This is a genomic window from Pseudomonas sp. 5P_5.1_Bac1, from assembly GCF_025466015.1.
Classification (GTDB): Bacteria; Pseudomonadota; Gammaproteobacteria; order Pseudomonadales; family Pseudomonadaceae; genus Aquipseudomonas.
The window spans coordinates 1-56,175 of record NZ_JANLNX010000014.1; the positions used below are offsets into that span (position 1 = coordinate 1).

Annotated in this window: 54 protein-coding genes, 3 tRNA genes and 1 pseudogene (1 of these 58 only partly in view); 33 read left to right on the forward strand and 25 right to left on the reverse strand. The window is 61.6% G+C overall.

What is annotated here, in order from left to right; genetic code table 11:
- The 6 genes from NTD82_RS02460 to NTD82_RS02485 form a co-directional block, all read left to right on the forward strand.
- The coding region (locus NTD82_RS02460; RefSeq protein WP_262127633.1) for an RHS repeat domain-containing protein at positions 1–3,265 on the forward strand (3,265 nt) is incomplete at its 5' end.
- A gap of 157 nt (positions 3,266–3,422) precedes the next feature.
- A complete protein-coding gene (locus NTD82_RS02465; RefSeq protein WP_262127634.1) occupies positions 3,423–3,770 on the forward strand; it encodes a hypothetical protein in 348 nt (115 codons plus the stop codon).
- A gap of 120 nt (positions 3,771–3,890) precedes the next feature.
- On the forward strand, positions 3,891–4,685 hold the full coding sequence (locus tag NTD82_RS02470) for an alpha/beta fold hydrolase (protein WP_262127635.1): 795 nt from the start codon (positions 3,891–3,893) through the stop codon (positions 4,683–4,685).
- Positions 4,682–5,536, forward strand: coding sequence for an alpha/beta hydrolase (locus NTD82_RS02475; RefSeq protein WP_262127636.1), 855 nt, complete (start codon positions 4,682–4,684; stop codon positions 5,534–5,536). Before NTD82_RS02470 ends, NTD82_RS02475 begins: the two co-directional genes overlap by 4 nt.
- Positions 5,537–5,653: 117 nt before the next feature.
- The gene (locus NTD82_RS02480) at positions 5,654–6,448 is read left to right on the forward strand and encodes a DUF4892 domain-containing protein (protein WP_095159141.1); all 795 of its coding nucleotides are present in this window, start codon (positions 5,654–5,656) and stop codon (positions 6,446–6,448) included.
- 13 nt (positions 6,449–6,461) lie between these two features.
- A complete protein-coding gene (locus NTD82_RS02485) occupies positions 6,462–7,511 on the forward strand; it encodes an AI-2E family transporter (protein WP_095159142.1) in 1,050 nt (349 codons plus the stop codon).
- Between the two features lie 113 nt (positions 7,512–7,624).
- On the opposite strand, the gene NTD82_RS02490 is transcribed toward NTD82_RS02485, so the two are convergent.
- The 4 genes from NTD82_RS02490 to NTD82_RS02505 form a co-directional block, all read right to left on the reverse strand.
- Positions 7,625–8,314, reverse strand: coding sequence for a GntR family transcriptional regulator (locus NTD82_RS02490; RefSeq protein ID WP_095159143.1), 690 nt, complete (start codon positions 8,312–8,314; stop codon positions 7,625–7,627).
- A 17-nt stretch (positions 8,315–8,331) separates the two neighbouring features.
- Entirely contained in the window at positions 8,332–9,036 is a 705-nt protein-coding gene (locus NTD82_RS02495) for a FadR/GntR family transcriptional regulator (RefSeq protein ID WP_095159144.1), read from the reverse strand.
- A gap of 33 nt (positions 9,037–9,069) precedes the next feature.
- On the reverse strand, positions 9,070–10,374 hold the full coding sequence (locus NTD82_RS02500) for a C4-dicarboxylate transporter DctA (RefSeq protein ID WP_095159145.1): 1,305 nt from the start codon (positions 10,372–10,374) through the stop codon (positions 9,070–9,072).
- A gap of 201 nt (positions 10,375–10,575) precedes the next feature.
- Positions 10,576–10,890 carry a helix-turn-helix domain-containing protein gene (locus NTD82_RS02505; RefSeq protein ID WP_095159146.1) on the reverse strand — a complete coding sequence of 105 codons (315 nt, stop codon included), beginning with the start codon at positions 10,888–10,890 and terminating at the stop codon, positions 10,576–10,578.
- Positions 10,891–10,979: 89 nt separating this feature from the next.
- Here NTD82_RS02505 and NTD82_RS29200 point away from each other — a divergent pair.
- The 3 genes and pseudogenes from NTD82_RS29200 to NTD82_RS02515 all read left to right on the forward strand — a co-directional run.
- Positions 10,980–11,354 (forward strand): annotated as a pseudogene (locus NTD82_RS29200) (PAS domain-containing protein); the annotation flags it as partial.
- A 189-nt stretch (positions 11,355–11,543) separates the two neighbouring features.
- On the forward strand, positions 11,544–12,641 hold the full coding sequence (locus tag NTD82_RS02510; protein WP_410017018.1) for a methyl-accepting chemotaxis protein: 1,098 nt from the start codon (positions 11,544–11,546) through the stop codon (positions 12,639–12,641).
- 21 nt (positions 12,642–12,662) lie between these two features.
- Positions 12,663–14,366, forward strand: a complete 1,704-nt coding sequence (locus NTD82_RS02515) for a putative bifunctional diguanylate cyclase/phosphodiesterase (RefSeq protein ID WP_262127638.1) — start codon at positions 12,663–12,665, stop codon at positions 14,364–14,366.
- 52 nt (positions 14,367–14,418) lie between these two features.
- On the opposite strand, the gene NTD82_RS02520 is transcribed toward NTD82_RS02515, so the two are convergent.
- The 8 genes from NTD82_RS02520 to folD form a co-directional block, all read right to left on the reverse strand.
- Positions 14,419–14,913, reverse strand: a complete 495-nt coding sequence (locus NTD82_RS02520) for an Lrp/AsnC family transcriptional regulator (RefSeq protein ID WP_095159149.1) — start codon at positions 14,911–14,913, stop codon at positions 14,419–14,421.
- Positions 14,914–14,925: 12 nt separating this feature from the next.
- Positions 14,926–15,762 (reverse strand): ABC transporter ATP-binding protein, encoded by an 837-nt coding sequence (locus tag NTD82_RS02525; RefSeq protein ID WP_262127639.1) that lies wholly within the window; start codon positions 15,760–15,762, stop codon positions 14,926–14,928.
- A gap of 3 nt (positions 15,763–15,765) precedes the next feature.
- Positions 15,766–16,479: an ABC transporter permease gene (locus NTD82_RS02530; protein WP_095159150.1), complete on the reverse strand. Its 714-nt coding sequence runs from the start codon at positions 16,477–16,479 to the stop codon at positions 15,766–15,768.
- Positions 16,476–17,201, reverse strand: a complete 726-nt coding sequence (locus NTD82_RS02535) for an ABC transporter permease (protein ID WP_175651661.1) — start codon at positions 17,199–17,201, stop codon at positions 16,476–16,478. The genes NTD82_RS02530 and NTD82_RS02535 overlap by 4 nt, the downstream gene beginning before the upstream one ends.
- A gap of 64 nt (positions 17,202–17,265) precedes the next feature.
- Positions 17,266–18,045 (reverse strand): ABC transporter substrate-binding protein, encoded by a 780-nt coding sequence (locus NTD82_RS02540; RefSeq protein ID WP_095159152.1) that lies wholly within the window; start codon positions 18,043–18,045, stop codon positions 17,266–17,268.
- Between the two features lie 267 nt (positions 18,046–18,312).
- Positions 18,313–19,359: an ornithine cyclodeaminase gene (locus NTD82_RS02545; RefSeq protein WP_262127640.1), complete on the reverse strand. Its 1,047-nt coding sequence runs from the start codon at positions 19,357–19,359 to the stop codon at positions 18,313–18,315.
- Positions 19,360–19,384: 25 nt separating this feature from the next.
- Positions 19,385–20,302: a citrulline utilization hydrolase CtlX gene (gene ctlX, locus NTD82_RS02550; protein ID WP_262127641.1), complete on the reverse strand. Its 918-nt coding sequence runs from the start codon at positions 20,300–20,302 to the stop codon at positions 19,385–19,387.
- Between the two features lie 203 nt (positions 20,303–20,505).
- Positions 20,506–21,360: a bifunctional methylenetetrahydrofolate dehydrogenase/methenyltetrahydrofolate cyclohydrolase FolD gene (gene folD, locus NTD82_RS02555; protein ID WP_110972865.1), complete on the reverse strand. Its 855-nt coding sequence runs from the start codon at positions 21,358–21,360 to the stop codon at positions 20,506–20,508.
- Positions 21,361–21,644: 284 nt separating this feature from the next.
- Here folD and NTD82_RS02560 point away from each other — a divergent pair.
- From NTD82_RS02560 to NTD82_RS02605, 10 genes are all read left to right on the forward strand, one after another.
- Positions 21,645–21,721 (forward strand) — tRNA-Arg (locus NTD82_RS02560).
- Between the two features lie 42 nt (positions 21,722–21,763).
- Positions 21,764–21,839 (forward strand) — tRNA-His (locus tag NTD82_RS02565).
- 53 nt (positions 21,840–21,892) lie between these two features.
- A tRNA-Leu gene (locus NTD82_RS02570) sits at positions 21,893–21,977 on the forward strand.
- A gap of 209 nt (positions 21,978–22,186) precedes the next feature.
- Positions 22,187–22,492 carry a DUF6388 family protein gene (locus NTD82_RS02575; RefSeq protein WP_095159203.1) on the forward strand — a complete coding sequence of 102 codons (306 nt, stop codon included), beginning with the start codon at positions 22,187–22,189 and terminating at the stop codon, positions 22,490–22,492.
- A gap of 252 nt (positions 22,493–22,744) precedes the next feature.
- Positions 22,745–24,058, forward strand: a complete 1,314-nt coding sequence (gene tig, locus NTD82_RS02580; protein WP_110970796.1) for a trigger factor — start codon at positions 22,745–22,747, stop codon at positions 24,056–24,058.
- Between the two features lie 90 nt (positions 24,059–24,148).
- Positions 24,149–24,790 (forward strand): ATP-dependent Clp endopeptidase proteolytic subunit ClpP, encoded by a 642-nt coding sequence (clpP, locus tag NTD82_RS02585; protein ID WP_095159205.1) that lies wholly within the window; start codon positions 24,149–24,151, stop codon positions 24,788–24,790.
- A 109-nt stretch (positions 24,791–24,899) separates the two neighbouring features.
- A complete protein-coding gene (clpX, locus tag NTD82_RS02590) occupies positions 24,900–26,183 on the forward strand; it encodes an ATP-dependent Clp protease ATP-binding subunit ClpX (RefSeq protein ID WP_095159206.1) in 1,284 nt (427 codons plus the stop codon).
- A 152-nt stretch (positions 26,184–26,335) separates the two neighbouring features.
- Entirely contained in the window at positions 26,336–28,732 is a 2,397-nt protein-coding gene (gene lon / locus NTD82_RS02595) for an endopeptidase La (protein ID WP_095159207.1), read from the forward strand.
- A 147-nt stretch (positions 28,733–28,879) separates the two neighbouring features.
- Entirely contained in the window at positions 28,880–29,152 is a 273-nt protein-coding gene (locus tag NTD82_RS02600) for an HU family DNA-binding protein (protein WP_095159208.1), read from the forward strand.
- Between the two features lie 191 nt (positions 29,153–29,343).
- Positions 29,344–31,215 (forward strand): SurA N-terminal domain-containing protein, encoded by a 1,872-nt coding sequence (locus NTD82_RS02605; protein ID WP_262127642.1) that lies wholly within the window; start codon positions 29,344–29,346, stop codon positions 31,213–31,215.
- A gap of 134 nt (positions 31,216–31,349) precedes the next feature.
- On the opposite strand, the gene fabI is transcribed toward NTD82_RS02605, so the two are convergent.
- From fabI to gloB, 8 genes are all read right to left on the reverse strand, one after another.
- The gene (fabI, locus tag NTD82_RS02610; RefSeq protein ID WP_095159210.1) at positions 31,350–32,144 is read right to left on the reverse strand and encodes an enoyl-ACP reductase FabI; all 795 of its coding nucleotides are present in this window, start codon (positions 32,142–32,144) and stop codon (positions 31,350–31,352) included.
- Between the two features lie 14 nt (positions 32,145–32,158).
- Positions 32,159–33,775: an ABC transporter ATP-binding protein gene (locus NTD82_RS02615; RefSeq protein ID WP_262127643.1), complete on the reverse strand. Its 1,617-nt coding sequence runs from the start codon at positions 33,773–33,775 to the stop codon at positions 32,159–32,161.
- Position 33,776: 1 nt separating this feature from the next.
- Positions 33,777–34,796: an ABC transporter permease gene (locus NTD82_RS02620; protein ID WP_095159212.1), complete on the reverse strand. Its 1,020-nt coding sequence runs from the start codon at positions 34,794–34,796 to the stop codon at positions 33,777–33,779.
- A gap of 1 nt (position 34,797) precedes the next feature.
- A complete protein-coding gene (locus NTD82_RS02625) occupies positions 34,798–35,871 on the reverse strand; it encodes a microcin C ABC transporter permease YejB (protein ID WP_095159213.1) in 1,074 nt (357 codons plus the stop codon).
- Position 35,872: 1 nt separating this feature from the next.
- Positions 35,873–37,726, reverse strand: coding sequence for an extracellular solute-binding protein (locus NTD82_RS02630; protein WP_095159214.1), 1,854 nt, complete (start codon positions 37,724–37,726; stop codon positions 35,873–35,875).
- Complete coding sequence (locus NTD82_RS02635) at positions 37,723–39,552, reverse strand: extracellular solute-binding protein (protein WP_262127644.1); 1,830 nt, start codon at positions 39,550–39,552, stop codon at positions 37,723–37,725. The genes NTD82_RS02630 and NTD82_RS02635 overlap by 4 nt, the downstream gene beginning before the upstream one ends.
- 119 nt (positions 39,553–39,671) lie before the next feature.
- Positions 39,672–41,102, reverse strand: coding sequence for a transglycosylase SLT domain-containing protein (locus tag NTD82_RS02640; RefSeq protein ID WP_262127645.1), 1,431 nt, complete (start codon positions 41,100–41,102; stop codon positions 39,672–39,674).
- A 100-nt stretch (positions 41,103–41,202) separates the two neighbouring features.
- Entirely contained in the window at positions 41,203–41,982 is a 780-nt protein-coding gene (gloB, locus tag NTD82_RS02645; protein ID WP_262127668.1) for a hydroxyacylglutathione hydrolase, read from the reverse strand.
- Between the two features lie 79 nt (positions 41,983–42,061).
- Here gloB and NTD82_RS02650 point away from each other — a divergent pair, with 79 nt between their 5' ends.
- The 6 genes from NTD82_RS02650 (at position 42,062) to NTD82_RS02675 (ending at position 47,624) form a co-directional block, all read left to right on the forward strand.
- Positions 42,062–42,844, forward strand: a complete 783-nt coding sequence (locus NTD82_RS02650; protein ID WP_095159217.1) for a class I SAM-dependent methyltransferase — start codon at positions 42,062–42,064, stop codon at positions 42,842–42,844.
- Positions 42,845–42,852: 8 nt separating this feature from the next.
- Entirely contained in the window at positions 42,853–43,299 is a 447-nt protein-coding gene (rnhA, locus tag NTD82_RS02655) for a ribonuclease HI (protein ID WP_095159218.1), read from the forward strand.
- Positions 43,300–43,390: 91 nt separating this feature from the next.
- A complete protein-coding gene (dnaQ, locus tag NTD82_RS02660) occupies positions 43,391–44,131 on the forward strand; it encodes a DNA polymerase III subunit epsilon (protein ID WP_262127669.1) in 741 nt (246 codons plus the stop codon).
- A gap of 87 nt (positions 44,132–44,218) precedes the next feature.
- Positions 44,219–46,468: an Orn/Lys/Arg decarboxylase N-terminal domain-containing protein gene (locus tag NTD82_RS02665; protein WP_262127646.1), complete on the forward strand. Its 2,250-nt coding sequence runs from the start codon at positions 44,219–44,221 to the stop codon at positions 46,466–46,468.
- A 58-nt stretch (positions 46,469–46,526) separates the two neighbouring features.
- Positions 46,527–47,096, forward strand: coding sequence for an SPOR domain-containing protein (locus NTD82_RS02670; protein WP_095159221.1), 570 nt, complete (start codon positions 46,527–46,529; stop codon positions 47,094–47,096).
- 102 nt (positions 47,097–47,198) lie between these two features.
- On the forward strand, positions 47,199–47,624 hold the full coding sequence (locus NTD82_RS02675) for a GTP pyrophosphokinase (protein WP_095159222.1): 426 nt from the start codon (positions 47,199–47,201) through the stop codon (positions 47,622–47,624).
- 3 nt (positions 47,625–47,627) lie between these two features.
- Here NTD82_RS02675 and NTD82_RS02680 read toward each other — a convergent pair whose 3' ends face one another.
- Positions 47,628–48,317, reverse strand: coding sequence for an endonuclease (locus NTD82_RS02680; RefSeq protein WP_095159223.1), 690 nt, complete (start codon positions 48,315–48,317; stop codon positions 47,628–47,630).
- Between the two features lie 5 nt (positions 48,318–48,322).
- Positions 48,323–48,547: a DUF1654 domain-containing protein gene (locus tag NTD82_RS02685; RefSeq protein WP_095159224.1), complete on the reverse strand. Its 225-nt coding sequence runs from the start codon at positions 48,545–48,547 to the stop codon at positions 48,323–48,325.
- Between the two features lie 445 nt (positions 48,548–48,992).
- On the opposite strand from NTD82_RS02685, the gene NTD82_RS02690 reads away from it, so the two are divergent.
- Positions 48,993–50,009, forward strand: a complete 1,017-nt coding sequence (locus NTD82_RS02690; RefSeq protein ID WP_095159225.1) for a LacI family DNA-binding transcriptional regulator — start codon at positions 48,993–48,995, stop codon at positions 50,007–50,009.
- 9 nt (positions 50,010–50,018) lie between these two features.
- Entirely contained in the window at positions 50,019–50,930 is a 912-nt protein-coding gene (rbsK, locus tag NTD82_RS02695; RefSeq protein ID WP_262127647.1) for a ribokinase, read from the forward strand.
- Positions 50,931–50,936: 6 nt separating this feature from the next.
- On the opposite strand, the gene NTD82_RS02700 is transcribed toward rbsK, so the two are convergent.
- On the reverse strand, positions 50,937–51,137 hold the full coding sequence (locus tag NTD82_RS02700; RefSeq protein ID WP_095159227.1) for a hypothetical protein: 201 nt from the start codon (positions 51,135–51,137) through the stop codon (positions 50,937–50,939).
- Positions 51,138–51,313: 176 nt separating this feature from the next.
- Between NTD82_RS02700 and NTD82_RS02705 the strand changes: the two genes are divergently transcribed.
- Positions 51,314–51,616: a hypothetical protein gene (locus NTD82_RS02705; RefSeq protein ID WP_262127648.1), complete on the forward strand. Its 303-nt coding sequence runs from the start codon at positions 51,314–51,316 to the stop codon at positions 51,614–51,616.
- 138 nt (positions 51,617–51,754) lie between these two features.
- Positions 51,755–52,075 (forward strand): I78 family peptidase inhibitor, encoded by a 321-nt coding sequence (locus tag NTD82_RS02710; RefSeq protein ID WP_110970814.1) that lies wholly within the window; start codon positions 51,755–51,757, stop codon positions 52,073–52,075.
- Between the two features lie 62 nt (positions 52,076–52,137).
- Here NTD82_RS02710 and NTD82_RS02715 read toward each other — a convergent pair whose 3' ends face one another.
- Both NTD82_RS02715 and NTD82_RS02720 read right to left on the reverse strand, forming a co-directional pair.
- Complete coding sequence (locus tag NTD82_RS02715) at positions 52,138–52,350, reverse strand: cold-shock protein (RefSeq protein ID WP_003179963.1); 213 nt, start codon at positions 52,348–52,350, stop codon at positions 52,138–52,140.
- Between the two features lie 156 nt (positions 52,351–52,506).
- Entirely contained in the window at positions 52,507–52,809 is a 303-nt protein-coding gene (locus tag NTD82_RS02720) for a hypothetical protein (protein ID WP_095159230.1), read from the reverse strand.
- Positions 52,810–53,166: 357 nt separating this feature from the next.
- Between NTD82_RS02720 and thrS the strand changes: the two genes are divergently transcribed.
- The 4 genes in view from thrS to rplT are tightly spaced (at most 60 nt apart) and all read left to right on the forward strand, a layout consistent with a single transcriptional unit that may run on beyond the window.
- Positions 53,167–55,089: a threonine--tRNA ligase gene (gene thrS, locus NTD82_RS02725; protein ID WP_095159231.1), complete on the forward strand. Its 1,923-nt coding sequence runs from the start codon at positions 53,167–53,169 to the stop codon at positions 55,087–55,089.
- A complete protein-coding gene (gene infC, locus NTD82_RS02730) occupies positions 55,089–55,640 on the forward strand; it encodes a translation initiation factor IF-3 (protein ID WP_175651949.1) in 552 nt (183 codons plus the stop codon). The genes thrS and infC overlap by 1 nt, the downstream gene beginning before the upstream one ends.
- A gap of 60 nt (positions 55,641–55,700) precedes the next feature.
- Complete coding sequence (gene rpmI / locus NTD82_RS02735; protein ID WP_009394045.1) at positions 55,701–55,895, forward strand: 50S ribosomal protein L35; 195 nt, start codon at positions 55,701–55,703, stop codon at positions 55,893–55,895.
- A gap of 28 nt (positions 55,896–55,923) precedes the next feature.
- A protein-coding gene (gene rplT / locus NTD82_RS02740) for a 50S ribosomal protein L20 (protein ID WP_095159233.1) crosses the window boundary here: on the forward strand, positions 55,924–56,175 show its 5' portion. Its footprint extends 105 nt past the window's final position; only the first 252 of its 357 coding nucleotides appear in the window; it begins with the start codon at positions 55,924–55,926; its stop codon lies beyond the right edge, outside the window.

Consider the following 56,175-nt stretch of genomic DNA (forward strand, 5'->3'; position numbering starts at 1 on the left):
CCCGGTGCTGCGCACCCAGCACCGCTACCTCAGCCAGCCGGGCCTGAGCGGCAGCGCCTGGCCGTGGCTGGCGCTGGAACAGGAAACCCTGGTCCACGTCAACGGCGGCAATGCCGAGCTGCAAAAAACCCGGCACACCTACCTCAACGCGCCGAGCGACAAACTGCTGCATGGCCGGAAATCGCAGACGGCGGTGACCCTCAACGGCAAGACCACCACCACCGACTACGCCTACCTCAAAGCCACCGGCCAGTACGTCGCCCAGCCGGTGCTACGCACCATGGAAACCCTGAAGACCAATTTCGACGCGGTGAGCAAGGTCATCATCCTGGAACACTCGCTGCTCAACGGCCGCGCGCTGCTGGAGCGTGACGACAACGACGTGGAGATCGCTTACGCCTATGACGCGCTGGGGCGGGTGATCGAAGAAAAAGTCGCGCCGGGCAGCAATGTCGAGGCACGGCGCCAGTACCAGTACCTGCTGGTCAATCAGGTCACCGGACAACCGACCCAGACCACCATCGACGTCAAGGGCGTGCAGACCCGCAGCCTGCTGGACGGGCTGCAACGGGTGGTGAGCGAACTGCGCCAGGATGTCGACGGCAACCCGGTGAGCAAGCCGCTGCGCGAGACGTACAGCGCCAGCTATGACGCCTTCGGGCAACTGAGCGAGAGCACCGAGTTCGACTGGCTGGGCGCCGAGACCGTAGCCCTCACCAGCCGCTACACCTACGACGACTGGAGCGAACAGGACAGCGTCACCGGGCCGGACGGGGTGACCGAATACTCCCGCAACGACCCCGTCGCGCTGCGGGTCGAAACCTGGCGCGAGGGCATGGGCAAGACCGTTACCCGCAACAATCTGTTCGAGAAACCGGTCACGGTGGAGCGCTTCGATCTGGCGGGAGGCAAGGTCAGCCTGTACGAGTACTTCTATGACGGCCTGGGCCGCACCTCCCATGAATACGACGAACTGCGACAGTTCCGCTTCTATCGGTACGACGCGTTCGACCGCTTGACCCTCCAGGGTCTTCCCGACAGCGCGCAGGTCGAGCGTCGTTATGCCGAGCACAGTACCGAGGACTTGCCGACCTGGATTGGCGTCGACGGGGTCGTGCTCGGTGAGCAGTCCTTCGACGGGCTCGAACGGATGTACCGCTCGGTGACCGGCGGGCGGGAGCGCACGTTCGCGTTCGACGGGGGCCAGCAGCAGCCCTCCAGCGTCACCACGGCCAAGGGCCAGGTCATCGATTACGAGTACAACCCGAACCTGGGCGAAGCGCCGATCCAGCGGCGTATCCAGAACGTCACCGCCGACTATGAATACGACAAGGACAATGCCCGGCTGCTGTCCAGCCGTGAAAACGACCAAAGCCTAAATTGCACCTACTACAGCACCGGTGAACTGAAGACCGAGCAGCGCGTCAATGCCGGGCAGACCCGCAACATGGCCTATGAATACAGCCTGCGCGGACGCCTGCTGGCCTACACCGATGTGCTCGGCCAGCAGCAGCGTTATCACTACGATGCCGGCGGGCGGCTGGAGTCGACCAGCCTGGGACAAACCGAAACGCACTTCAGCTACAACGCCAGTGGCCTGACCTCACGTATCGTCACCGAAGACAAGGCCGAGGGTCACAGCGTGCGCATTGACCTGGAGTACGACGATTTCGGTCGTGAGATCTTGCGCACCTTCACCTTTGACGACGGCGTGATCCAGACCCTGGAACAACGCTACAACGTCCGCGATGCGCTGGAGCAGCGAACCCTGCGTCAGGGCAGTGTGCTGCGCGACGAGAGTTACACCTACGACTCGCGGGGGCGGCTGGAGGACTACCGCTGCACCGGCAGCGACCTGCCCCTGGACAGCTGGGGCAAGCCGATCCAGCGTCAGGTGTTCGAGTTCGATGTGCTGGATAACCTGATCCAGGTGCGCACGGTATTCCCCGGTGGCGAGAACCTCGCCACCTATCTGTTCGAAGGCCAGGACCCGACCCAGCTCAGCGCGGTACGCAACAGCCACGCCGATTACCCGGCGCTCATCAGCCTTGACTACGACGCCGACGGCAATCTGATCAGTGATGAACAGGGCCGCAACCTCAGTTACGACGCCCTCGGCCGGTTGCTCAGCGTCAGTGAAGACGGCAGCGAAATGCTGGAATACCGCTACGACGCGCAGGACATCCTCAGTGGCAGCATCGGCGGGGAGGGTGACGAGCAGCGTTTCTACTGCGACGGGCAACTGGTCAACCAGTTGCAGGGTGGTGAACAGCGCACGTTCATTCGCGGCGGCGACCATGTACTGGCCGAACGGGTGACGGGGCAGGACGAACTGCTGCTGGCCACCGATGCAAAAAAGACCGTGCTGGCCGAACGTGACAGTCAGACTCGCAACAGTGCCTACAGCGCTCACGGGTTCCGCTCGTCCAGCACGCAGTTGACGGCCGGGCTGGGCTTCAACGGTGAATGCCTGGAGCGCAGCGGGGTGTATCTGTTGGGCAGTTACCGGGCCTACAACCCGGTGCTGGGGGTGTTCTGCAGCCCGGACAGTTGGAGCCCGTTTGGCGAGGGTGGGCTGAATGGATACACATATTGCCTGGGGGATCCGGTGAATCATGTGGATCCGACGGGGCACATGCCGTGGTGGGTCGGGATCGTCGGGGGCGTGGTCGCGACGCTCTTGACAGCGGGACTCGCCGCGCCGATAGCCACCACGCTGGGCGTGAGCGCGACAGCCGCGGCAGCGGTCAGTAGTGTGGCCGCGAAGGTGGCGCTGGGTGCGACGGCACTGTCGATTGGCAGCGGTGTTGGCTCGAGCTTCGTGGAGGAGGGGGCACTTAAACAGGGGTTGGAGTGGACGAGCCATGCATCCGGCGTTATTGCGGGCGTCTCGACAGGGCTGGCGTTAGGGATGAAGGCTGCGGCTTCATCGCTCGCCAGTCGTGCGTCGGCAGTGAGTGGTGGATCAAACTCATGGGGGACTAGCTCTTCATTCTTCAAGCCGCGTCCCGGTGGCCAGCCCTCCATAGGCGGCAGTTCTTCGTCATCTGCAGCGTTGCGCAAGGCTCAGGATGATATCTACGAGAGAGCGATTGAGCCCGTGCCTCACGCCGCATTTAAACGCGGCAATTACTCAAATCCAGCGGGAATGCAGACCCAGCCGAGTGATCGCCTCCCACTATTCGAGGTGAGGGGCTCTCAGTTGAAGCAAGTGCTTCGAATCAGGGCGAGCAAAGAGATTGTGAGGGGCAACAAGCCTTACTGAAAAAGAAGCACTGCTGCGCGATGTCCGTAGCAGTGCTTTTCGGTGCGCGTATTTTCCGTCCAGCCCTCCACCCACCTGACATTTTTGCCAGTTGTTGCCTCGCTGCCACCTTGTTAGCGTGGCCCCATCGTGGTGTCACTGTCCGGGGAGAAACACAATGAATGGACAAAACGGCGTTCAAGCCTGTGCGGCCGATCTGCGCCAGGTGCTGGACGAAGTGAACCTGAGCTGCAACCTCGATTTCGCCGAGTTCCAGGTGTTGCACGATGCCGCGGGTGCCCGTCTCGACGCCCTGGTCCGGCACTACCACAATCGCCGCGAATCACAGCACCTGGAACAGTTCCAGATGGCCTGCGAGCAGATGGCGAAGATGCTCCAGGTGTCCTGCCTGGCGCTGCAACGGGCCCATCTGAACGACAACGAACGCGACCAGGTCCGCGAAGCCTACGAATACCAGGTGGCCTACATCCAGGCCTGCCTGCACCGTTCTTTCCAGGACTTCTGAACCTCGGCGGGCGGCCCTGGCTGACCGGAGTGCCGTCACCGATGGCTGTTCCGGTCATTGCCGGCTCATAAGCGGTTGCGGACAATCCGTGTCAGTCTTTTCCGCAACGGGCAGTCCGGTATGTCGCAACAGGTCTTCTTCGCTCACGCCAACGGCTTCCCCTCGGCCACCTACGGCAAGCTGTTCACCGCCCTGGCGCCGGATTATCAGGTCAGCCATCTGCCCCAGCACGCCCATGACCCGCGTTTTCCGGTGAATGACAACTGGCTGCAACTGGTTGACGAACTTATCCATCACCTTGAACAGCAACCCGAACCCGTGTGGGGCGTTGGTCACTCCCTTGGCGGCGTGCTGCACCTGCACGCGGCGCTGCGTTGCCCCCGGCTCTATCGCGGCGTGGTGATGCTCGATTCGCCGGTGCTGACCCTGGCGGACCAGTGGCTGATCCGCCTCGCCAAGCGCTGGGGCTTCATCGACCGCATCACCCCGGCCGCGCGCACCGAGGGCCGGCGCGAGGCCTTCGCCGATCTCGATCAGGCCCGGGCTTATTTCGCCAGCAAGACGCTGTTCCGCGCCTTCGACCCGGATTGCCTGGAAGCCTATCTGCAACATGGCCTGAAACAGGAGGGCGATGCCTTGCGCCTGAGCTTCGATCCCTCCATCGAAATGAGCATCTACCGCAGCATCCCCCATACCCGCCCGGCCCATCCCGGCCAACTGCAAGTGCCGCTGGCGATGGTGCGCGGCAGCCACAGCCGTATCGTCAGGCCCCACCATACCCAGGCGGTACGGCGCATGCCCCGGGGAGAAAACCATAGCGTCGTCGGTGGACACATGTTTCCCTTGGAGCGCCCGGATGAAACCGCGCAACTGATCAGAAACGTCTTTCAGCGCTGGCAGGAGAAACAGGCATGAGCAATCCGGTCGAAGAGGTCCGCCTGGACCTGGGCCATATCGAACTGGCCGCGCACCTCTACGGCCCGGCGGATGGCCGCCCGGTGATCGCCCTGCATGGCTGGCTGGACAACGCCAACAGCTTCGCCCGCCTGGCGCCTAAGCTGGACGGGCTGCGCATCGTCGCCCTGGATTTCGCCGGGCACGGTTATTCCGGGCACCGCCCGCCGGGCGCCACCTATTCGCTGTGGGACTATGCCCACGACGTGCTGCGGGTCGCCGCGCAATTGGGCTGGGAACGCTTCGGTTTGCTGGGGCATTCGCTGGGCGCCATCGTCTCGGTGGTGCTGGCGGGCAGCCTGCCGGAGCGCATCACCCGGCTGGCGCTGATCGACGGCGTGATCCCGCCGGGCGCCAACGGCCAGGATGCCGCCGAGCGCATGGGCATGGCATTGCAGGCGCAACTGCGCCACGACAGCAAGCGCAAATCGGTTTACCCGGTGCTGGAGCAGGCGGTGGAAGCGCGGATGAAAGGCATGGTCGCGGTCAGCCGCGAGGCCGCCGAGCTGCTGGCCCAGCGCGGGCTGGTGCCGGTGCCGGGTGGTTTCAGTTGGCGCAGCGACAGCCGCCTGACCCTGCCGTCGCCGCTGCGCATGAGCGAAGAGCAGGCCATGAGCTTCGTTCGCCGCGTCGCCTGCCCGACGCAATTGATCGTCGCCGACGACGGCATGCTGGCGCGCAACACGACCCTCCTCGAACAGCTACCCTTTAGCCTGGAACACTTGCCCGGTGGTCATCACTTGCACTTGAACGATGAGGCCGGCGCAACGCTTGTTGCAGACTGTTTCAATCGCTTCTTTGCCATTCCTTGACTTGTATCGGGCAACTGTCGAGGCTTGGCGGGTTTTGATCAGGGAGACAATCATGACCCAGCACGACTTACGCCCCCTTCGCATTGCCCGCGCCGCACCCGTCGGCGGGGTTCGCCGATGAATGCCATTCATACGTTGCGTGCCGGCCTGGCCGGACTTTTGCTGGTAACCGGGGCGGTACAGGCCGGTGGCGAACTGCCGGTGCCGCAGGACGCCAAAAGGGTCGATGAGCGCCCTGTGGCGGAAGTGGAGCGCGTCTACCCGTTGGGCGGGCTGCGCAAGATCAGCGGCCAGGTGCGCATGGAAGGCAAGATCGAGGCCCGTGGCCAGCTCCATTCGGTCACCTGGCAACTGCCCGCCGAGCGCAGCGCCGCGGAGGCGTTCAAGGCCGCTCGCGAAACCTTGCAGGCCGATGGCGGTTACCCGCTGTTCTGGTGCGAAGGCCGAGACTGCGGCGAAAACAGCCTGTGGAACGACCTCTTCGGCAATGCCCGCCTGTCCGGCTCGGATCAGGACCAGTTCTTCATTCTGCTGCGTCGCACCGGCGCCGATGCCGACACGCTGGTCGCCCTCTACGCCATCACCCGCGGCAACAAGCGTACCTACCTGCACACCGAACAGTTCGAAGCCAACGCCCCCTTGGGCGAGTTGCTGCCGACGCCTGCCACCGTCCTGCGCGAACTGCGCAGCAATGCCAGGCTCGACTACCCTGACCTGAACGCCGAGCCGCCCCAAGCCTGGGTCAATCTGCTGGCGCGCAGCCTTAACCTCGACAGCACCTTGCGCGTGGTCCTCACCGGCGCCCAGGCCCAGGCCTGGCTGGACCAGTTGACCGCCGCCGGTGTCCGCTCGGCCCGGCTCGAAGTCGGCAGCCAGGCGGCGAACGGCTTGCATGTCGAACTGATTCGCTGAGCCGGGAGGCGCGATGCTCAACAATGATCGGCTGCTGGTGCAGATTCTGTTGCTGGCGCTACTGGGCGCTGGCCTCTGGGTCATGGCACCGTTCATCTCCGCGCTGCTCTGGGGCGCGATCCTCGCCTTCGCGAGCTGGCCGCTGATGCGTTTGGTCACGCGCCTCTGCGGCGGCCGCGAAACCCTCGCCGCGAGTTTCCTCACCTGCCTGTGGTTGCTGCTGGTGGCGCTGCCGCTGGTCTGGTTGGGCTTCAACCTCGCCGATCATGTGCGCGATGCCACCACCTTCATTCGTGACGTGCAGGTCGACGGCCTGCCCGATGCGCCGGCCTGGCTCGGCGGCGTGCCCTTTGTCGGCGAACGCCTGGTGCGCTTCTGGGACACCATGGACCAGCAAGGCGCCGCCATGCTGGCGACGGTCAAACCCTATCTCGGTCAGGTCGGCAACTGGTTATTGGCGCGCAGCGCGCAGATTGGCAGCGGCATCCTCGAGCTGATCCTCAGCCTGGTCTTCGTGTTCTTCTTCTACCGTGACGGGCCGCGCCTGGCGGCGTTTGTCCTGCGCTTGCTGGAGCGGCTGATCGGCGAGCGTGCCGATTACTACCTGGGGCTGGTAGCGGGGACCGTGCAGCGGGTGGTCAACGGCGTGATCGGCACCGCCGCCGCCCAAGGCCTGCTGGCGCTGATCGGCTTTCTTATCGCGGGAGTGCCGGGGGCGCTGGTGCTCGGCCTGGTCACCTTCATGCTCAGCCTGATCCCCATGGGCCCGCCGCTGGCCTGGATTCCCGCCACCGCCTGGCTGGCCTGGAAAGGCGATTACAGCATGGCGGTGTTCCTCGGGATCTGGGGCACCTTCGTCATCAGCGGCGTGGACAACGTGCTGAAGCCCTACCTGATCAGCCGCGGCGGGGATTTGCCGCTGGTGATCGTGCTGCTTGGGGTATTTGGCGGGTTGCTGGCGTTCGGCTTTATCGGCCTGTTCATTGGACCGACCCTGCTGGCGGTGGCCTACAGCCTGTTGCTGGATTGGTCGCGGCATACGCCGGTTGCGGATCGGCCTTAGGTGTTGAACCTTTGGGGCCCTTCGCGACGGTTCGGCGCCTCGACGAGCTCGCTCCTACAGATATGTGACACCGAATCTCTGTAGGAGCGAGCTTGCTCGCGAAACGGGAGGCCTCACTCCAGATCCAGCTTCGCCTCGATCCGATCCAGATGCAGGTGCATCAACCGCAACGCTGCCTCACTGTCACCATCCTCCAGCGCATCCACCAGCGCCGCATGTTCTTCCCAGGCGCAATGCTCGCAAGCCCGGCTTTCGTATTTGGCGATGATCAGCGAGGTCATCGGCACCAAGCCGTTGAGAAAACGTGCGAGCGGGGCGTTATCGGCAATCTCCGCCAGCTTCAGGTGAAACTCGCCGCCCAGGCGGATCGCCGTGCAGCGTTGGCCTTGTTCATGGGACTGCCGCTCGCGGGAAATCAATTCACGCAACTGGCGCAGTTGCGCCGGCCGCGAGCGCCGCGCCGCCAGTTCGATCAGGGTGGTTTCCGCCAGCCGCCGTGCGCTCAATACCTGCCGCGCCTGCTCCGGATCTGGCGCCGCCAGCCGTGCGGTGTGCGCCGGGCGCTGGACGATCACCTGCTGGTCCGAAAGCCGCCCCAGCACGCGACGGATCACCGTGCGGCTGACCCCGAACGCCTCGCCCAGCGCCATTTCGGTCAGCGGTGTGCCGGGGGCCAGCCGCTGTTCGAGAATCGCATCGAACAGCCGCGGATAGATTTCCGCAGCCGACAGGCGCCGTTCGCCAACGGCCAGCAGCGCGGGCAGGGCGGACGCGGTGGAAGTGACGGGGGCAACGGCTCTCATGTGTGCTCTCCTGGAAGTCAGTAACCGGGCTGTTCGTCCGGAATCTTCAGTTCAATACCCATGCGTCGGCCTTCCTGCAGGATGTGCCGGCGCATTTGCGCACTGGCCTGGGCGCTGTCCTTGTTGCGGATGGCGCGCACCACTGCTTCGTTTTCTTCAAGGCGCGCGGCCAGGTGTTCGGGGGATTTGCGCAGCATCTGGGCGCTCTGCTTGAGGGCATTGCCGGTCTGCTGCACCACGCTCTGGAAAATCGGGTTGGAGGTCAGGGCAAACAGCGCCTCATGGAAGGCGATGTAGGCGTTGACCCCAGCCTCGCCGTCGCCGGCGTCCAGGGCTTCGCGCATGTCCATCAGGGTCAGGCGCAACTGGCCGGTTTCCTGGCTGCTGATGGACTGCGCCACCAGCCCGACGATGAACGGTTCCAGGGTGTAGCGCAGTTGCAGCACGTCTTCGAGGCTGGCTTCGGCCACGCCGGCCGGCGCCATGACCAGCTCGTTGCTGTCGGCGTCGAGTACCAGCACGCCTTTGCCGGGCATCGAGCGCACCAGACCGAGGGTTTCCAGCACCGTTACCGCTTCACGCAGGCTGGGCCGGCTGATGCCGAGTTGCTCGGCCAGCTCGCGCTGGCCGGGAAGCATCTCACCGGAGCGCCACTGGCCGCGGGCCAGGGCCTGGCGCAGTTTGTCCACTACCGCATTCACTACTGTCGAGGAGGTAATCACATTTCGCTCCGTGAGATGTCGTTCATTGGCTAACTAGAATTCCTGCTGATGGGCCGTCTTGCGCGCCTGGAAGGCGAAGCCCTGCTTGCCTTCGAGCACGTTGTGCGCGCGCTCCAGGTCGATGTCCTTCTCCCAGCGGGCGATGGCCACGGTGGCGACGCAGTTGCCGATCAGGTTGGTCAGCGCCCGGCCGATGCCCATGAACCAGTCCACCGCCAGCACCAGCACCAGACCGACCACCGGAATCGCAGGAACGGCGGTCAGGGTTGCGGCAAGAATCACCAGCGCCGAGCCGGGAATGCCGTGGGCACCTTTGGAGGTCACGAGGGACACCAGCAGGATGGTCATCAGATCGGTCATGGCCAGCGGCGTGCCGGTGGCGTTGGCGATGAACACAATGGCCAGGGTCAGGTAGATGGAGAAACCGTCGAGGTTGAAGGAGTAGCCGGTGGGAATCACCAGGCCGACGGTGGAACTGCCGATGCCCAGGTGCTCCAGCTTGCGCATGATCTGTGGAAGCACGGCGTCGGAAGAAGCGGTGCCGAGGACGATGGTCAGTTCTTCACGCAGGTACTTGAGGAACGGCAGCATCTTGAGACCGGACACACGCATCACCAGGCCGAGAACCAGCAGCACGAAGCCGGCACAGGTGAGGTAGAACAACGCCACCAGACCGCCCAGGTGTTGCAGCGATTCCAGGCCATATTTGCTGGTGGTGAAGGCGATGGCGCCGAACACACCGATGGGGGCCAGGCGAACGATCATGCCCATGATGCGGAAGATCACATGGCTCAGTTCGTTGATCAGTCGCGAGATGCCCGAGGCCGATTCGCCCACCAGGTTCAGCGCACTGCCGAACAGCACCGAGAACAGCAACACCTGAAGGATATTGTTGTCGGCGAAGGCGCCGATCACCGAGGTGGGGATCAGGTCCATGAGGAAGGCTGTGGTGCTGTGGATATGCTGCCCACGCTCGGCGAGGCTGCTGGCGTCCGTCGCGGAAAGTTGCTCCAGATGGATGTTGGCGCCGCTGCCGATGCCGGTGGAGAAGGCGAGCACCAGACCCAGGACCAGGGCGACGGTGGTGAGGACTTCGAAATAGATCACCGACTTCAGGCCGATGCGCCCGACTTTCTTCAGGTCGCCGGCACCGGAAATGCCGCTGACCACCACGCAGAACACGATCAGACCGATCAGCATCTTGATCAGTTTGATAAAGCCGTCACCAAGGGGTTTGAGTTGCAGGGAAAGGTCGGGGAAGCTCAGGCCGCAAGCGATGCCAAGCATCAGGCCGAGCACTACTTGCAGGAAGATCGAACGCGAGCACCATTTGAGCATGGGAGGGATCTCTGGTCGGTGTCCTGGCTGCCGGGGTGACGGCGCGTCGGACTTAATTATTGTGGTCTTACCGGTATGTCCAGTGCGCGGGCAGTGTAAGCGCGTATTTTCGGTTTTCGCAAGAGGTGAGGCGATAATTGGTTTTACCGGTCTGACCAGTTGGCGTACCAGGCAAGAATCGGCAGAAATGCCAGGGGTCGGTCAGTGCTTGGACAAGACCTGATCCACCGCGGCGATCAGCCGTCCCAGATCGTTCGGAGGGGCTTTGTGAATGACGCCAAACAGGTAGGCGCGTTGTTCGTCTTCAGTGTCCAGGTCGGTGAAGAAGGCCGTGAGCTTGACGCCCAGCACCCTGGCAAAGACGAACAAGGCTTCAACGCTGGGAGTGTAGGTACCGGTTTCGAAGCGGCTTATGGTCTTGGGGTCGAACCCGGCTTTTTCGCCCAGTTCAGCCTGGGTAAGCCCGGCGACCTTGCGACAGCGCCTGATGGCTGAGCCCAAACTTGAAATTTCCATCGCTCAATTCCCATTTAGAATCAAGAACTTAACGACAAAAAATTTCAATAGACAACCTCTTTAGCCATCACTCTGGATTACAAAAGGTGATGCATCTCGTAGACTTTGCCGCTTGGACAGATTTTCCCGCAGTGGGTTTGGCAGAGAGCAACCCGCATTTTTCCTGCGGCTCATGGAGCTTTATCGTGCGTCTCAACTTACCGATTACCGCGGTGGAACAGACATTTCCCGATCAGCAACGGCTGATTTCCGCCACCGACACCGCCAGTAATATCACCTACTGCAATGCTGAATTCGCTGCCATCAGCGGCTTCAGTCAGGCGGAACTGATCGGTGCCTCGCACAACCTTGTGCGCCATCCCGACATGCCCGCCCAGGTGTTCGAGCAGATGTGGCAATACCTCAAGGCCGGCGAGAGCTGGATGGGGATCGTCAAGAACCGCTGCAAGAACGGCAATTTCTACTGGGTCAGTGCCTACGTCACGCCGATCCTCGAGAATGCGAGGTTAGTGGGCTACGAGTCGGTGCGGGTCAAGCCGACTCGCGAGCAGGTGCAGCGCGCCGAAGCGCTGTACGCCCGGCTGCGCGCGGGCAAGACGCCGGTGCCGCTGTCGCGGCGCCTGGCGCAGCAGGCGCAGGTGCTCGCCGTGCCGGTGCTGGCGGCTGGCGCGGCATTGGTCGCTAATCATCTTGCTCCCGGCCTGGTCGGCCAGGGCATCACCCTCGGTCTGTTCGTGGCCGTCGGGTTGTGGGGCCACAGCCGCTTGCGTGGCGAATTGCGGCGGATCGTCCGCGGCGCCGAAAACACCTTCTGCGACCCCATTTGCGCCCTGGCCTACAGCGACACCCTCGGTCCCGCCGCGCAGTTGCAGATGATCCTTATCAGTGAAGAAGCGCGGCTGAAAACCGCGCTGACCCGCCTCAGCGACCTCGCCAACCAGATGGCCCACGCCGCCAGCGATTCCAGCCGCCTCTCCGGCGCCACCGAGTCGGCGCTGCTGGAGCAGCGTGCCGAGACTGACCAGACCGCCGCCGCCATGACCGAGATGGCCGCGTCCATCGCTGAAGTCGCCGCCCATGTGCAGCAAACCGCCAGCGAAGCCCACACCGCCAACCAGCTCGCCGACCAGGGCAGCCAGGTCGCCGGCACCTCGCGCCAGGCGATCCAGGTGCTGGCGTCCACGGTCACCCAGATCAACCAGGCGGTGGGCGAACTGGCCGGGCAGACCCAGGACATCATGTCCGCCGCGGGGGTGATTCAGGCGATTGCCGAACAGACCAACCTGCTGGCGCTGAATGCCGCCATCGAAGCCGCCCGCGCCGGCGAGCAGGGCCGCGGCTTCGCAGTGGTGGCCGACGAGGTTCGCGCGCTGGCGGGCAAGACCCGGCAGTCGACCCAGCAGATCCAGGGTGTGATCGAAAACCTGCGCAAGGGCGCCGATGAAGCGGTGTCCATCGCCGACCTCGGCATCCGCGAGGCCGAGCAGGGCGTGGCCCAGGTGGTCGAGGCGCAGGAGGCGCTGCAGGGCATTCGCGTGGCGGTGGAGCGCATCACCGACATGACCCGGCAAATGGCCGCTGCCTCGCAGCAGCAATCCCATGTCGCCGAAGACGTCGCCTGCCAGATCAACAACGTCGCCGGCACCGTGCAGCGCACCGCCGACAACGCCAACGCGGCCGCCACCCGCGGTGCTGAACTGGAACATATTTCATCCGGCCTGCGTGCCTTGGTCGAACGCTTCAACCGATAGCCGTCGGACAGGTTTTATTTCATGGATGACAACTACCGCGCGGCCGTCGACGCGGCCGCGATCTTTTCCGAAACCGACCTGACCGGGCGTATCACCTACGTCAACGATCAGTTCTGCACCATCTCCGGCTACAGCCGCGAGGAACTGCTGGGCGCCGACCACCGCATCCTCAATTCAGGCCAGCACGAGCCTGGGCTGTTCCTCGGCATGTGGCAGAGCCTGGCCGCGGGCGAGACATGGAAGGGCGAAATCTGCAACCGGGCCAAGGATGGCTCGTTGTACTGGGTCGACAGCACCATGGTGCCGCTGTTCGACCCGCTTACCGGCGCGGTGTGCAAGTTCGTCTCGATCCGCTTCGATATCACCCAGAAACGCCAGTTGCTCCACACCTTGCAGTGGCGGGTGGGGCACGACGTTCTGACCGGCCTGCCCAACCGCTCATTGCTCGGCGACCTGCTCGGGCAGGCCATCGAGCGTGCGCGCAACGAGGAGTCGGCGCTGGCGGTGTGCATGCTCGACCTCGACGGCTTCAAGGCGGTCAACGACGGCTATGGTCATGCCAGTGGCGACCTGCTGCTGGTGGAGGTGTCGCGGCGCTTGAAGCGCGTGTTGCGTGAGGGCGATGCGGTAGGGCGGTTGTCCGGCGATGAGTTCGTGCTGATTCTCGGCGACATTCAGGGGCTGCCGACCTTGCAGGGTGTCCTTGAGCGTGTGCTCAAGGCGATCGCCGCGCCCGGTGTCATCCGTGGGCAGTCGATCAGCGTCAGCGCCAGCATCGGCGTGACCCTGTTCCCCAACGACAACGATGACGCCGACACCCTGCTGCGCCACGCCGACCAGGCCATGTACCTGGCCAAGCAACGGGGGCGCAATCGTTTTCACCTGTTCGACGTGTCGCTGGACCAGGAGGTCAAGGCCACGCACCAGACCGTGGAGCGCCTGCGCCGGGCGCTGCACAACGGCGAACTGTGCCTGTATTACCAGCCCAAGGTGAACATGCGCAGCGGCACGGTGGTGGGGTTCGAGGCGCTGTTGCGCTGGTGCCATCCTGTCCGCGGCGTGGTCGCGCCGGGTGAGTTTCTGCCGTTGGTGGAGCGCACTGACCTGATCGTCGATATCGGTGAATGGGTGATCGATGAAGCACTGACGCAGATGCAGCAGTGGCAGGCGCAGGGTTGCCGTTGGCCGGTGAGCGTGAACATCGCCGCGCGGCACTTCCAGCGCACGGACTTTGTCGTGCGGCTCCAGCGTTTGTTGTCCCGCCACGCCACGGTGGCGCCGCAGATGCTCGACCTGGAAATCGTCGAGTCGGTGGCCATCGAGAATATCCAGCGGGTTTGCGAATGCCTGGAGGCGTGCCAGCGACTGGGGGTGCGTTTTTCGCTGGATGACTTTGGCACCGGCTACTCGTCCCTGAGCTACCTCAAGCGCTTGCCGACCCAGACCATGAAGATCGACAAATCCTTCGTCCAGGACATTCTCCACGACCAGGACGACCTGGCCCTGACCCGCGCGGTGATCGGCCTGGCCCAGGCGTTCGGTCGGCAGGTGATTGCCGAGGGCGTGGAGACCGTGGCCCATGGCGAATGGCTGATGGAACTGGGCTGCGACGTGGCCCAAGGCTACGGCATCGCCCGGCCGATGCCGGCGCAGGAGGTGGTGGAGTGGGTGCGAGGATTCGTGCAACCGCGGGAGTGGCGGGTGCGGGCACGCGGGGCGGGGTGATTGTGGGCCTGTCTCGCGACGGTTCGGCGCGAGACAGGCCCACTCTGTAAACCTACATCTGCGGCGCGGTGTTCTTCACCACCGCCAATTCCGGATGCGCCACCAGCTTGTCGATATGCAGCTCATCGTTGTTCATCCAGGTCTCGGTCAGCACCCGGTAGTGCTCCATATCCCGGCAGCGCATGCGCAAGCTGTAGTCGAAATGGCCGCTGATCAACTGGCATTCGAACACCTGCGGGCAGGCGCGCACGCAGGCTTCGAAGGCTTTTTGCGCGGCGCGCCCGCTCTGGTTGGACAGCGCCACCAGGACCAGCAGCGACAACCCCGGCGAGACCATCTGCACATCGATGATTGCGCCGTAGCCGCGGATCACGCCGCGCCGTTCGAGCTTGCGCACCCGCTCCAGGCAGGGCCTGGGCGTCAGGTGGACCAATGACGACAGCTTCTCGTAGGTGATGCGCCCGTTGTGGCGCAGCACGTCGATGATCGCTTCGTCGATGCGGTCCAGCGGCGGCGCGGCGTGGGAGGAGTTGGCCTTGGTATCCATGGTGGCGTTGCTTCACTTCAAGCGGTTGGAAAGAAATTGCTGCAGGCGCTCGCTTTGCGGCTGGTCGAGAATCTGCGCGCTTCCCTGTTCTTCGACCCGGCCCTGATGCAGGAACAGCACCTGGCTGGACACCTGGCGGGCAAAGCCCATCTCGTGGGTGACCATGAGCATGGTACGACCTTCCTCGGCCAGCGTCTGTATGACCTTGAGGACTTCTCCTACAAGCTCTGGATCAAGGGCTGACGTTGGTTCGTCGAACAGGATGATCTCCGGCTCCATCGCCAGCGCCCGGGCGATCGCAACGCGCTGTTGCTGGCCGCCAGAGAGGAACGCCGGGTACTGGTCGGCGGCACGGGCCGGCAGACCGACCTTGTCCAGGTACGCGCGGGCGCGGGCTTCGGCGTCCTGCTGGCTGACCCCCAACACCCGGCGCGGCGCCATGGTGATGTTCTCCAGCACGGTCATGTGGCTCCACAGGTTGAAATGCTGGAACACCATGGCCAGCCGCGTGCGCAGGTTCTGCAATTGCGCCGGATGCGGGGCGCGGGCGCCGGCGCGGCCCTGGCGCATTTCGATGGTCTGGTCGTCGAGGGTGATGACCCCGGCGTCCGGTTGTTCGAGGAAATTGATGCAGCGCAGCATGGTGCTTTTGCCCGAGCCGCTGGCGCCGATCAGGCTGATGACGTCGCCCTTGCGTGCTTGCAGCGAGACGCCCTTGAGTACCTCGTGATCGCCGTAGCTTTTATGCAGCGAGTCCACCGTCAGTTTGATCGCGGCGCTGGCAGCGGCGGCGACAGGTGCGGCGGCGAAGGTCGGTTGGATCGACAAGGCGTGTGCGGAAGTGGTCATGGGTCAGCCTCGGGAAGGAACGAGAAAACGCATCCAGCGTCGTTCGGCCAGGCGGAACAGCCCGACCAGTGCGAAGGACAGCAGCATGTACAGCAGGGCAGCGATGCCGAAGGCCTGGAACGTCAGGAAGGTCGCGGCATTGGCGTCGCGGGCGACTTTAAGGATGTCGCCGATGGTCGCGGTGAAGGCCAGCGAGGTGGCGTGCAGCATCAGGATCAGTTCGTTGCTGTAGGCCGGCAACGAACGGCGCAAGGCCGCGGGCAGCACCACGAACAGGTTGAGCTTCCAGCCGTGCAGGCCGTAGGCGTGGGCCGCCTCGATCTCGCCATGGGGAATGTTGCGGATCGCCCCGGCGAAAATCTCCACGGTGTAGGCGCAGGTGTTGAGCACGAAGGCCAGCAGGGTGCAGTTCAGCGCGTTGCGGAAGAAGCGGTCGAGCATTTCGTGGTCGCGCACCACTTCCAGGCCGTAGAGCCCGGTGTAGCAGATCAGCAACTGGATATAGAGCGGCGTGCCGCGGAACAGGTAGGTGTAGAACTCCACCGGCCAGCGCAGCCAGAGCTTGCGCGACACCCGCGCCAGGGCCAGCGGCAGCGACAGGAAAAAGCCGACGACCATGGTCACCACGAACAGCCACAGGGTCATGGCCAGCCCGGACAGGCCGGCGCCATCGCTATACAGGTAGGCCAGGCCGTATTCCTGGATCAGTTCGATCATGATGTCAGCCCCTTGATGCCGGTGTTGTAGCGCCGCTCCAGGCGTTTGAACAGGCGGTTGGAGAGGGTGGTGATCAGCAGGTAGACCAGTCCCGCGATGATCAGGAAATACAGGACGTTATTCGTACTCTTGCCGGCGTTCTGCGCGGCTTTCACCAGGTCGGCGAGGCCGATGATCGACACCAGCGCGGTGGACTTGAGCAGCACCAGCCAGTTGTTGCCCAGGCCTGGCAAGGCGAAGCGCATCAGTTGCGGGAACAGCACCAGCCGGAAGCGCTGGGCGCGGCTCAGGCCATAGGCGGTGGCGGCTTCCAGTTGCCCGGCGGGCACGCTGAGGATCGCGCCGCGGAAGTTCTCGGTGAAGTAGGCGCCGTAGATGAAGCCGAGGGTCAGGACCCCGGCGGTGAACGGATCGATCTCGAAGTAACCCCAGCCCATCCATTCGGTGAAGTCGTTGAGCCAGATCTGGAAGGTGTAGAAGATCAGCAGGATCAGCACCAGGTCCGGCACGCTGCGGATCAGGGTGGTATAGAGCGTCGCGGGGAGTCGCAGCAGGCGCAGTGATGAGAGCTTGGCGCTGGCGCCGACCAGGCCCAGCACCAGGCTCAGGGCCAGGGACAGCAGCGCCAGTTTTACGGTCATCCAGGTACCTTGCGCCAACAGCGGGCCGAAGCCCTGCAGGCTCAGGGCCTGCAAGCCGACAGAGTGAAGGAAGTCGTTCACGGGGAAAATCTCGGTGGGCACCAGCGATGGCCCGGCATCGGCTGCCGGACCATCGACGGGCGGGTTACTCGTTGTAGATGTCCAGGTCGCCGACGTACTTCTGCTGGATTTTGGCGAAGGTGCCATCGGCCAGTACCGCGGCGATGCCCTTGTTGATCAGGGCCTTGAGTTCGGCGTCGTTCTTGCGCACGCCCATGGCGATGTCCAGCGGCAGGGTCGGGTCCTTGATCGCCGGGCCGCTCTGGAAGTCGGCGCCTTCAGGCTTGGTGAGGAAGTTGAGCTGGGCTTCGAGCTTGTCGGTGACGGTGGCGTCGAGGCGGCCGTTCATCAGGTCGGCGTAGTTCTGGTCCTGGGCCTGGTAGGCCTTGACCGTCGCTCCCAGCGGCGCCAGTTTGGCGCGGGCGTAGGCTTCCTGCAGCGAGCCTTGCAGCACGCCGACGGTCTTGCCTTTGAGTGACTCGGGGGTGTCGCCGAAATCGGCGCCCTTGCGGGTGATGACAGAGGTTGGGCTGAGAAACAGGCGGTCGCTGAAGTCGATCTGTTTCAAGCGGGCCGGGGTCACTGCCATCGACGACATGATGGCGTCGAATTTGCGCGCGCGCAGGGCCGGGATCATGCCGTCGAATTCGTTGTGCACCCAGGTGCATTTGACTTCCAGCTTGGCGCAGATCGCGTTGCCCAGTTCGATGTCGAAGCCTTGCAGGCTGCCATCGGCGGCGACGGATTCAAACGGTGGGTATTCGGGGAAAACGCCGAAACGGATTTCTTTCCATTCCTGCGCCTGGGCCACGCTGGCGCAGAGTGGCAGGAGCAGCACGCCGAGAAGCTTTCGCAGCGAAGTCATATGAGTGGATCCCTGTGTTTTGTAGTTGATGTAGGGCAGTAGAACGCTTCGTAGGCCAGGGCCTTTTGGTCTTTTAGTGACTCTTCGGTCGGGGCTCAGAATGCGCGATGACAGCAGTTTTTTTGTGTCGTTTGGGCCGGCGCTGGCTGCCGGAATATGCTGTTAGTGCGGCTGCTCGCAGCCGATTCTGTCGAGGCGCCTCCTGTTTTGGCTTTGTCACAGCGTTTTCCGATCCGCTGCGCGGTGGGCGCAGCGGATTCGGTTGTGTCAGGCGCGTCTCTTCTGCACGTCGGCAACCGCCGGCTGAAGCAGGGCGTAGAGGTCTTTCGGGTTTTTAAGGTCTGGCACCAGGCCGATCTCGCTACCGATGTCCAGGGCCTTGGCCACATCCAGCACATAACGCAGCGCCGAGTAGTCCTCGATGGCGAAGCCGACCGAGTCGAACAGGGTGACCTGGGCGGTGTTCTCGCGGCCGGCGATCTCGCCGTTCACCACCTGCCAGAACTCGGTTACCGGTGAATCCGCAGGCATCTGCTGGATCTCGCCTTCGATGCGGCTCTGCGGTTCGTACTCGACGATCACCCGCGCGCGCTCGACGATGTCGCGGTGCAGTTCGGTCTTGCCCGGGCAGTCGCCGCCCACCGCGTTGAGGTGCATGCCCGGCTCGATCATCTCCGGGGTGAGGATGGTGGCGTAGGCCTTGTCGGCGGTGACCGTGGTGATGATGTCCGCACCGCGAACCGCTTCAGCCACGGAGCCGGCGATGACCAGGCGAATGCCCGGGTACGCGGCGAGGTTGGCGGCCAGCTTGGCGCTGGCCTGCGGGTCGAGATCGTACAGGCGGATTTCTTCGATGCCGAGCAGGGTGTGGAAGGCGATGGCCTGGAACTCGCTCTGCGAGCCGTTGCCGATCAGCGCCATGCTGCGGCTGTCCGGACGGGCCAGGTAGCGCGCGGCCAGGGCCGAGGTGGCGGCGGTGCGCATCGCGGTGGTCAGGGTCATTTCGCTGAGCAGCAGCGGCTTGCCGGTATCGACATCGCCCAGGGCGCCGAAGGCCATCACCGTGAGCATGCCGCGGTGGGTGTTCTTCGGGTGGCCGTTGACGTACTTGAAGGCATATAGATTGGCATCGGACGCCGGCATCAGCTCGATCACGCCGTCGGGGGAGTGGTTGGCCACCCGTGCGCATTTCTCGAAGTCGTTCCAGCGCAGGTAGTCCTGGCGGATGTACTCGGCCATTTCTTCCAGGCAGGTGGTCAGGCCTTTGCGGGCGACCAGGCGGCTCAGGTCGGTAACGTCGATGTAGCGGGTCATGATGCTCTCCTTCTTGTAGTCGGGATCAGTTGCGAACGGGCAGGTGGACTTCGGCGAGCATGCAGCGCGCGCTGCCGCCGCCGATGCGTTCGATATGGTCGATGTTCACCACCACCGGGTGGCTGTGGCGCTCGGCCTGGCGGCGTTGTTCGGCGCTGAGCGAGCTCCAGGCACTGCGCGACATCACCAACAGCGGCTGGCCTTGCTTGTCGTGGACTTCGAGCATGTTGCCGGCGAAGCCTTCGAGCTGGTCGAAGTCCAGCGCCAGGATGTCCTTGCCGGTGTCGCGCAGGCTGTGTTCCAGGGCGCGGCGCTCGGCGGCTACAGGCAGGGCATCGAGGCAGACCACAGAAAGGTTGCGGCCTACGCTCATCATCACGTTGCTGTGGTAGATCGGTGACTGGTGGCGATCGACGGCATGGAACACGCAGAGGCGGTAGTCCATGTTCTCCGCGAACTGGCGCAATGCCTCGCCATGGGTGCGCCCGGAGTGGCAGGCGTAGCTGATGCGGTTCTCGCGGTCCAGCACCATGCTGCCGGTGCCTTCGAGAAAGATGTTCTGCGCTTCCAGCGGGCTCAGGTCGAGGGTCTTGTGAATCGCGAAGCGCTCGCTGAGCACCTGCAGCACGCCCTTGTCACGCTCCAGCCGACGGTTCTGGCCTTCCATGGGATAGAGCACCAGGCTGCCGTCGGCATGGCTGCTCCACCAGTTGTTGGGGAAGATCGAGTCGGGGGTGTGCGGGGCCGGGGTATCCTGCACCACCAGTACATCGACGCCATGCTGGCGCAGCGTATCGACATAGCCGTCGAACTCTTCCAGCGCTTTCTGCTGCGCTTGTTCCGGTTCCAGCACGGGCTTCTGGAAGCGGTTGTTCACAGCGGTATCCGGGTTGAAGGCGAACCGCGCCGGGCGGATCATCAGGACGGTATTGGTGGTTTGCATCGGGGCACGCATCCAGGGGTTGGCAGTGCGTACATTGTCTTACCGATGGCTTTGCAATCCCGGCTGAAGCACGTCGGGCACCCAGCCGGGAAAGCTGAAACAGGTGATTTGACAGCCGAATCGGCTGGGCTCGCTCGGTCATCCTTTTGGCCAATAAAAAACGGCACCGCGGAGGGTGCCGTTTTTTGGGGCGCGTTACTGAATCACTTGTGCAGTTCTTCAGCCGCGTACAGGGTGTTTTCCAGCAGGCAGGCGCGGGTCATGGGGCCGACGCCGCCCGGGACTGGCGTGATCCAGCCGGCGCGAGGCAGGGCGGTCTCGTAGACCACGTCGCCCACCAGCTTGCCGTCTTCCTGGCGGTTGATGCCGACGTCGATGACGATGGCGCCTTCCTTGATCCACTCACCCTTGACCAGGCCCGGCTTGCCGGCGGCTACGACCACCAGGTCAGCGCGGCCAACGTGGCCGGCGAGGTCCTTGGTGAAACGGTGGGTGACGGTGACGGTGCAGCCAGCCAGCAGCAGCTCCATGGCCATCGGGCGGCCAACGATATTGGAAGCGCCGACGACGACTGCATCCATGCCGTACAGATCCTGACCGGTGCTTTGCAGCAGGGTCATGATGCCTTTTGGCGTGCACGGGCGCAGCAGCGGGATGCGTTGGGCCAGGCGGCCGACATTATAAGGATGGAAACCGTCGACATCCTTGTCCGGACGAATGCGCTCGAGCAGCAGCGAGGCATCCAGGTGAGCGGGCAGCGGCAGTTGCAGCAGGATGCCGTCGATGTTCGCGTCATTATTAAGACGGTCGATCAGATCGGTCAGGTCTTGCTGGGTGGTGTTGCTCGGCAGGTCGAAAGCCTGGGAGATGAAGCCGACTTCTTCGCAGTCTTTACGCTTGTGCGAAACATAGACTTGAGAGGCAGGGTCGTTGCCAACCAGGATCACCGCCAGGCCGGGAGTCCGCAGACCTTGCTGGCGACGTTCCACGACACGTTGGGCGATCTGCTGGCGCAGGCTGGCGGCGATCGCCTTGCCGTCGATAAGTTGTGCAGTCATGACGGGTGATTAACCATCGAGAGGGAAAAAAAGAGCGCGCATTCTCGCATGACCACGGCGCAGGGCAAAGGCGCTTGGTCCGGCAAATCCCCTAAGCCCTTAAATAAAATGAATTTTTTTGAAAAAAGAGTTGACGACCTTACCGGCCGTCTATAACATTCGTCGCACTTGTCGGGCAGGGCCTAGCACTGGTTAGCAAGGTCGGGCAGAATGAGCGGATTTGTTAGCTTGTTCGGTAAGGCTAAAAGTTAATTTGTAATCTTAAAAGAAAGCAGATTAAATATGCGCCCGTAGCTCAGCTGGATAGAGCATCCGCCTTCTAAGCGGATGGTCGCAGGTTCGAGTCCTGCCGGGTGCGCCATACAAGGCAGCTTTGGCACAAGTAAAGCAGTAACGCAATATGGTGGGCGTAGCTCAGTTGGTAGAGCACAGGATTGTGACTCCTGTTGTCGTGGGTTCGATCCCCATCGTCCACCCCATATTCCAAAAGGCGCCCGATGAAAATCCGGCGCCTTTGCTTTAAAAGCGTTATGCGGACGTGGTGAAATTGGTAGACACACTGGATTTAGGTTCCAGCGGCGCAAGCTGTAAGAGTTCGAGTCTCTTCGTCCGCACCATCTTTAGTTTCGCCCTCTTTCGCTGAGTTGCGCGAAACTTCAAAAAAGGCCGCCTTGAGCGGCCTTTTTCTTTTTCCGTCCTTCGCTTCCTTTATTACTGCTGTTTGTTGCGGTTCCTGCCGGGTCCCATGACTAGCAAGACCTGAACAAAAGCTGATAGATTTCAGCCGGTTGACAAAATGCCGGTGAGTCGGCGGGCGGATGGAAAGATGATTGCGAAAGAGTCCCGGCAGGCGGTTGCGCTGGAGCGCTTCATTCAGGCCAATCCACAGTTGCTGGCGGAGATTGCCGCGCTGAGCGAGTCCGAGCAGCAGCAACAGATCCAGTGGGCATTTGAAGATGAAGCCCAAGAGCAGGGTATCGAGCCTTGGGAGCTGACCTTGCGTCTTATCGCCGAGTCGCCAGAGGAACTTCAGGTCATGCGCCTGGAAGTTCATCGCGAGGTGGCTGAGGCGTTGGGAATGAGCTGGGAAGAGTACTGCGATTTCAACGAAATCGATGGTCCTGCTTCCTGATACGTTGAATTGTTTCGCCGGAGAGTTGACGCAGATCCGCACAGCGCTCGCGAGTGGGGTGGAGAATCCTTGTTTCGCGGGCGTTGCAGGTCTGTTCCGCCGCTGTCCGGCCATTGTCGAAAATCATGAGAGCCGGCGCCATTTGCCTCCGGGTCGAACAGGGTGACTTCTGGTGTGTGAGCTACTAGAATGCTTGCCCTTGATTCTGGAGTCGGGTTTCGCCGGCTAACGTCTGTGCAACGAGGAATATCCATGCAAGTTTCTGTTGAAAATACTTCCGCTCTCGAGCGCCGCATGACCATCGGCGTTCCAGCCGAGCGCATCGAGACCGAAGTCAACAAGCGTCTGCAACAGACTGCCCGTCGCGCCAAGGTCCCAGGTTTCCGTCCTGGCAAGGTGCCAATGAGCGTGATCCGTCAGCGCTACGAAGATGCAGCCCGTCAGGAAGCCCTGGGCGACCTGATCCAGGCGACCTTCTATGAAGCTGTTGTCGAGCAGAAGCTGAACCCGGCTGGCGCCCCTGCCGTCGAGCCAAAAGTCTTCGAAAAAGGCAAGGACCTGGAATACGTCGCCACTTTCGAAGTCTTCCCTGAGTTCACTGTTGCCGGTTTCGACTCGATCGCTGTCGAGCGCCTGAGCGCCGATGTGACCGACGCCGACCTGGACAACATGCTGGAAGTGCTGCGCAAGCAGAACACCCGTTTTGAAGTGGCCGAGCGCGCTGCCCAGAACGAAGACCAGCTGAACATCGATTTCGTTGGCAAGATCGACGGCGAAGCCTTCGCTGGCGGTTCGGCCCAGGGTACCCAGTTGGTTCTGGGTTCCGGCCGCATGATCCCGGGCTTCGAAGAAGGTCTGGTTGGCGCCAAGGCTGGTGAAGAGCGTGTGCTCAACCTGACCTTCCCTGAGGACTATCAGAACCTGGACCTGGCTGGCAAAACCGCCGAGTTCACTGTTACCGTCAACAGCGTTTCCGAGCCGAAGCTGCCTGAGCTGACCGAAGAGTTCTTCGCTCAGTTCGGTATCAAGGAAACCGGTCTGGAAGGTTTCCGCACCGAAGTTCGCAAGAACATGGAGCGTGAACTGCGTCAGGCCATCAAGACCAAGGTCAAGAACCAGGTAATGGACGGCCTGCTGGCTGCCAACCCGGTTGAAGTGCCGAAAGCCCTGCTGGAAAACGAAGTGAACCGCCTGCGCGTTCAAGCCGTACAGCAGTTCGGTGGCAACATCAAACCTGAGCAACTGCCGGCCGAGCTGTTCGAAGAGCAAGCCAAGCGCCGCGTCGTGCTGGGTCTGATCGTCGCTGAAGTGGTCAAGCAGAACGAGCTGAAGCCAGACGAAGATCGCGTTCGCGAGCTGATCCAGGAAATGGCTTCGGCCTACCAGGAGCCTGAGCAGGTCGTGGCTTGGTACTACAAGAACGACCAGCAACTGAACGAAGTTCGTTCGGTTGTGCTGGAAGAACAAGTTGTAGATACTGTCCTGCAGAAAGCGACTGTGACCGACAAATCGGTCTCGTACGAAGAGGCTGTCAAACCAGCACAGGCACCTGCCGACGCTGAGTGATTTCCTCCTTCGTAGGAAAACCCCACAAGCCAGCCTTCGCGCTGGCTTGTGCGTATTCAAGCCACGACTATTTGGGAGTGAGTGCAGGACATGTCCCGCAATTCTTATATTCAGCAGAGCTCTGACATCCAGGCCGCAGGCGGCCTGGTCCCGATGGTTATCGAGCAGTCCGCCCGTGGCGAACGCGCCTATGACATTTACTCGCGCCTGTTGAAGGAGCGTGTGATCTTCCTAGTGGGTCCTGTAGAGGACTACATGGCCAACCTGGTTGTGGCGCAACTGCTGTTCCTTGAAGCGGAAAACCCGGACAAGGATATCCATCTCTACATCAACTCCCCAGGCGGGTCGGTGACTGCCGGTATGTCGATCTACGACACCATGCAGTTCATCAAGCCGGACGTCTCGACTATCTGCATTGGCCAGGCCTGCAGCATGGGCGCCTTCCTGTTGGCGGCCGGTGCCGCTGGCAAGCGCCACTGCCTGCCAAACTCGCGGGTGATGATTCACCAGCCGCTGGGTGGCTTCCAGGGTCAGGCGACCGATATCGAGATCCACGCCCAGGAAATTCTCAGCATCAAGGCGCGCCTGAATGAGCTGCTGGCTCATCACACGGGCCAGGAGCTGGAAACCATCAAGCGTGATACCGAGCGCGACAACTTCATGAGCGCCTCGCGCGCAGCCGAGTACGGCCTGATCGACTCGGTCTACGACAAGCGGCAACTGGTGTCCTGATCCCGGGTCCCCAGAGCAGGTAGGCGCGGAAAGCGCCTACCTGCGGACTTGAAAAAGCCCGCAATTGCCTTCATCTTGTGTTGCAAGCCTACCGGATTGGATCGATCGAATGACTGACACCCGTAACGGCGAGGACAACGGCAAATTGCTCTATTGCTCCTTCTGCGGCAAAAGCCAGCATGAAGTGCGCAAGTTGATTGCCGGCCCCTCGGTATTTATCTGCGACGAGTGCGTCGACCTGTGCAATGACATCATCCGTGAGGAGGTGCAGGAAGCCCAGGCCGAAAGCAGTGCGCATAAATTGCCTTCGCCGAAAGAAATCAGCGGCATCCTGGACCAGTACGTCATTGGTCAGGAGCGTGCGAAAAAGGTTCTGGCTGTAGCGGTATACAACCACTACAAGCGCCTGAATCAACGTGACAAAAAGGGCGACGAGGTTGAACTGGGCAAGAGCAACATCCTGCTCATCGGCCCAACGGGTTCGGGCAAGACCTTGCTCGCTGAAACCCTCGCTCGTCTGCTGAATGTGCCCTTCACCATCGCTGACGCTACCACGCTGACCGAAGCCGGTTATGTGGGCGAAGACGTTGAGAACATCATTCAGAAGTTGCTGCAAAAGTGTGATTACGACGTAGAGAAAGCCCAGATGGGTATTGTCTACATCGATGAAATCGACAAGATTTCGCGCAAGTCCGATAACCCGTCGATTACTCGTGATGTTTCGGGTGAAGGCGTGCAGCAGGCCTTGCTCAAGCTGATCGAAGGCACCGTTGCTTCGGTTCCACCACAAGGTGGCCGCAAGCATCCGCAGCAGGAATTCCTGCAGGTCGATACGCGCAACATCCTGTTCATCTGTGGTGGTGCATTCTCCGGTCTGGAGAAGGTCATCCAGCAGCGCTCTACTCGCGGCGGTATCGGCTTTGGTGCTGAAGTCCGTAGCAAGGAAGAGGGCAAGAAGGTTGGCGAGTCGCTGCGTGAAGTCGAGCCGGACGATCTGGTCAAGTTCGGTCTGATTCCTGAGTTCGTGGGTCGTCTGCCGGTCCTGGCAACGCTTGACGAGCTGGATGAAGCCGCATTGATGCAAATTCTGACCGAGCCGAAGAACGCCTTGACCAAGCAATATGGCAAGTTGTTCGAGATGGAAGGTGTGGATCTCGAGTTCCGCAGCGATGCGCTCAAATCGGTTGCCCGCAAGGCACTGGAGCGCAAGACCGGTGCTCGTGGCCTGCGTTCGATCCTGGAAGGCATTCTGCTCGACACCATGTACGAGATTCCTTCGCAGAAGGATGTCAGCAAGGTGGTTATCGATGAGAGCGTCATCGAGGGTACTTCGCAGCCGCTGCTGATCTACGAGAACAGCGAGCCGCAAGCCAAAGCCGCGCCAGACGCCTGAGTCCGGCAACGCAGCGAAACATGCAAGGGGCCTACGGGCCCCTTTGCTTTTCCTGTTGCAGAGCTTGTTTTTTTCCGGGGCTGCCCCCACATTAACCCCAAGCTCAAATTTCCATCGGATTACGGCCATATGGCCGCTGTAGAGGCGAAATCATGAAGACAACCCTCGACTTGCCTCTTTTGCCATTGCGCGATGTCGTTGTTTACCCGCACATGGTCATCCCGCTGTTCGTGGGACGTGAAAAGTCGATCGAGGCCCTTGAGGCCGCGATGACAGGTGAGAAGCAAATCCTTTTGCTGGCTCAGAAGAACCCCGCCGATGATGATCCGGGTGAAGACGCCCTCTATCGCGTCGGCACCATCGCTACCGTCCTCCAGTTGCTGAAACTGCCCGATGGCACCGTCAAGGTGCTGGTCGAAGGCGAGCAGCGTGGTTCGGTCGAGCGCTTTGTCGAGGTAGACGGTCATATCCGCGCTGATGTCGCCCTGATCGATGAGGTCGATGCGGCTGATCGCGAGTCCGAAGTTTTCGTCCGCAGTCTGCTTTCCCAGTTCGAACAATATGTGCAGTTGGGCAAGAAGGTCCCGGCTGAAGTACTGTCTTCGCTCAACAGCATCGATGAGCCGGGCCGCCTGGTCGATACCATGGCCGCCCACATGGCGCTGAAGATCGAGCAGAAGCAGGAAATTCTCGAAATCATCGACCTGGCCGCCCGCGTTGAGCATGTGCTCGCGTTGCTGGATGCCGAGATCGATCTGCTGCAGGTCGAGAAGCGCATTCGTGGCCGCGTCAAGAAACAGATGGAGCGTAGCCAGCGCGAGTACTACCTGAATGAGCAGATGAAGGCCATTCAGAAAGAGCTGGGTGATGGCGACGAAGGCCACAATGAAATCGAGGAACTGAAGAAGCGCCTCGAGGCTGCAGGCCTGCCGAAAGACGCGTACACCAAGGCTCAGGCCGAGCTGAACAAGCTCAAGCAGATGTCGCCGATGTCGGCTGAGGCTACCGTGGTGCGTTCGTACCTCGACTGGCTGGTGCAAGTGCCGTGGAAGGCCCAGAGCAAGGTCCGTCTTGATCTGGCCAAGGCCGAAGAAATTCTCGATGCCGACCACTACGGGCTGGATGAGGTCAAGGAGCGCATCCTTGAGTACCTCGCCGTGCAGAAGCGCGTGAAGAAAATTCGCGGTCCTGTGCTGTGCCTGGTGGGTCCGCCCGGTGTCGGCAAGACGTCGCTGGCTGAGTCCATCGCCAGCGCCACCAACCGCAAGTTCGTGCGCATGGCCTTGGGTGGCGTGCGTGACGAGGCTGAAATTCGTGGCCACCGTCGCACTTATATCGGTTCGATGCCGGGCCGCCTGATCCAGAAGATGACCAAGGTTGGCGTACGCAACCCGCTGTTCCTGCTCGATGAAATCGACAAGATGGGCAGCGACATGCGTGGCGATCCGGCCTCCGCTCTGCTGGAAGTGCTCGATCCCGAGCAGAACCACAACTTCAACGACCACTATCTGGAAGTCGACTACGACCTTTCAGATGTGATGTTCCTGTGCACGTCCAACTCGATGAACATCCCGCCGGCGCTGCTCGACCGGATGGAAGTGATCCGTCTGCCGGGCTACACCGAAGACGAGAAGATCAACATCGCGGTCAAGTACCTGCTGCCGAAGCAGATCAAGGCCAACGGTCTGAAGAAGGCCGAGCTGGAAGTCGACGTGGCGGCGATCCGCGACATCGTTCGCTACTACACCCGTGAAGCCGGTGTGCGTGGCCTGGAGCGCCAGATTGCCAAGATCTGCCGCAAGGTGGTCAAGGAGCACGCAGGGCAGAAACAGGTTGGGGTCAAGGTCGGCAGTGACCGCCTGGAACACTTCCTGGGTGTGCGCAAGTTCCGTTACGGCCTTGCCGAGCAGCAGGATCAGGTAGGCCAGGTCACCGGGCTGGCCTGGACCCAGGTGGGCGGCGAGTTGCTGACTATTGAAGCTGCCGTGGTACCGGGCAAAGGTCAGCTGATCAAGACCGGTTCGCTGGGTGATGTGATGGTCGAGTCGATCACCGCCGCGCAAACCGTGGTTCGCAGCCGGGCGAAGAGCCTGGGGATTCCCGCGGACTTCCACGAGAAGCGCGACACCCATATCCACATGCCTGAAGGTGCGACGCCCAAAGACGGTCCGAGTGCCGGTGTCGGCATGTGCACAGCCCTGGTTTCCGCGCTGACGCAGATTCCGGTGCGTGCTGATGTCGCCATGACAGGTGAAATCACGCTGCGTGGTCAGGTGCTGGCGATTGGTGGTTTGAAGGAGAAATTGCTCGCTGCTCACCGTGGTGGAATCAAGACAGTCATCATTCCGGAAGAGAACGTTCGTGATCTGAAAGAAATTCCTGACAATATTAAGCAGGATCTTCAGATTAAACCTGTCAAATGGATTGACGAAGTCCTCCAAATTGCGCTGCAATACGCCCCGGAGCCCTTGCCGGATGTGGCTCCTGAGATTGTCGCCAAGGATGAAAAACGCGACAGTGATTCCAAGGAACGAATCAGCACACATTAGTAAGTATTTAGCGGGGTGGCCTCGCTGACCGTTTTCAAGGTCCTTGTCGTAAAAGGCACTTAAGTGTCACAGGCCACTCGGCAGTTGTTTAAGCTTTTCCATTACATAGTTAGAAACAAACTCAATAGAGATATAAGGGGACTTAGAGTGAACAAGTCGGAACTGATTGACGCTATCGCTGCATCTGCTGATATCCCGAAAGCTGTTGCCGGCCGTGCGCTGGATGCAGTCATCGAATCTGTCACTGGCGCCCTGAAGGACGGTGACTCGGTGGTTCTGGTAGGTTTCGGTACCTTCTCGGTAACCGATCGTCCTGCTCGTACCGGCCGCAACCCGCAAACCGGCAAGACTCTGGAAATCCCTGCTGCCAAGAAGCCTGGCTTCAAGGCCGGCAAGGCGCTGAAAGAAGCCGTCAACTAAGACGTTCTCTTCAGGTTTTCGCCTGGCTGGAATGGCCCTCGCGGCCAGCCCGCTTGTGAAGCACGAGCGATCAACAATTCGCCTGCTTCGCGCGTTACGAGAAGGCGCATCCCCGGATGCGCCTTTCTTCTATCAGGACTCTACCCACGCTCCGCGGTTGTGCTTTTGACACAGCCGTTTCTGGGGGACGCATGCTGCAGAATATCAGGGACAATTCACAAGGTTGGATTGCCAAGACCATCATCGGTGTCATCGTGGTACTGATGGCGCTGACCGGCTTTGACGCCATCTTCCAGGCCGTCAACCACAACAAGGATGCTGCCAAGGTCAACGGTGACACCATCAGCCAGAACGAGCTGAGCCAGGCTGTCGATACGCAACGTCGGCAACTGATGCAACGACTGGGCAAGGACTTCGACGCCTCCCTGCTTGACGACAAGATGCTGCGCGAAGCTGCGCTCAAGGGCTTGATCGAGCGGCAACTGCTGCTTCAGGGCGCCCGCGATGCCAAGTTCTCCTTCTCCGAAGCCGCGCTGGATCAGGTGATCCTGCAAACGCCCGAGTTCCAGGCGGACGGCAAGTTCAGCCCCGAGCGTTTCGATCAGGTCATTCGTCAACTGGGCTATGGCCGTCTGCAGTTCCGCGAAATGCTCGCTCAGGAAATGCTGATTGGCCAACTGCGCGCTGGTCTGGCGGGCAGTGGTTTCGTTACCGACTCGCAAGTTGAAGCGTTCGCTCGCCTCGAAAAGCAGACCCGTGATTTCGCTTCGCTGACCTTCAAGGCCGACCCTGCAGCGAGCAAGGTCACCGATGAACAGATCAAGGCGCATTACGACGAGCACGCCAAGGAGTTCATGAGCCCGGACCAGGTGGTCATCGACTACATCGAGCTGAAGAAGTCTGCGTACTTCGATCAGGTCAATGTCGACGAAAACGAGCTTCAGGATCTGTACCAGAAAGAAATCGCCAACCTCGCCGAACAGCGCCATGCCGCGCACATTCTGGTGGAAGTCAACGACAAGCAGGACGAGGCCAAGGCCAAGGCCCGCATCGAAGAAATCCAGCAGCGTCTGGCCAAGGGTGAAGACTTCGCGGCGCTGGCCAAGGAGTTCTCGCAGGATCCTGGCTCGGCCAACAGCGGTGGTGACCTGGGTTACGCCGGCAAGGGCGTCTACGATCCAGCCTTCGAAGACGCGCTGTATGCGTTGAACAAGGGGCAGGTTTCCGCGCCTGTGCGTACCGAGTTCGGCTTCCACCTGATCAAGCTGGTGGATGTGCAGGCGCCAGAAGTGCCGACCTTCGCCAGTCTGAAGGACAAGCTGAGCCGCGAGCTGAAGACCCAGCAGGTCGAGCAGCGCTTTGTTGAAGTCACCAAGCAACTGGAAGACTCGGCGTTCGAAGCCTCTGACCTGGCCCAACCGGCACAGGACCTGGGCTTGAAAGTGCAGACCTCGCAGCCTTTCGGTCGTGAAGGTGGCGACGGCATTGCTGCCAATCGTCAAGTGATCCAGGCAGCGTTCAGCCCGGAAGTGCTGGACGAGGGCTCCAACAGCTCGGCTATCGAGCTGGACCCGGAAACCATCGTGGTTATCCGTGCCAAGGAGCATCGCAAGCCTGAGCAACTGCCATTGGAAGCCGTTTCCGATGCCATCCGTGCTCACCTGGCTCGCGAGCAGGCCACTGCCGCGCTGAAAGCCAAGACCGACGCCCTGATGGCTGGCCTGAGCGATGGCAAGATCGCTTACCAGCCGGTGCAGGACGGTCAGGCGTGGAAGGTCCAGGAAGCGGTCTCCCGCAGCCAGGACGGTATCGATCCGGTTGCTCTGCAGGCGCTGTTCCGCATGAGCAAGCCTGAGGCCAAGGACAAGCCGGTTTACTCCAGCGTCATCCTGGCTGACGGTAGTGTCGTCGTGCTGCGCCTGAACGGCGTCAACGAAGGCACTGCGGCGAGCGAAGAGGAGAAGGGCCAGTACCGCCGCTACCTCGCTTCCCGTGCCGGCCAGCAGGACTTCGCGGCTTACCGCAAGCAGCTGGAAGCCAACGCGGAAATCACGCGTTACTGAGTGCTGTCGCGCTATTGAAAAAGGCCGCTGATGCGGCCTTTTTCATGTCTGCGGAACATGCAGCGCGTGCCCCGATTGGGTATTTACGGGCAAAAGAAAAGGCCGCATCAGCGGCCTTTTCCGTTCCCGGAGAATTACTCCGAGATGTCGCCCATGGCAGTGGTATTGAAGCCACCGTCCACGTACATGATTTCACCGCTGACACCCGACGCCAGGTCGGAGCAGAGGAACGCGCCGGCGTTGCCGACTTCCTCGATGGTGACATTGCGGCGCAGTGGGGTCTGCGCTTCGTTGGCGGCCAGCATTTTGCGGAAGCTCTTGATGCCGGAAGCCGCCAGGGTGCGGATCGGGCCGGCGGAAATGGCGTTGACGCGAGTGCCTTCCGGGCCGAGGCTGCCGGCCAGGTAGCGTACACCGGCTTCCAGGCTGGCTTTGGCCATGCCCATGACGTTGTAGTTCGGCATGGTGCGCTCGGCGCCCAGGTACGACAGGGTCAGCAGGCTGCCATTGCGGCCTTTCATCAGTTCACGACCGGCCTTGGCCAGGGCGACGAAGCTGTAGGCGCTGATATCGTGGGCGATGCGGAAGCCTTCGCGGGTGGTGACTTCGGTGAAGTCGCCGTTGAGCTGGTCGCCCGGCGCGAAGCCTACGGAGTGCACGATGCAGTCCAGGCCGTCCCACTTCTTGCTCAGAGCTTCGAAGACGCTGGCGATGTCGTCATCGTTGGCAACGTCACAAGGGAAGCACAGCTCTGGGTTGGAGCCCCAACCAGCGGCGAACTCTTCGACGCGGGCCTTGAGCTTTTCGTTCTGGTAGGTGAAGGCGAGTTCTGCACCCTCGCGATGCATGGCGGCAGCGATGCCGGATGCGATGGACAGCTTGCTTGCGACACCGACGATCAGTACGCGCTTACCAGCGAGAAAACCCATGTGTTGTTCCTCATTCAGGTTATATCGACAGCTGTGGGAGCCAGGAAAGCGGCCTCCAGCAACTGCTGTGTGTAGGGATGTTGTGGTTCGGCGAAAATACCCGCAGCCGGGCCTTGTTCCACCACCTGACCCTGCTTGACCACCATCAGTTGGTGGCTCAGCACCTTGACCACCGCCAGATCGTGGCTGATGAACAGGTAAGTCAGGTTGTACTTGGTCTGCAGCGCACGCAGCAGTTCCACCACCTGGCGCTGAACGGTCCGGTCGAGCGCCGAAGTGGGCTCGTCCAGCAGTATCAGCGCCGGTTTCAATACCAGTGCACGGGCAATGGCAATCCTTTGTCGCTGGCCTCCGGAAAACTCGTGAGGGTAGCGGTGCCGGGTTTCCGGGTCCAGACCTACTTCCCTCAGTGCCTCCATGATGGCTTCTTCCTGTTCCGCCTCCGTGCCTATCCGATGAATGCGCAGGCCCTCTCCGACGATGTCACCCACGCACATGCGCGGGCTCAGGCTGCCGAAGGGGTCCTGGAAGACCACCTGCATCTGCCGCCGCAGCGGCCGCACCTGTTGTTGCGTCATGCAGTCCAAGGCCTGGCCCTCGAAGCGGATGGCGCCCTTGCTGGCGATCAACCGCAGGATTGCCAGACCCAGCGTAGACTTGCCGGAACCACTTTCGCCCACGATGCCCAGGGTCTGACCCTGAGGCAGGCTGAAGTTGATGCCGTCCACTGCCTTGACGTAATCGACGGTCTTGCGCAGGAACCCCTTCTTGATCGGGAACCAGACGCGCAGGTCCTCGACCTCCAGCAGCGGCGGGCCAACCGGGTTGGCGGCAGGCGTGCCGGTAGGCTCGGCGCCGAGCAGCATTTGCGTATACGGATGCTGCGGAGCGCGAAACAGTTCGTCACACGACGCCTGTTCGACGATGCAACCGCGCTGCATGACACATACGCGGTGTGCAATTCTTTTCACCAGGTTCAAATCGTGACTGATCAGTAACAGCGCCATGCCCAGCTTTGCCTGCAAACGCTTGAGCAATTCGAGGATTTTCAGTTGGACGGTGACGTCCAGGGCAGTGGTCGGCTCATCGGCGATCAGCAGTTCCGGCTCGTTGGCCAGGGCCATGGCGATCATCACCCGTTGCCGCTGGCCACCGGACAGCTCGTGGGGCAGGGCCTTGAGGCGCTTGGCCGGCTCGGGAATGCCGACCAGCTCCAGCAATTCCAGGGTCCGCGCGGTCGCTTCCTTGCCACGCAGCCCCTTGTGCAGCATGAGCACTTCGTTGATCTGCTTCTCGATGTTGTGCAGCGGGTTCAGCGAGGTCATCGGTTCCTGGAAGATCATCGCGATGCGGTTGCCACGGATGTGGCGCATCTTCTTCTCATCCAGGTGCAGCAGGTCCTGGCCCTCGTAGCGAATGCTCCCGGAGGGGTGGCGTGCCAGCGGGTAGGGCAGCAGGCGCAGGATCGAGTGCGCGGTGACCGACTTGCCCGAGCCGCTTTCGCCGACCAGGGCAAGGGTCTCGCCGCGGCGGATATCGAAGCTGATGTTTTCCACCACCCGTTGCTGCTGCGAGCCGGTGACGAACTCGACGGCAAGGTCGCGTACTTCGATCAAGGTGTCCTTGTTCATTTCATTTCCTCGGGTCGAAGGCATCGCGGGCGGACTCGCCGATGAATACCAGCAGGCTGAGCATCACGGCCAGGACGGCGAAGGCGCTGATACCGAGCCAGGGCGCCTGCAGGTTGGACTTGCCCTGGGATACCAACTCGCCCAGGGATGGCGAGCCGGCCGGCAGGCCGAAGCCGAGGAAGTCCAGTGCGGTCAGGGTGCCAATGGCGCCAGTGAGAATGAAGGGCATGAAGGTCATGGTCGAGACCATGGCGTTCGGCAGGATGTGCCGGTACATGATTGCGGCGTTCTGCATGCCCAGTGCCCGCGCGGCGCGGACATATTCCAGATTGCGTCCGCGCAGGAACTCGGCGCGGACCACGTCCACCAGGCTCATCCAGGAGAACAGCAGCATGATCCCCAGCAACCACCAGAAGTTGGGCTGGACGAAGCTGGCGAGAATGATCAGCAGGTAGAGCACCGGCAGGCCTGACCAGATTTCCAGGAAGCGCTGCCCGGCTAGGTCCACCCAGCCGCCATAGAAGCCCTGCAATGCACCGGCAATCACGCCGATGATGGAGCTGAGAATGGTCAGGGTCAGGGCGAACAGCACCGAGATGCGGAAGCCGTAGATCACTCGCGCCAGCACATCGCGGCCCTGGTCGTCGGTGCCCAGCCAGTTCTGCGCGGACGGCGGGGCGGGCGCCGGGACTTTCAGGTCGTAGTTGATGCTCTGGTAGCTGAACGGGATCGGAGCCCAAAGCACCCAGCTCTGCTTCTTCTCCAGCAGGTCGCGGATGTACGGGCTCTTGTAGTTGGCTTCCAGCGGGAATTCGCCGCCGAAGGTGGTTTCCGGGTAGCGCTTGAACGCCGGGAAATAGAACTCGCCGTCGTAGCGCACGACCAGCGGTTTGTCGTTGGCGATCAGCTCGGCGCCGAGGCTCAGTCCGAACAGGATCAGGAACAGCCACAGTGACCACCAGCCGCGGCGGTTGGCCTTGAAGCGCTCGAAGCGGCGGCGATTGAGAGGGGACAGGTTCATCTCATTGCTCCCGGCTTTCGAAGTCGATACGTGGGTCGACCAGGGTGTACGTCAGGTCGCCGATCAGTTTCACCACCAGGCCGAGCAGGGTGAAGATGAACAGTGTGCCGAACACCACCGGGTAATCGCGGTTGATAGCGGCCTCGAAGCTCATCAGGCCCAGGCCGTCGAGGGAGAAGATCACCTCGACCAGCAGCGAGCCGGTGAAGAAGATGCCGATGAAGGCCGAAGGGAAGCCGGCGATCACCAGCAGCATGGCGTTGCGGAACACATGGCCATAGAGCACGCGGTTCGGCGTCAGGCCCTTGGCCTTGGCGGTGACCACGTACTGCTTGTTGATCTCGTCGAGGAAGCTGTTCTTGGTCAGCAGGGTCATGGTGGCGAAGTTGCCGATGACCAGCGCAGTGACCGGCAGTGCCAGGTGCCAGAAGTAATCGATGATCTTGCCGGTGGTGCTCAGCTCGTCGAAGTTGCTCGACGTCAGCCCCCGTAGCGGGAACCAGTCCAGGTAGCTGCCGCCGGCGAACACGACGATCAGCAGGATGGCGAACAGGAACGCGGGAATGGCGTAGCCGACGATGATCGCCGAACTGGTCCAGACGTCGAAGTGGCTGCCGTGGCGGGTGGCCTTGGCGATGCCCAGAGGGATCGACACCAGGTACATGATCAGCGTGCTCCACAGCCCGAGGGAAATGGACACCGGCATCTTCTCGGCGATCAGGTCGACCACCTTGGCGTCGCGGAAGAAGCTGTCGCCGAAGTCCAGGCGGGCGTAATTCTTGATCATGATCCACAGGCGTTCCGGCGCCGGCTTGTCGAAGCCGTACATGCGCTCGATTTCCTGGATCAGGGCCGGGTCGAGGCCCTGCGCGCCGCGGTAGTTGGAGCCGGCAACCGAGACTTCCGCACCGCCGCCGGCGATGCGGCTAGTGGCGCCCTCGAAGCCTTCGAGCTTGGCGATCATCTGTTCCACCGGGCCGCCGGGTGCGGCCTGGATGATGACGAAGTTTATGATCAGGATGCCGAGCAGGGTGGGAATGATCAGCAGCAGGCGCCGCAGGATGTAAGCCAGCATGTCACTGCTCCCCGTTCGCGGATGCCGCATCACTCGGCGGTGTGACCGGGATGGCCGGCTTCACCTCTGGCTTGATCCACCAGGTCGTGATGCCGATATCGTACTTGGGCGGCGTTTCCGGGTGGCCGATATGGTTCCAGTAGGCCACGCGCCAGGTCTTGATGTGCCAGTTGGGGACAACGTAGAAGCCCCACAGCAGCACGCGATCTAGGGCGCGGGTGTGGGCCACCAGGCTCTGCCGCGAGTCGGCGTTGATCAGCGACTCCACCAGGCTGTCGACGGCAGGGTCCTTGAGCCCCATGAAGTTGCGGCTGCCGGGGTTGTCGGCGCTGCTGCTCTGCCAGAACTCACGCTGTTCGTTGCCCGGCGAGTTGGACTGCGGGAAGCCGCCGACGATCATGTCGAAGTCCCGCGAGCGCAGGCGGTTGATGTATTCCGCGACGTCGACCCGGCGGATGTTCAGGGTGATGCCGAGGTCGGCGAGATTGCGTTTGTAGGGCAGCAGGATCCGTTCGAACTCGGTCTGCGCCAACAGGAATTCGATGGTCAGCGGCTTGCCCTGGGCATCGACCATCTTGTCGTTCTCGATACGCCAGCCGGCCTCCTGCAGCAGCTTGTAGGCCTGGCGCTGCTGTTCGCGGATCATCCCACTGCCGTCGGTTACCGGGTTTTTGAAGGCTTCGCTGAACACCTGTTCGGGGACTTTCCCACGCAACGGCTCAAGGATTTTCAGCTCTTCCGGGCCCGGCAGGCCGCTGGCGGCCATTTCGGAGTTCTCGAAGTAGCTGCCGGTGCGGGTGTAGGCGCCGTTGAACAGTTGCTTGTTGGTCCACTCGAAGTCGAGCAGCAGGCTCAGTGCCTGACGAACCCGCACATCCTGGAATACCGGGCGGCGCAGGTTGAAGACGAAGCCTTGCATGCCGGTCGGAGTGCCGTTGAGGATTTCTTCGCGGATCAGGCGTTTTTCCCGCACCGCCGGAATGTTGTAGGCGGTGGCCCAGTTCTTCGCGCTGGTTTCGAACCAGTAGTCGAACTGGCCGGCCTTGAGCGCTTCGAGGGCGACGGTGTTGTCGCGGAAGTAGTCGACGGTGATGGTGTCGAAATTGTAGAAGCCGCGGTTGATGGGCAGGTCCTTGCCCCAGTAGTCCTTGTCGCGCACAAGGCGGATCGTGCGGCCGGCTTTTACGTCGGCGACACGGTACGGACCGCTGCCGACCGGGACTTCCAGGCCGCTCTTGGTGAAGTCACGGCCTTCCCACCAGTGTTTCGGCAGGACGGGCAGTTGGCCGAGGATCAGCGGCAGCTCGCGGTTGTTGCTGTGCTTGAACTTGAACAGCACCCGCAGCGGGTCTTCGGCGACGACTTCCGCCACGTCGGCGTAATAGCCGCGATACATGGGGGCGCCGTTCTTGATCAGGGTGTTGAAGGTGAACACGACATCTTCCGCGCGGATCGGCTTGCCGTCGTGAAAGCGCGCTTCGGGGCGCAGGTAGAAGCGTACCCAACTGTTGTCCGGGGCTTTCTCGATCTGTCGTGCGACCAGTCCGTATTCGGTGAAGGGTTCGTCGAGGCTGGCGCGGGCGAGGGTGTCGTAGATCAGCTCGATGTTGTCTGCCGGGACGCCCTTGCTGATGAACGGATTGAGGCTGTCGAAGCCGCCAAAGCCGTTCTGGCGGAACGTGCCGCCTTTGGGGGCGTCGGGGTTTACGTAGTCGAAATGCTTGAAGTTCGCCGGGTACTTCGGCGCTTCGTTGTACAGGGTCACGGCGTGCTGCGGCGCGGCCAGGGTCGACAGGCTCAGGCTGGCCAGCAGCAGGCCGCCGAGCAACTGGCGCAGACGAGGCATTGGCATCATTGGGCGTTCTCCGAAGGCGTGAGCCACCAACTATTCAGCCCGAGGGTGTAGGGCGGCGTGGCGACGAAGGCGAACCGGTTGCGGTAGGCCAGGCGGTGATAGTCGAGGTACCAGTTGGGAATCATGTAGTGCTGCCAGAGCAGTACGCGGTCGAGGGCGCGGGCGGCGGCCACCTGGTCATCGCGGCTCTGGGCGGCGAGCAGGGCTTCGAGCAGGTGGTCGACCACCGGGCTGCTCACGCCAGCGTAGTTCTTGCTGCCTTTGGTCGTCGCCTGGCTGGAGTGAAAGTACTGCCACTGTTCCAGGCCCGGGCTGAGGGTCTGGGTCAGGGTCATCAGGATCATGTCGAAGTCGAACTGATCCAGTCGCTGTTTGTACTGGGCGCGGTCGACCGTGCGCAGGCGTGCGTCGATGCCGATGCTGGCGAGGTTTTCCACGTAGGGCTGGAGGATGCGTTCCAGGTTCGGGTTGACCAGCAGGACTTCAATTTTCAGTGGTTGGCCGTTGCTGTTGAGCAGGCGCTGCCCGGACAGCTTCCAGCCCGCCTGGCCGAGTAGCTCCAGGGCCTGGCGCAGGTTGTCGCGGCCGATGCCTCGGCCGTCGGTGCGGCTGACGCTGTAGGGTTGGGTCAGCAGTGCGGCGGGAAGCTGGTCGCGGTAGGGCGCCAGCAGCAGCCACTCCTTGCCCACAGGCAGGCCTTCGGCGCTGAATTCGCTGTTGGGGTAGAAGCTGGTGGCGCGTCGATAGGCGTTGCTGAACAGCGCGCGGTTGGTCCATTCGAAATCCAGCATCAGGCCCAGCGCCTGGCGCACGCGGCGGTCGGCGAAGGCGGCGCGGCGGCTGTTCATGAACAGGCCTTGGGTCTGGGTCGGGATCTGGTGCTTGATCTGCGCCTGGATGACCTCGCCACGGCGCACGGCCGGGAAGTTGTAACCGTTGGCCCAGTTTTTCGCCTGGTGCTCAATGTAGATATCGAATTCGCCGGCCTTGAAGGCTTCGAAGGCCACATCGCTATCGCGGTAGAACTCGTACTCCACGCGGTCGAAGTTGTACTTGCCGCGGTTGACGGCGAGGTCCTTGCCCCACCAGTCCTTGACCCGCTCGAACACCAGGCGTCGCCCCGGCTGCACCTGGGTGATGCGATAGGGGCCGCTGCCCAGCGGCGGCTCGAAGGTAGTGGCCTTGAAGTCGCGGCCTTTCCAATAGTGCTGGGCGAGCACCGGCATCTCGCCCAGGCGCAGGATCAGCAAGGGGTTGCCGGCGCGCTTGAAGACGAAGCGAATGCGCTGCGGGTTGAGAATGTCGACCCGCTGCACTTCCTGAAGGTTGGTGCGGTAGATCGGGTGACCGTCCTTGAGCAGGGTGCGGTAGGAGAACGCGACGTCCGCCGCGGTGATGGGGCTGCCATCGTGAAAACGGGCTTCGGGGCGCAGGTTGAACACCACCCAACTGCGGTCCTCGCTGTACTCCACCGAGCGGGCGATCAGGCCGTAGCTGGACGTCGCCTCATCGCCGGAAGGGTCGTACTGGCCGGTGCCGACCATAAGGGTTTCGTTGAGCTCACTGACCCCGTACTGCAGGAAGTTCGGCGTGGTTACCGGACTGCTGCCCTTGAAGGTGTAGGGGTTGAGGGTATCGAAGGTGCCGAATGCCATGGCCCGCAAGGTGCCTCCCTTGGGAGCTTGCGGGTTGACCCAGTCGAAGTGGGTGAATCTGGCAGGGTACTTGAGCGTGCCGAACTGGGCGTAACCGTGACTTTCTGTGATGGTCGCGCCCGCGGGAAAGCTCAAGGCCAGGCTGAGTGACAGCAGGAGGGGACGTATCAAGTCGGCGATCCGATCCAGGCGGCTTGGGCTTTATTGTCCCTACAGTAACAGCTTGTATCAGCAGGAAAAAGGGCGCATCCCCAGACGTCAACGCACCGCTCCATGGCGGTGCGTTCCACTTAATGAGGCAGATAGACAGTGAGGGTCTGGCCGGGCTTCAGCGCCTGGCCGCTGCGCGGGTTCCAACGCTTGAGGTGCTGCATTTCCACGTTGAAGCGTTTGGCGACCAGATACAGCGAGTCACCCTTGCGAACCTTGTACTGGGTTGCGCGTTTTTTCGCATCAGCGGCGGAGAGTGAGGCGACCGTGGTGGCGGGCTGAGCGCCCTGCATGACCAGGGTCTGGCCGGGCTTGAGGCGGTTGCCGCTGAGCTTGTTCCAGCGCTGCAGGTCGTTGACGCTGACGCGGTTGGCCTTGGCGATGCTGCCCAGGCTGTCGCCGCGCTTGACCCGGTAGCGGGTGCTGCGGGCCGGTGCCGAGGCTTCCGCCAGGGCGGCTTCGAACACTGCGGATTTCGGCCGCAGGGTGAGCAGTTCTTCGGGTCTCATGTTCGACAGGCTGGTGGTGAGCAACTGCGCCTTGGCAGTGGGCACCAGCAGTTGCTGCGGACCGTCCACGGTCATGCGCTTCTTGAAGGCCGGGTTGAGCTGGAACAGTTCGTCTTCGTCGATCTCGGCCAGGGCCGCGACCCGGGACAGGTCAACACGGTCCTTGATCGCGACGGCTTCGAAATAGGGTTCGTTGGCGATCGGGTTGAGGTTCACTCCGTAGGCCTGCGGGGTCAGGACCACTTGCGACAGGGCCAGCAGCTTGGGCACGTAGTCGCGGGTTTCCTGAGGCAGGGGCAGGTTCCAGTAGTCGGTGGGCAGGCCGAGGCGCTCGTTGCGCTCGATGGCCCGGCTGACGGTGCCTTCACCCGCGTTGTAGGCCGCCAGGGCCAGCAGCCAGTCACCGTTGAACATGTCGTGCAGGCGGCCCAGGTAGTCGAGGGCGGCGTTGGTCGACGCGGTGATGTCGCGACGGCCGTCGTAGAAGTTGGTTTGACGCAGGTTGTAGTGGCGGCCGGTGGACGGGATGAACTGCCACAGCCCGACGGCGTGGGCGCGAGAGTAGGCCATGGGGTTGTAGGCGCTCTCGATGGCCGGCAGCAGTGCCAGTTCCAGCGGCATGTCGCGCTCTTCGAGGCGTTCGACGATGTAGTGGATGTACAGGCTGCCGCGATCACCCGCGGTTTCGAGGAAGGTCGGGTTGCTGGCGAACCACAGGCGCTGCTGCTCGATACGCGGGTTGACGTTGATGTCGTCCTGCAACTGGAAGCCCTGGCGAATGCGCTCCCAGACGTCCTGCGGCGCCTGCTCGACCGGCTTGGCCTGGACGAACACAGGCTTCTGCTTGATACGAGGCTGGACGTGCATGCGAACGCTTTCGGCGTCGCCCATTTGACTGGTGCTCTGGCAGCCCACGAGAGTGGCTGACAGGCCGAGCGCGATGGCCTGTGCCAGGCGCGTCAGGGCGACGGATTTGAAGGTTCTGCGGCAAGTGGACGACATTGGCTGGGATAAAGTTCCGGGCGAAAATGTCGGGCGATTCTAGAAAGCGCCCCACACTCGGTCAACCTTTCAGAACTGCACGGTCATCAAGCGGCAATCCTTAGAACGTATCCTTCCAGGCCCGCAAGCCAGCAAAAACAGCACTTGGCGTAGGGTTTATAGCCCCTGTCCGTTCGTCTGCTTTTTCTTTAACGGATGTTTCCCCGGTGCGTAAAAAGGGGTTGGTGAGCCTTTCCAGCGCGATGGTTGATGGCAACGTGATGCGATTTTCCGCACGCAAGCGGGTAACTTCCTCGAATCGCTGGGCAACATGCGGGTTTTCCGGCTCAACGGCGCGAGCGAAGCGCAGGTTGCTCAAGGTGTATTCATGAGCGCAGAAGACGAGGGTCGCCTCAGGCAGCGCCGCCAGCCGTTGCAGCGAGCCGTGCATTTGCACCGGCGTGCCTTCGAACATCCGGCCGCAGCCGGCGGCGAATAGCGTGTCGCCGCTGAACAGAAGGGGCGTTGGCGTGCGCTCGGTGAAATAGGCAATGTGTCCGAGGGTGTGGCCGGGTACCGCGAATACCTGGAAGTCCACGCCCAGCACCTGGACCTCGGCATTGTCCTCCAGGGCCACGTCGCGGGCCGGGATTTGCTCGTGGGCCGGGCCGCAGACCCGCGCGCCAGTGGCGGCCTTCAGCGCTTCGACACCGCCGACATGGTCATGGTGATGGTGGGTGATGAGGATGTCCTCGAGGCGCCAGTCCGGGTGGCTTTCCAGCCAGGCCAGCACGGGTGCCGCGTCGCCCGGGTCGACCACCGCGCAGCGACGACTGGCGGGATCCTGCAACAACCAGATGTAGTTGTCGCTGAAAGCGGGCAAGGCTTCTATCTGTATCATCGAGCGATTCGCCAAACGTGGGACAAGGGTGCATCTTAGTAGCTATGTGCTCTGTCGAGAACCTTCCAGGGAGATTGCAATGACCGATCAAGCCTTCGCCCAGGCCGATCCGGAGTGGCTCGAACTGATCAGCCAAGCCCGTGACTGGTTCGCCGGGCCCTTGGGGCAACTGATGCTCAAGGAGGAGCAACGTCTGCTGGAGGAAGAACTGGGGCGCTATTTCGGTGGCTACCTGGTGCATTACGGGCCCAGTGCCGAGCCGCCGCCGACTGCGCCGCAGGTGCAGCGTAATGTCCGTCTCGGCGCGCCGTTGCCCGGAGTGGAGATCGTCTGTGAGGAGCAGGCCTGGCCGCTCAGCGAGCATGCCGCCGATGTTGTCGTGTTGCAGCACGGGCTGGATTTCTGTCTGTCGCCCCACGGCCTGCTGCGTGAAGCGGCGAGCAGCGTGCGTCCTGGCGGTCACTTGCTGATCGTCGGGATCAATCCCTGGAGCAGTTGGGGCATGCGCCGGGTGTTCGCTCATGATGCGTTGCGCAAGGCGCGCTGCATCTCGCCTTCGCGGGTCGGCGACTGGCTTAACCTGCTGGGTTTCGCGCTGGAGAAACGCCGTTTCGGGTGCTATCGTCCGCCGCTTGCTTCGCCGGCCTGGCAAACCCGGTTGGCGGGGTGGGAGCGCGTTGCCGGGCGCTGGCAGAGTGCCGGTGGCGGGGTCTATCTGCTCGTGGCGCGCAAGATGGTGGTCGGCCTGCGGCCCCTGCGCCAGGCGCGTCGCGAACCGATGGGCAAGCTGCTGCCGCTGCCGCTGGCCAAGGTCAACCGCCAGTCTCCCCACCCCGAAGGCAGAACCTTCAACGATGAATAAGGCTGTACATGAGCGATAGCGTCGAGATCTACACCGATGGCGCCTGCAAGGGCAATCCTGGCCCTGGCGGCTGGGGCGTCCTGATGGTTTGCAAGGGCGTCGAGAAAGAGCTCTGGGGTGGCGAGCGCGACACCACCAACAACCGCATGGAGTTGATGGCGGCGATCAAGGGCCTGGAGGCATTGAATCGTGAATGCGAGGTGCGGCTGGTAACCGACTCGCAGTACGTCATGAAGGGCATCACCGAGTGGATGACCAACTGGAAGAAGCGCGGCTGGAAGACCGCCGCCAAGGAGCCGGTGAAGAACGCCGACCTCTGGAAGCTTCTCGATGAGCAGGTCAACCGGCATAAGGTCACGTGGCAATGGGTTCGCGGGCATATCGGCCATCACGGCAACGAGCGTGCCGATCAGTTGGCCAACCGCGGCGTTGACGAGGTACGCGGCGTTCGCTGACAAGCGCCGCCGATGAATCCGGGACGCGACGGCGAAGGTGGGGTAAGATTCGCCGCTTTGAGCAACACGGCAGGAGATCACCGACGTGGATTTGCAAAACAACAGGTCGGTCGTCCTCGATACCGAGACCACCGGTATGCCGGTCACCGACGGTCACCGGATCATCGAGATCGGCTGCGTCGAACTGGTTGGCCGACGGCTGACCGGGCGTCACTTCCACGTTTACCTGCAGGCGGACCGTGACAGCGACGAGGGCGCCATCGGCGTCCACGGCATCACCGACGAATTCCTCAAGGACAAGCCGCGCTTCGCCGAAGTCGCCGACGAATTCTTCGAGTTCATCCAGGGTGCGCGGCTGATCATCCACAACGCGGCGTTCGACGTTGGCTTCATCAACAACGAATTCGCCCTGCTCGGCCAGCAAGACCGCGCCGACATTTCCCAGCATTGCGAAATCCTCGACACCCTGGTGATGGCGCGTGGTCGCCACCCGGGCCAGCGCAACAGCCTCGACGCGCTTTGCAAACGCTACGGCGTCGACAACTCGGGCCGTGAACTGCACGGCGCGTTGCTCGACTCCGAGTTGCTCGCCGATGTCTTCCTGACCATGACCGGTGGCCAGACCAGCCTTTCGCTGGCGGGCCACGATGGTGAAGGCGAGGGCGGGTCTGACCAGGGCAGCGAGATTCGCCGTTTGCCGGCCACACGCCAGGCGGGACGAATCATCCGCGCCAGCGCCGCTGAGCTGGAAGGCCACATGGCGCGTCTTGGCGCCGTCGCTAAGTCAGCGGGCGGCCCCGCCCTCTGGCAGCAACTGGCCGAGGCCAACTGAGGCATTTTCCGCGCGCCATGGCGGCAACCTTCTACCCTGAGATGAACGGCCCACGGGGCCTGTCGCAGGAAGAAGGTAGCGCCGCCCATGTACAAGGACCTCAAGTTCCCCGTTCTTATCGTTCATCGTGACATCAAGGCCGACACCGTGGCCGGCGACCGCGTGCGCGGCATCGCTCAAGAACTCGCGCAAGACGGTTTCACTATCCTCAGCGCTACCGATTACGCCGAAGGCCGGCTGGTTGCCGCGACTCATCATGGCCTCGCTTGCATGCTGATCGCCGCCGAAGGGGCAGGCGAAAACACCCACCTGCTGCAGAACATGGTCGAGCTGATCCGCCTGGCGCGCTCACGTGCGCCGCATTTGCCGATTTTCGCCCTCGGTGAGCAGGTCACCCTGGAAAATGCCCCGGCCGATGCCATGAGCGAACTGAACCAGTTGCGCGGCATTCTCTACTTGTTCGAAGACACCGTGCCCTTTCTCGCCCGCCAGGTCGCGCGGGCGGCACACAATTACCTGGACGGTCTGCTGCCGCCGTTTTTCAAGGCGCTGGTGCAACACACTGCCCAGTCCAACTATTCCTGGCATACCCCGGGGCACGGTGGCGGGGTGGCTTACCGCAAGAGTCCGGTGGGGCAGGCGTTTCATCAGTTCTTTGGGGAAAATACCCTGCGCTCGGACCTCTCGGTATCGGTGCCGGAGCTGGGTTCCCTGCTGGATCACACCGGCCCCTTGGCGGAAGCGGAGGCCCGCGCGGCACGCAATTTCGGCGCCGACCATACCTTCTTCGTGATCAACGGCACCTCGACCGCGAACAAAATCGTCTGGCATTCCATGGTCGGTCGCGACGATCTGGTGCTGGTGGACCGCAACTGCCACAAGTCGGTGTTGCACGCGATCATCATGACCGGCGCCATTCCGTTGTACTTGTGCCCGGAGCGCAATGAACTGGGCATCATCGGGCCGATTCCGCTCAGCGAGTTCAGCGCCGAGTCGATCCGCGCGAAGATTCTCGCCAACCCGCTGGCCCGTGGGCGCGAGCCGCGGGTGAAGATGGCGGTGGTGACCAACTCCACCTATGACGGCCTGTGCTACAACGCCGAACTGATCAAGCAGACGCTTGGCAACAGCGTTGATGTGCTGCACTTCGACGAGGCCTGGTACGCCTATGCGGCCTTCCATGAATTCTTTGCCGGGCGCTACGCCATGGGCACATCGCGCGGCGCTGACAGCCCGCTGGTGTTCAGCACCCACTCAACCCACAAGCTGCTGGCGGCTTTCAGCCAGGCGTCGATGATCCATGTGCAGAACGGCGGCAGCCGGCAACTGGATCGTGATCGCTTCAACGAAGCGTTCATGATGCATATCTCTACCTCGCCGCAATACAGCATCCTCGCCTCGCTGGATGTGTCCTCGGCAATGATGGAGGGCCCGGCGGGCCGTTCGCTGCTTCAGGAAATGTTCGACGAGGCGCTGAGTTTTCGTCGGGCCCTGGCCAACCTGCGTGAGCACATTGATGTGCAGGATTGGTGGTTCAGTGTCTGGCAGCCGCCGCGGGTCGAGGGGATTCACCGCATCGCCACCGAGGACTGGTTGCTCGAACCCCAGGCGCAGTGGCACGGGTTTGGCGACGTCAGCGAGGACTATGTGCTGCTCGATCCGATCAAGGTAACGCTGGTCATGCCTGGCCTGGATGCGGGCGGCAGCCTTGATCGCCAGGGTATTCCCGCTGCGGTGGTCAGCAAGTTTCTCTGGGAGCGTGGGTTGGTGGTGGAGAAGACCGGGCTGTATTCCTTTCTGGTGCTGTTCTCGATGGGCATCACCAAGGGCAAGTGGAGCACGCTGCTCACTGAGCTGCTGGAGTTCAAGCGCAACTACGACGCCAACACCGACCTGCTGCAAAGCCTGCCCTGTGTCGCCGCTCAGGATACGCAGCGCTACCGCGGCATGGGCCTGCGTGACCTCTGCGATCAACTGCACGCCTGCTACCGCAGCAACGCCACCGCCAAACAGCTCAAGCGCCTCTACACCCGTCTGCCGGAGGTGGCGATGAAGCCCGCCGACGCCTACGACAAGCTGGTTCGCGGAGACGTCGAGGCGGTGCCCATCGATCAATTGTTAGGGCGTATTGCTGCGGTGATGCTGGTGCCTTATCCGCCGGGCATTCCGCTGATCATGCCGGGCGAGCGTTTCACCGAAGAAACCCGCTCGATCATCGACTATCTGGCCTTTGCCCGGGCGTTCGACAGCGGTTTTCCCGGCTTCGTTGCCGATGTGCACGGCTTGCAGCAACAGGAAGAGGGTCACGTCTACACCGTGGACTGCGTCAAGGAGTAGCGGACCCTGGCAACGGCCAGATGCTAGAATCCGCCGCTTGAATTCAGGAGGTAGACGCGTGCGCAAAGTGGCGATGGTAATGGCGGTGCTGGCCCTGGCCGGTTGTGACAACGATGCCGAGCGAGTGCACAAGCAGGTCGCCGAGCACCTGCAGAACCCCAAGACGGCCAAGTTCGCCAACGTGCGCTTCAACAAGCAGGGCGATATCTGTGGCCAGTTCCGCGGCAAGGACGACACCGGTACCTTCCTGCCGTATCGCAGTTATGTGGCGATCAAGGAAGGCACGGACTACCGCATCATCATTGACGAAACCGGCAGCGACCTGCGTATTCGTGAGATCTGCGGCGGCGCCGACCTTCAGCGCCGTGCCGATGCCCTGGCCGCCGAACCTGCTCCGCAAGGCTGGGACGTGGAAATCATTCAGGGCCCGAACATGGGTGCGCTCAGCGACATGACCGCGCGCCTGATCGAGAAGGGCATTCCTTCCTCGGTGGTCTACCGCGACGGCAAGCCAGTGGTGCTGTTGGGGCCTTTCGCAGACAAGGCCGAGGCTGAAGCCAGCAAAAACGATGTCATGGCACGCCTGGGTACCGATTCGGTGGTCATCCAGCACGACGCTCCTCGCTGAATCGCTATTGCGGCGCTCTGCGACCGGTACTTGCGCGTTTGTCGGGCTATGCTCTGGAAGAGGGGTTCCATCGACGAATGCAGCAACGGTGAGGAGGGGGCCATGTCCACGCTGGAGCGAGCCATTACGGTTGCAGCCCGGGCCCATGAAGGGCATTGGGATAAAGGGGGCGCCGCATACATCCTGCATCCATTGCGGGTGATGCTGCGGGTATCGACCACTGAACAGCGGATCGTCGCGGTGCTGCACGAAGTCCTGCAGGAGTCGCCCATGACCCTGTCGGATCTGGCGCGCGAGGGCTTCGCCCTGAAGATCCTTGCGGCGGTCCAGGCCCTTAGCCAGCGTAGCGACGAAAGCTATGAAGATTTCGTCGTCAGGGTCGGCTCCGATCCGCTGGCGCGGACGGTGAAGCTGGCGGACCTGGCCGACGAGAGCGATGCCTCGCGGATTGCCATCCCTGGCCCCGCCGACATCGCTCGTTTGCAGCGTTACCAGCAGGCCAGCGCCTACCTGCAGGCGCTGAACTGAGTTTCAGCCGCAGGCCTTGAGGTTCACCGGGCCGACGAACTCGTTGCCGCGGCCCATCACGCAGGCCACGCGCTGGTTGCGCTGAAGCTCCCAGGCCTGGGCGGGGTAGGTCTTGTTCCAGGCTTCATACAACTGCCGGTCCTGCTTGGAAAGGCGCAGGTTGTACTGCTTGCTCATGTAGAAATAAGTACGCGCGATCATTCCGCGAATGGAAGGCCGCGGCATGACCTTTTTCGCTTTGAAATCGACCTGGGTCAGGCATGAGCCATATTGCCCGGCCTGCTCCGGCAGCCAGCCGAAGCTGAAGTTGCTGCGGTCGCCATTCACCTCGCCGATGCTCGGCACCAGGTTATGCAGGTCGGCCTCGGCGCGCTGATAGACCGTATCGTTGCGTGAGCAATTCTTGCGCCCGCCATCCTGCCAGCATTGGCGCTGATGGCCGATCTGCCAGGCCGGAACGATATGTTCCCATTCAATGCGTGATGCCCGGTTGGCGTTCTTGCGCGGTACATAACCACAGCCGGCCAGGTCGACTTTGTTGCCGGTGTACTTGCAGCCGCAATAGAACTCGGTGGACTGCGGCGCATACAGGCGCCAGGCGACTTTCTTGGCTTCGGTAAAGGTGCGTGGTGCGTCGGCTTGGGCGCTGATACTGAACAACAGGCAGGTAGCTGCCAATACAGTGAATCTCATCCGGGTCAGTCTTCCTTCGGCACAGTCCAGAACAACTGCACACCGCCGTCATCACGGTGGGCGAGGGTAACGTTGTCGTTCTCGGCAATTTCTTCGAGCAGGGTTTCCCAGTCGGAGGTCGATTCATGTTCGAGGCGGAAGATCAGTGCGGCCCTGGCGCGCTGCGCGGTAGGTGCGTTGATGATTTTCTGGATCCGGACGCCCAGTTGCTCATAGCTGCTGACAGACATGGATGCTGAGGATGAGGTGGCCACGAAAGTGTTTCCCTTGTTTTTGCTGTATGCGCATACAGTATTTTACTGTAAGGCATTTCGCAACAGATCGTCAGTTAAAGAGCGCATGTGACCGCGCCGCGCCATGTTTGCTGCGCAGTGGTGAAAATAAATTCAAGAGTGTTTTCGAGGGTCGGCTGTTCTTCGCGGAACTGGCCTTCGGATGGCTCTTTGCGGGGTTGGAACTCGGCTTCAGTTTCGGAAAGCCGAACGCTTGTAACAAATTGTTCGGTTTTCCGACCGGGTTGAGCGACAATTCCGAAACTCTCGTGCCTGCCTCACGCGTTTCGGCGAATTTGACAAGGCCACATTGCATTCGCATAGTTGGCTATCGCAAACGTTTGCTATCTCATAAAAATCACAACCTATCGCAGCCGGTGTGCAGACCGGCGGAACTGAAAGCATGGCAACCATTAAAGATGTAGCGGCGCTGGCCGGTATTTCCTACACCACCGTGTCCCACGTGCTGAACAAGACCCGGCCGGTCAGCGAGCCTGTACGACTGAAAGTCGAGGCGGCAATCGCTGAACTCGACTACGTGCCCAGCGCCGTGGCGCGCTCACTCAAGGCCCGGAGCACGGCCACCATCGGCCTGCTGGTGCCCAATAGCGTCAACCCGTATTTTGCCGAGCTTGCCCGTGGCATCGAGGATGCCTGCGAGCGTAACGGTTATTGCGTGATCCTCTGCAACTCCGATGACAACCCGCAAAAGCAGCGCAGCTACCTCCGCGTGTTGCTGGAAAAACGCGTCGACGGCCTGGTCGTCGCTTCAGTGGGTGAGGAGCGTGACCTGCTCGACAGCCTGGCCTCCGTGCGCACGCCAATGGTGATCGTTGACCGCGCGCTGGACGGCGTGGATGCCGATCTGGTGCGGATCGATCATGAGCAGGGCGCTTATCTGGCGACTCGCCATCTGCTTGATTTGGGGCATGTAGATATTGCCTGTATCAATGGCCCGGCCAATACCAGCGTCGCCAAATTGCGCCTTGCGGGTTTTCGTCGAGCCCTGCGGGAGGCGGGTGTAGGGCTGCGTGACGGGCGGGTACTAGATGGTGACTTCACCAGTCTTGGCGGGTATGAGGCCGCGGCCCAATTGCTGAGTCGGGACCGGCCTACTGCCATTTTCGCCGCTAACGATTTGATGGGTATAGGTGTGTTGCGAGCAGCCGCGGAGCGCAGCATCAGTGTCCCCGGCGAGCTGTCGGTGATTGGATTCGACGATATCCAGATGTGCCCGTACGTGTATCCGGCACTGACCACTGTCGGGCAGTCCATTCGCGAGCTGGGGGAAATGGCTGCGGCGTTACTGCTGCGGCGTATTGTTGGGTCGGGTTCTGCGGCATTGGAGCAGCGCATCATTGCGCCGAAAATCGTTCTGCGCGAGTCGACCGGGCCGAGTCCGGACTTGTTCAGTGGTTGAGGGCTTGTCATGCACGCGAAGGTAGTAGTGGTCGGAAGTCTCAACATGGATCTGGTCGCGCGTGCTGAGCGCCTGCCGCGAGCGGGCGAGACGCTGGCGGGGGAGTCGTTCGAGACGGTGCCAGGCGGCAAGGGCGCCAATCAGGCGGTAGCGGCGGCGCGGCTGGGTGCGTCGGTGGCGATGGTCGGTTGTGTTGGTGACGATGCCTATGGCCAACAGTTGCGCGGTGCGTTGCTGACGGAGGGCATTGACTGTCTGGCGGTGGAGGTGGCGGCCGGTGTGTCCAGTGGTGTTGCCCTGATCATGGTGGATGCGGCCAGCCAGAACACCATTGTTGTTATCGCTGGGGGCAATGGCCGGCTGCTGCCGGTCTCGGTCCAGCGTTTCGAGGCTTTATTACGCGACGCTGAGGTGATTGTTTGCCAGATGGAGGTCCCGCCGCAGACGGTTGAGTATGTGCTGGCGCGCGGGCGTGCATTGGGGAAGGCGGTGATTCTCAATCCGGCTCCGGTCAAAGGCCCCTTGCCGGTGGAGTGGTTCGCCACTATCGACTACCTGATTCCGAATGAAAGCGAGGCGTCGGCGTTGACCGGCTTGCCGGTGGACGACCTGCCGTCGGCACAAGCGGCGGCCGATCACCTTATCGCGCTCGGCGCGGGCAAGGTCATCGTCACTCTTGGGGCGCAGGGTGCGCTGCTCGTCAGCGGGGAGGGCAGTGAGCATTTTCCCGCCCCGGTCGTGGCGGCGGTGGATACCACAGCGGCGGGGGATACCTTCGTTGGTGGTTTTGCCGCGGCATTGGCGCAGGGGCGGAGCGAGCGCGAGGCGATTGTCTTCGGTCAGCGGGCCGCAGCGATTTCCGTCACTCGTCCCGGCGCGCAACCGTCGATTCCTTCGCTGGCTGAGGTCGGGAATTTGTAACCTGGGTTACGGGTGCCCGGCAGCGGTGTCATGCCGGTAGCGTTCGAACACTTGGTCGACGAACCCGCGGGCGGCGTCGCTGCCCATTTCCTTGACCAGCAGGTCGAGTGCAATGAGGGTCAATTCTTCCGCTGTGCCCGGGCTGTAGGCGCTCTGGCCTTCGGGCCATTTCACCTTGATGTCGGCATCGATGCTGTGGCTGGTCATGGAGTTCTCGAAACGGCCCTTACTGTTGAGGGGGGAAACGCTGGGCCACTGGCGTTTCGGCAAGGCATGGTCGCACGCCTTCAGTTAATCATGTCCGCTCGCGCGCGGCTCTGCGACTTAGGCATAACGATGGCGGCGTGGCAAACTAACGGTATTTTCGCTGGCAGGAAAGCACTATGCAGATCGACCTGAACGACCCGAACCAGTTCACTCTGGAGCAGGTGCGCCAATTGATCGCCAGTGGCAACGGCGCGATCCACAATCAACTGCGGGTCGATCGTGCCGGGCATGCCTGGCTCTCCAATGTGGTGGGTGGCGCGCAACTTGATGGTCTGTTGTTTCGTCTGGAAACCTGGTCCGCCGGATCGGGTTGCGTAGGAAGTGTGGCTGCGGAGGACGAGCGTTGGGTTCAGCAGGTATTCAAGGCGCTGCGGGACAACTGGCCTAAGCCCGCAAGCGACTACATCGACCTGTACTGAGAGCTGTCATGGCGCAAAATCCGGACACTATTGGCATTTCCCCTTCAAGAACGAGTCAGGCAGACTGACCCGCTTTGCAACAACTGGCATCAAGTGCTGTCGGATCCGGCAGCATTCCCGTATCCCTAAGGAGGATTCATGTTCCCCATGCGTGCATCATTGGTGAGCCTGCTGGCTGCCGTCATTCTGGTCGGTTGCAGCAGTGGTGGCACTGCGTCGAAAGCGCCTGAAGTTGCTGCTGCACCTAATCTGGACGGTCGTTGTGAGGCCAGTGGCGCAGCATTCGCCGTGGGCAAGCCGGCTTCTGCCGAGCTGCTGGAGCAGGCGCGCAAGGCGAGCGGCGCGCAGTTGGCCCGCGTGCTCAAGCCGGACGATGCCGTGACGCTTGAGTACCGCTCCGAGCGCTTGAACCTTCATGCTGATGAAAAAGGGGTGATTGCTCGCGTCAATTGCGGCTGATCCCGAATTGCGGACACAAAAAACCCGTCGCAAGCGACGGGTTTTTCAATTCGGCAGAGTTATTACTCTGGACGAACCTGTGCAGCCTGCATGCCCTTCTGGCCTTTTTCGGCTACGAAGGATACGGTCTGACCTTCTTTCAGCGACTTGAAGCCGTCGCTTTCGATGGCCTTGAAGTGTACGAACAAGTCGTCGCCGCCACCTTGTGGAGTGATGAAGCCGAAGCCTTTTTCATCGTTGAACCATTTGACAGTGCCGGTTTGGCGATTGGACATGGGTGTATCTCCAGGAATCTTGATTTTTTTCAGTAGTGCGGTGTCGCCGAGAGCCACAGGGTGCACCCCGACATCATAGTCTAATTCTCAGCGTGTGGTGACTTTTAGCTTCAGCTAATGCTGATCTGGCGCAAATATTTGAAAGAATCGGCCTCATTACTTCGGCGCGCATGCCGTTTTCACGGCGTTTTGGGCGCGGCTGATCAATTGCGGGTCCACGCCAGTCTTGCTATCCAGTTGCAGGATTTCCTCGGTGGTAAAGTTCTTCTCGATGGCATTTGCGCCACATTTGCAGTGCTGATCGGCTTGCGTGAGGCTGACTCCCTGCCCTTTAGCAGCCTCTACGCATTGGTCCATGTAGTCGCCTTTCTTGCCAGCGGGCCACGAACCGGCATTGGCCCCCACAGGAAGCATCATGGCTCCGGCGGCAGCCAGGGCCAGAAGAGTCTGAAATCGCATAACCAGGCACTCCTTGGTAATCGGGTCTCATGAAGAGTAGGTCGCTTCAGTCACTCTGAGCGGAAAAAATCCGCAGGAGTTCACTCCCGAGGTCTTTTTCCAAATATTTCCGCTTGTTGGCTGTCCAGTTCGTCGTCTGCGCTGATGCTTGTGCTAGCATGCCGGGCGCGGGATAGCTGAACGCTTGCCCCGCATTTATTTCTGTTCCAGTCACTCTGGTTCGTTCCCCTGGCAGGCATCCGACTTCTGCCACTGTGAGGCAGGCTTTCCGTCAGGAAAGACAGGGGCGAATCGCGTACTGGCTCATCCCAACCCACGTGACCTTTGGTAGGGGTCACCACTAGGAGAGGAGGCGCCATGCCCGTAATTACTCTTCCCGATGGCAGTCAACGTACGTTCGACAAGGCGGTTACCGTCGCTGAGGTCGCCGCATCCATTGGTGCCGGTCTGGCCAAGGCTACTGTGGCCGGCAAGGTCGACGGCAAGCTGGTCGACGCGTGCGACCTGATCGAACACGATGCCCGTCTGCAAATCATTACGCCCAAGGACGAAGAGGGGCTGGAAATCATTCGCCACTCGTGCGCCCACCTGGTCGGCCATGCGGTCAAGCAGTTGTACCCGACGGCAAAAATGGTGATCGGTCCGGTCATCGACGAAGGCTTCTATTACGACATTGCGTACGAGCGTCCCTTCACGCCTGAAGATATGGCGGCGATCGAACAGCGTATGCAGCAGTTGATCGACACCGACTACGACGTCATCAAGAGGGTCACCCCGCGTGCCGAGGTGATCGAAGTGTTCAAGGCTCGCGGCGAAGACTACAAGCTGCGCCTGGTCGAGGACATGCCGAATGAACAGGCCATGGGCCTGTACTACCACGAAGAATACGTCGACATGTGCCGTGGCCCGCACGTGCCGAATACACGCTTCCTCAAGTCGTTCAAGCTGACCAAGCTGTCTGGCGCCTACTGGCGCGGTGATGCCAAGAACGAACAGCTGCAGCGCGTCTATGGCACTGCCTGGGCGGACAAGAAGCAGCTGGCGGCGTACATCCAGCGTATTGAAGAAGCCGAAAAGCGCGATCACCGCAAGATCGGCAAGCGCCTCGGCTTGTTCCATCTCCAGGAAGAAGCGCCGGGCATGGTGTTCTGGCACCCGAACGGCTGGACCCTGTACCAGGTTCTGGAGCAGTACATGCGCCAGATCCAGCGTGAAAACGGTTATCTGGAGATCAAGACGCCGCAAGTGGTTGATCGCAGCCTGTGGGAAAAGTCCGGTCACTGGGCCAACTACGCCGACAACATGTTCACCACTCAGTCGGAAAACCGCGATTACGCGGTCAAGCCGATGAACTGCCCGTGCCACGTGCAGGTGTTCAACCAGGGTCTGAAAAGCTACCGTGAGCTGCCGCTGCGCCTGGCCGAATTCGGTGCTTGCCACCGTAACGAGCCCTCGGGTGCACTGCATGGCATCATGCGCGTGCGTGGCTTTACCCAGGATGACGCGCATATTTTCTGCACCGAAGAGCAGATGCAGACCGAATCGGCGGCATTCATCAAGCTGACGATGGACGTCTATTCCGACTTCGGCTTCCAGGACATTCAGCTCAAGCTGTCCACTCGTCCGGAAAAACGTGTTGGCTCCGACGAGCTGTGGGATCGTGCCGAGGCTGCGCTGGCCGCCGCGCTGGACAACGCTGGCCTGCCGTTTGATCTGCAGCCGGGCGAAGGTGCTTTCTACGGTCCGAAGATCGAGTTCTCGCTCAAGGATTGCCTGGGTCGTGTCTGGCAGTGCGGTACGCTGCAACTGGACTTCAACCTGCCGATCCGCCTGGGCGCGGAGTACGTTTCCGAAGACAACGGTCGCAAACATCCCGTCATGTTGCACCGAGCCATTCTCGGTTCGTTCGAGCGCTTCGTCGGTATTCTCATCGAGCACTATGAAGGTGCGTTCCCGGCTTGGCTCGCGCCAACCCAGGCGGTGATCATGAACATCACCGACAAGCAGGCCGAATTCGCTCAAAAAGTGGAAAAAACCCTCACTGAAAGCGGATTCCGTGCCAAGTCTGACTTGAGAAATGAGAAGATCGGCTTTAAAATCCGCGAGCATACCTTGCTCAAGGTTCCCTATCTCTTGGTTATCGGAGATCGGGAAGTCGAAACGCAAACTGTCGCTGTGCGTACCCGTGAAGGTGCTGACCTGGGCTCTATGCCCGTCGCACAGTTCGCGGACTTGCTTGCGCAAGCGGTTTCCCGGCGTGGTCGCCAAGATTCGGAGTAATTACTATTAAGCGTGAAATGAGACAGGATAAACGAACTGCACCGAAGGCCCCGATCAACGAGAATATCTCGGCACGCGAGGTTCGGTTAATTGGTGCTGACGGCGAGCAGATTGGCATCGTCTCGATTGATGAAGCGCTTCGTATCGCTGAAGAAGCGAAGCTGGATCTGGTAGAAATTTCTGCAGACGCGGTACCGCCCGTCTGCAAGGTCATGGACTACGGCAAGCACCTCTTCGAGAAGAAGAAGCAAGCCAACGAGGCCAAGAAAAACCAGAAGCAGATTCAGATTAAAGAAATCAAGTTTCGTCCAGGGACGGAAGAAGGGGATTACCAGGTAAAACTACGCAACCTGGTACGTTTCCTTAGTGATGGGGACAAGGCCAAGATTTCCTTGAGATTTCGTGGTCGTGAGATGGCTCACCAGGAGCTGGGCATGGAACTGTTGAAGCGGGTCGAGGTTGACCTTGCCGAATACGGTACCGTTGAGCAGCATCCGAAGATGGAAGGACGCCAACTTATGATGGTCATCGCCCCCAAGAAAAAGAAATAACCACCAGGGCACGGCAGGCCTTGCGGTTATGTTTATCCACTGAATGCGGAGTATCCGAACATGCCAAAAATGAAAACCAAAAGCGGTGCCGCGAAGCGTTTCCTGAAAACTGCTTCCGGCTTCAAGCACAAGCACGCTTTCAAGAGCCACATCCTGACCAAAATGTCGACCAAGCGTAAACGTCAACTGCGTGGTAGCAGCTTGCTGCACCCGTCGGACGTTGCAAAAGTCGAGCGCATGCTGCGCGTACGTTAATTTCGGTCAAAGATAGAGGAAGTTACTCATGGCTCGTGTAAAGCGTGGCGTCATCGCTCGTAAGCGTCACAAGAAAATTCTGAAACTGGCTAAAGGTTACTACGGTGCACGCTCGCGCGTATTCCGTGTTGCCAAGCAAGCGGTCATCAAGGCAGGCCAATACGCCTACCGCGACCGTCGTCAGAAAAAACGTCAGTTCCGCGCTCTGTGGATCGCCCGTATCAACGCTGGTGCTCGTATCAACGGTCTGTCCTACAGCCGTCTGATCGCCGGTCTGAAA

Bases quoted from the DNA above. Each gene is read 5' to 3' on its own strand.
- NTD82_RS02465 (WP_262127634.1), top strand. From the start codon at position 3,423: ATGAATGGACAAAACGGCGTTCAAGCCTGTGCGGCCGATCTGCGCCAG.
- NTD82_RS02470 (WP_262127635.1), top strand. From the start codon at position 3,891: ATGTCGCAACAGGTCTTCTTCGCTCACGCCAACGGCTTCCCCTCGGCC.
- NTD82_RS02475 (WP_262127636.1), top strand. From the start codon at position 4,682: ATGAGCAATCCGGTCGAAGAGGTCCGCCTGGACCTGGGCCATATCGAA.
- NTD82_RS02480 (WP_095159141.1), top strand. From the start codon at position 5,654: ATGAATGCCATTCATACGTTGCGTGCCGGCCTGGCCGGACTTTTGCTG.
- NTD82_RS02485 (WP_095159142.1), top strand. From the start codon at position 6,462: ATGCTCAACAATGATCGGCTGCTGGTGCAGATTCTGTTGCTGGCGCTA.
- NTD82_RS02490 (WP_095159143.1), bottom strand. From the start codon at position 8,314: ATGAGAGCCGTTGCCCCCGTCACTTCCACCGCGTCCGCCCTGCCCGCG.
- NTD82_RS02500 (WP_095159145.1), bottom strand. From the start codon at position 10,374: ATGCTCAAATGGTGCTCGCGTTCGATCTTCCTGCAAGTAGTGCTCGGC.
- NTD82_RS02505 (WP_095159146.1), bottom strand. From the start codon at position 10,890: ATGGAAATTTCAAGTTTGGGCTCAGCCATCAGGCGCTGTCGCAAGGTC.
- NTD82_RS02515 (WP_262127638.1), top strand. From the start codon at position 12,663: ATGGATGACAACTACCGCGCGGCCGTCGACGCGGCCGCGATCTTTTCC.
- NTD82_RS02520 (WP_095159149.1), bottom strand. From the start codon at position 14,913: ATGGATACCAAGGCCAACTCCTCCCACGCCGCGCCGCCGCTGGACCGC.
- NTD82_RS02525 (WP_262127639.1), bottom strand. From the start codon at position 15,762: ATGACCACTTCCGCACACGCCTTGTCGATCCAACCGACCTTCGCCGCC.
- NTD82_RS02530 (WP_095159150.1), bottom strand. From the start codon at position 16,479: ATGATCGAACTGATCCAGGAATACGGCCTGGCCTACCTGTATAGCGAT.
- NTD82_RS02540 (WP_095159152.1), bottom strand. From the start codon at position 18,045: ATGACTTCGCTGCGAAAGCTTCTCGGCGTGCTGCTCCTGCCACTCTGC.
- NTD82_RS02545 (WP_262127640.1), bottom strand. From the start codon at position 19,359: ATGACCCGCTACATCGACGTTACCGACCTGAGCCGCCTGGTCGCCCGC.
- ctlX (WP_262127641.1), bottom strand. From the start codon at position 20,302: ATGCAAACCACCAATACCGTCCTGATGATCCGCCCGGCGCGGTTCGCC.
- folD (WP_110972865.1), bottom strand. From the start codon at position 21,360: ATGACTGCACAACTTATCGACGGCAAGGCGATCGCCGCCAGCCTGCGC.
- NTD82_RS02575 (WP_095159203.1), top strand. From the start codon at position 22,187: ATGATTGCGAAAGAGTCCCGGCAGGCGGTTGCGCTGGAGCGCTTCATT.
- tig (WP_110970796.1), top strand. From the start codon at position 22,745: ATGCAAGTTTCTGTTGAAAATACTTCCGCTCTCGAGCGCCGCATGACC.
- clpP (WP_095159205.1), top strand. From the start codon at position 24,149: ATGTCCCGCAATTCTTATATTCAGCAGAGCTCTGACATCCAGGCCGCA.
- clpX (WP_095159206.1), top strand. From the start codon at position 24,900: ATGACTGACACCCGTAACGGCGAGGACAACGGCAAATTGCTCTATTGC.
- lon (WP_095159207.1), top strand. From the start codon at position 26,336: ATGAAGACAACCCTCGACTTGCCTCTTTTGCCATTGCGCGATGTCGTT.
- NTD82_RS02605 (WP_262127642.1), top strand. From the start codon at position 29,344: ATGCTGCAGAATATCAGGGACAATTCACAAGGTTGGATTGCCAAGACC.
- fabI (WP_095159210.1), bottom strand. From the start codon at position 32,144: ATGGGTTTTCTCGCTGGTAAGCGCGTACTGATCGTCGGTGTCGCAAGC.
- NTD82_RS02615 (WP_262127643.1), bottom strand. From the start codon at position 33,775: ATGAACAAGGACACCTTGATCGAAGTACGCGACCTTGCCGTCGAGTTC.
- NTD82_RS02620 (WP_095159212.1), bottom strand. From the start codon at position 34,796: ATGAACCTGTCCCCTCTCAATCGCCGCCGCTTCGAGCGCTTCAAGGCC.
- NTD82_RS02625 (WP_095159213.1), bottom strand. From the start codon at position 35,871: ATGCTGGCTTACATCCTGCGGCGCCTGCTGCTGATCATTCCCACCCTG.
- NTD82_RS02630 (WP_095159214.1), bottom strand. From the start codon at position 37,726: ATGATGCCAATGCCTCGTCTGCGCCAGTTGCTCGGCGGCCTGCTGCTG.
- NTD82_RS02640 (WP_262127645.1), bottom strand. From the start codon at position 41,102: ATGTCGTCCACTTGCCGCAGAACCTTCAAATCCGTCGCCCTGACGCGC.
- gloB (WP_262127668.1), bottom strand. From the start codon at position 41,982: ATGATACAGATAGAAGCCTTGCCCGCTTTCAGCGACAACTACATCTGG.
- NTD82_RS02650 (WP_095159217.1), top strand. From the start codon at position 42,062: ATGACCGATCAAGCCTTCGCCCAGGCCGATCCGGAGTGGCTCGAACTG.
- rnhA (WP_095159218.1), top strand. From the start codon at position 42,853: ATGAGCGATAGCGTCGAGATCTACACCGATGGCGCCTGCAAGGGCAAT.
- NTD82_RS02665 (WP_262127646.1), top strand. From the start codon at position 44,219: ATGTACAAGGACCTCAAGTTCCCCGTTCTTATCGTTCATCGTGACATC.
- NTD82_RS02675 (WP_095159222.1), top strand. From the start codon at position 47,199: ATGTCCACGCTGGAGCGAGCCATTACGGTTGCAGCCCGGGCCCATGAA.
- NTD82_RS02680 (WP_095159223.1), bottom strand. From the start codon at position 48,317: ATGAGATTCACTGTATTGGCAGCTACCTGCCTGTTGTTCAGTATCAGC.
- NTD82_RS02685 (WP_095159224.1), bottom strand. From the start codon at position 48,547: ATGTCTGTCAGCAGCTATGAGCAACTGGGCGTCCGGATCCAGAAAATC.
- NTD82_RS02690 (WP_095159225.1), top strand. From the start codon at position 48,993: ATGGCAACCATTAAAGATGTAGCGGCGCTGGCCGGTATTTCCTACACC.
- rbsK (WP_262127647.1), top strand. From the start codon at position 50,019: ATGCACGCGAAGGTAGTAGTGGTCGGAAGTCTCAACATGGATCTGGTC.
- NTD82_RS02700 (WP_095159227.1), bottom strand. From the start codon at position 51,137: ATGACCAGCCACAGCATCGATGCCGACATCAAGGTGAAATGGCCCGAA.
- NTD82_RS02705 (WP_262127648.1), top strand. From the start codon at position 51,314: ATGCAGATCGACCTGAACGACCCGAACCAGTTCACTCTGGAGCAGGTG.
- NTD82_RS02710 (WP_110970814.1), top strand. From the start codon at position 51,755: ATGTTCCCCATGCGTGCATCATTGGTGAGCCTGCTGGCTGCCGTCATT.
- NTD82_RS02715 (WP_003179963.1), bottom strand. From the start codon at position 52,350: ATGTCCAATCGCCAAACCGGCACTGTCAAATGGTTCAACGATGAAAAA.
- NTD82_RS02720 (WP_095159230.1), bottom strand. From the start codon at position 52,809: ATGCGATTTCAGACTCTTCTGGCCCTGGCTGCCGCCGGAGCCATGATG.
- thrS (WP_095159231.1), top strand. From the start codon at position 53,167: ATGCCCGTAATTACTCTTCCCGATGGCAGTCAACGTACGTTCGACAAG.
- rpmI (WP_009394045.1), top strand. From the start codon at position 55,701: ATGCCAAAAATGAAAACCAAAAGCGGTGCCGCGAAGCGTTTCCTGAAA.